The sequence below is a fragment of the Streptomyces sp. NPDC048442 genome, from assembly GCF_040651475.1.
Taxonomy (GTDB): domain Bacteria; phylum Actinomycetota; class Actinomycetes; order Streptomycetales; family Streptomycetaceae; genus Streptomyces.
Window position 1 is genome coordinate 1 of record NZ_JBEZKB010000039.1, and the last position, 56,354, is coordinate 56,354.

Annotated in this window: 51 protein-coding genes and 4 pseudogenes (1 of these 55 running past the window's edge); 22 read left to right on the forward strand and 33 right to left on the reverse strand. The window is 69.7% G+C overall.

The features are described 5' to 3' along the window. Window positions 1-188: 188 nt before the first annotated feature. Window positions 189-1,123 (reverse strand): annotated as a pseudogene (locus tag AB0D18_RS37100) (NAD(P)-binding domain-containing protein). 49 nt (window positions 1,124-1,172) lie between these two features. On the opposite strand from AB0D18_RS37100, the gene AB0D18_RS37105 reads away from it, so the two are divergent. Next, window positions 1,173-1,559, forward strand: a complete 387-nt coding sequence (locus AB0D18_RS37105) for a helix-turn-helix domain-containing protein (RefSeq protein ID WP_362429243.1) — start codon at window positions 1,173-1,175, stop codon at window positions 1,557-1,559. 83 nt (window positions 1,560-1,642) lie between these two features. Here the strand turns inward: AB0D18_RS37105 and AB0D18_RS37110 are convergent, their stop codons facing one another. Continuing rightward, window positions 1,643-2,557, reverse strand: coding sequence for a hypothetical protein (locus tag AB0D18_RS37110; RefSeq protein ID WP_362429246.1), 915 nt, complete (start codon window positions 2,555-2,557; stop codon window positions 1,643-1,645). 16 nt (window positions 2,558-2,573) lie between these two features. Further along, on the reverse strand, window positions 2,574-4,103 hold the full coding sequence (locus AB0D18_RS37115) for a ricin-type beta-trefoil lectin domain protein (RefSeq protein WP_362429248.1): 1,530 nt from the start codon (window positions 4,101-4,103) through the stop codon (window positions 2,574-2,576). A 107-nt stretch (window positions 4,104-4,210) separates the two neighbouring features. Between AB0D18_RS37115 and AB0D18_RS37120 the strand changes: the two genes are divergently transcribed. Then, a complete protein-coding gene (locus AB0D18_RS37120) occupies window positions 4,211-5,656 on the forward strand; it encodes a class II fumarate hydratase (protein ID WP_362429251.1) in 1,446 nt (481 codons plus the stop codon). Window positions 5,657-5,694: 38 nt separating this feature from the next. On the opposite strand, the gene AB0D18_RS37125 is transcribed toward AB0D18_RS37120, so the two are convergent. Further along, window positions 5,695-6,153: a hypothetical protein gene (locus AB0D18_RS37125; RefSeq protein WP_362429255.1), complete on the reverse strand. Its 459-nt coding sequence runs from the start codon at window positions 6,151-6,153 to the stop codon at window positions 5,695-5,697. 84 nt (window positions 6,154-6,237) lie between these two features. On the opposite strand from AB0D18_RS37125, the gene AB0D18_RS37130 reads away from it, so the two are divergent. From AB0D18_RS37130 to AB0D18_RS37145, 4 genes are all read left to right on the forward strand, one after another. Beyond that, window positions 6,238-7,119 carry a glycosyltransferase family 2 protein gene (locus AB0D18_RS37130; protein ID WP_362429258.1) on the forward strand — a complete coding sequence of 294 codons (882 nt, stop codon included), beginning with the start codon at window positions 6,238-6,240 and terminating at the stop codon, window positions 7,117-7,119. Between the two features lie 65 nt (window positions 7,120-7,184). Beyond that, a complete protein-coding gene (locus tag AB0D18_RS37135; protein WP_362429260.1) occupies window positions 7,185-7,868 on the forward strand; it encodes a DUF402 domain-containing protein in 684 nt (227 codons plus the stop codon). A gap of 265 nt (window positions 7,869-8,133) precedes the next feature. Beyond that, complete coding sequence (locus AB0D18_RS37140) at window positions 8,134-10,080, forward strand: SpoIIE family protein phosphatase (protein WP_362429263.1); 1,947 nt, start codon at window positions 8,134-8,136, stop codon at window positions 10,078-10,080. Between the two features lie 187 nt (window positions 10,081-10,267). Continuing rightward, complete coding sequence (locus AB0D18_RS37145; RefSeq protein WP_362429265.1) at window positions 10,268-11,749, forward strand: catalase; 1,482 nt, start codon at window positions 10,268-10,270, stop codon at window positions 11,747-11,749. 122 nt (window positions 11,750-11,871) lie between these two features. On the opposite strand, the gene AB0D18_RS37150 is transcribed toward AB0D18_RS37145, so the two are convergent. After that, window positions 11,872-14,232: a transglycosylase domain-containing protein gene (locus tag AB0D18_RS37150; RefSeq protein ID WP_362429268.1), complete on the reverse strand. Its 2,361-nt coding sequence runs from the start codon at window positions 14,230-14,232 to the stop codon at window positions 11,872-11,874. Between the two features lie 336 nt (window positions 14,233-14,568). Between AB0D18_RS37150 and AB0D18_RS37155 the strand changes: the two genes are divergently transcribed. Together AB0D18_RS37155 and AB0D18_RS37160 are read left to right on the forward strand one after the other, a co-directional pair. Next, the gene (locus tag AB0D18_RS37155) at window positions 14,569-15,516 is read left to right on the forward strand and encodes an SPFH domain-containing protein (protein ID WP_362429271.1); all 948 of its coding nucleotides are present in this window, start codon (window positions 14,569-14,571) and stop codon (window positions 15,514-15,516) included. Continuing rightward, the gene (locus AB0D18_RS37160) at window positions 15,513-15,776 is read left to right on the forward strand and encodes a hypothetical protein (protein ID WP_362429274.1); all 264 of its coding nucleotides are present in this window, start codon (window positions 15,513-15,515) and stop codon (window positions 15,774-15,776) included. Before AB0D18_RS37155 ends, AB0D18_RS37160 begins: the two co-directional genes overlap by 4 nt. 63 nt (window positions 15,777-15,839) lie before the next feature. Here AB0D18_RS37160 and AB0D18_RS37165 read toward each other — a convergent pair whose 3' ends face one another. From AB0D18_RS37165 to AB0D18_RS37180, 4 genes are all read right to left on the reverse strand, one after another. Next, entirely contained in the window at window positions 15,840-18,197 is a 2,358-nt protein-coding gene (locus AB0D18_RS37165) for an FtsX-like permease family protein (RefSeq protein ID WP_362429277.1), read from the reverse strand. Next, window positions 18,194-18,895, reverse strand: coding sequence for an ABC transporter ATP-binding protein (locus tag AB0D18_RS37170; protein WP_362429280.1), 702 nt, complete (start codon window positions 18,893-18,895; stop codon window positions 18,194-18,196). Before AB0D18_RS37170 ends, AB0D18_RS37165 begins: the two co-directional genes overlap by 4 nt. After that, a complete protein-coding gene (locus AB0D18_RS37175; protein WP_362429283.1) occupies window positions 18,895-19,419 on the reverse strand; it encodes a PadR family transcriptional regulator in 525 nt (174 codons plus the stop codon). Before AB0D18_RS37175 ends, AB0D18_RS37170 begins: the two co-directional genes overlap by 1 nt. A gap of 175 nt (window positions 19,420-19,594) precedes the next feature. After that, on the reverse strand, window positions 19,595-20,536 hold the full coding sequence (locus AB0D18_RS37180) for a LysR substrate-binding domain-containing protein (protein ID WP_362429286.1): 942 nt from the start codon (window positions 20,534-20,536) through the stop codon (window positions 19,595-19,597). Between the two features lie 133 nt (window positions 20,537-20,669). Here AB0D18_RS37180 and AB0D18_RS37185 point away from each other — a divergent pair, with 133 nt between their 5' ends. Together AB0D18_RS37185 and AB0D18_RS37190 are read left to right on the forward strand one after the other, a co-directional pair. After that, complete coding sequence (locus tag AB0D18_RS37185) at window positions 20,670-21,224, forward strand: peroxiredoxin (protein ID WP_362429289.1); 555 nt, start codon at window positions 20,670-20,672, stop codon at window positions 21,222-21,224. 53 nt (window positions 21,225-21,277) lie between these two features. Next, window positions 21,278-21,811, forward strand: coding sequence for an alkyl hydroperoxide reductase (locus tag AB0D18_RS37190; protein WP_362429292.1), 534 nt, complete (start codon window positions 21,278-21,280; stop codon window positions 21,809-21,811). 107 nt (window positions 21,812-21,918) lie between these two features. Here the strand turns inward: AB0D18_RS37190 and AB0D18_RS37195 are convergent, their stop codons facing one another. The 5 genes from AB0D18_RS37195 to AB0D18_RS37215 all read right to left on the reverse strand — a co-directional run bounded on the left by AB0D18_RS37195 (window position 21,919) and on the right by AB0D18_RS37215 (window position 27,748). After that, complete coding sequence (locus AB0D18_RS37195; protein WP_362429295.1) at window positions 21,919-22,665, reverse strand: hypothetical protein; 747 nt, start codon at window positions 22,663-22,665, stop codon at window positions 21,919-21,921. Then, window positions 22,662-24,080, reverse strand: coding sequence for an AI-2E family transporter (locus AB0D18_RS37200; RefSeq protein ID WP_362429298.1), 1,419 nt, complete (start codon window positions 24,078-24,080; stop codon window positions 22,662-22,664). Before AB0D18_RS37200 ends, AB0D18_RS37195 begins: the two co-directional genes overlap by 4 nt. A gap of 137 nt (window positions 24,081-24,217) precedes the next feature. Beyond that, window positions 24,218-24,961 carry a transglycosylase SLT domain-containing protein gene (locus AB0D18_RS37205; RefSeq protein ID WP_362429406.1) on the reverse strand — a complete coding sequence of 248 codons (744 nt, stop codon included), beginning with the start codon at window positions 24,959-24,961 and terminating at the stop codon, window positions 24,218-24,220. 389 nt (window positions 24,962-25,350) lie between these two features. Then, window positions 25,351-26,673 (reverse strand): PhoH family protein, encoded by a 1,323-nt coding sequence (locus AB0D18_RS37210; protein ID WP_362429301.1) that lies wholly within the window; start codon window positions 26,671-26,673, stop codon window positions 25,351-25,353. Window positions 26,674-26,986: 313 nt separating this feature from the next. Then, a complete protein-coding gene (locus tag AB0D18_RS37215; RefSeq protein ID WP_362429304.1) occupies window positions 26,987-27,748 on the reverse strand; it encodes an isoprenyl transferase in 762 nt (253 codons plus the stop codon). A gap of 150 nt (window positions 27,749-27,898) precedes the next feature. On the opposite strand from AB0D18_RS37215, the gene mgrA reads away from it, so the two are divergent. After that, window positions 27,899-28,939 carry an L-glyceraldehyde 3-phosphate reductase gene (gene mgrA / locus AB0D18_RS37220; RefSeq protein WP_362429307.1) on the forward strand — a complete coding sequence of 347 codons (1,041 nt, stop codon included), beginning with the start codon at window positions 27,899-27,901 and terminating at the stop codon, window positions 28,937-28,939. A gap of 252 nt (window positions 28,940-29,191) precedes the next feature. Here the strand turns inward: mgrA and AB0D18_RS37225 are convergent, their stop codons facing one another. From AB0D18_RS37225 to AB0D18_RS37235, 3 genes are all read right to left on the reverse strand, one after another. Next, on the reverse strand, window positions 29,192-30,850 hold the full coding sequence (locus tag AB0D18_RS37225; protein WP_362429310.1) for a DUF2079 domain-containing protein: 1,659 nt from the start codon (window positions 30,848-30,850) through the stop codon (window positions 29,192-29,194). Between the two features lie 236 nt (window positions 30,851-31,086). Further along, a complete protein-coding gene (locus AB0D18_RS37230) occupies window positions 31,087-32,229 on the reverse strand; it encodes a chemotaxis protein (RefSeq protein WP_362429313.1) in 1,143 nt (380 codons plus the stop codon). Window positions 32,230-32,346: 117 nt separating this feature from the next. After that, window positions 32,347-33,192: an A24 family peptidase gene (locus AB0D18_RS37235; RefSeq protein ID WP_362429316.1), complete on the reverse strand. Its 846-nt coding sequence runs from the start codon at window positions 33,190-33,192 to the stop codon at window positions 32,347-32,349. Window positions 33,193-33,338: 146 nt separating this feature from the next. On the opposite strand from AB0D18_RS37235, the gene AB0D18_RS37240 reads away from it, so the two are divergent. The 3 genes from AB0D18_RS37240 (at window position 33,339) to AB0D18_RS37250 (ending at window position 35,272) form a co-directional block, all read left to right on the forward strand. After that, window positions 33,339-33,563, forward strand: coding sequence for a DUF4287 domain-containing protein (locus AB0D18_RS37240; RefSeq protein ID WP_362429319.1), 225 nt, complete (start codon window positions 33,339-33,341; stop codon window positions 33,561-33,563). A 133-nt stretch (window positions 33,564-33,696) separates the two neighbouring features. After that, window positions 33,697-34,347 (forward strand): hypothetical protein, encoded by a 651-nt coding sequence (locus AB0D18_RS37245; RefSeq protein WP_362429321.1) that lies wholly within the window; start codon window positions 33,697-33,699, stop codon window positions 34,345-34,347. A gap of 472 nt (window positions 34,348-34,819) precedes the next feature. After that, window positions 34,820-35,272, forward strand: a complete 453-nt coding sequence (locus AB0D18_RS37250) for a hypothetical protein (protein ID WP_362429324.1) — start codon at window positions 34,820-34,822, stop codon at window positions 35,270-35,272. A 67-nt stretch (window positions 35,273-35,339) separates the two neighbouring features. Here AB0D18_RS37250 and AB0D18_RS37255 read toward each other — a convergent pair whose 3' ends face one another. Then, a complete protein-coding gene (locus AB0D18_RS37255) occupies window positions 35,340-35,894 on the reverse strand; it encodes a hypothetical protein (RefSeq protein WP_362429327.1) in 555 nt (184 codons plus the stop codon). Between the two features lie 177 nt (window positions 35,895-36,071). Here AB0D18_RS37255 and AB0D18_RS37260 point away from each other — a divergent pair, with 177 nt between their 5' ends. The 3 genes and pseudogenes from AB0D18_RS37260 to AB0D18_RS37270 all read left to right on the forward strand — a co-directional run. Beyond that, window positions 36,072-36,641 carry a DinB family protein gene (locus AB0D18_RS37260; protein WP_362429330.1) on the forward strand — a complete coding sequence of 190 codons (570 nt, stop codon included), beginning with the start codon at window positions 36,072-36,074 and terminating at the stop codon, window positions 36,639-36,641. Between the two features lie 103 nt (window positions 36,642-36,744). Beyond that, window positions 36,745-38,340, forward strand: coding sequence for a S1 RNA-binding domain-containing protein (locus AB0D18_RS37265; RefSeq protein WP_362429333.1), 1,596 nt, complete (start codon window positions 36,745-36,747; stop codon window positions 38,338-38,340). A 121-nt stretch (window positions 38,341-38,461) separates the two neighbouring features. Then, a pseudogene (locus tag AB0D18_RS37270) lies at window positions 38,462-38,872 on the forward strand (hypothetical protein); the annotation flags it as partial. Here AB0D18_RS37270 and AB0D18_RS37275 read toward each other — a convergent pair. From AB0D18_RS37275 to AB0D18_RS37285, 3 genes are all read right to left on the reverse strand, one after another. Continuing rightward, on the reverse strand, window positions 38,836-39,618 hold the full coding sequence (locus AB0D18_RS37275) for an oxidoreductase (RefSeq protein WP_362429336.1): 783 nt from the start codon (window positions 39,616-39,618) through the stop codon (window positions 38,836-38,838). The pseudogene AB0D18_RS37270 and the gene AB0D18_RS37275 sit on opposite strands and share 37 nt — an antisense overlap. A gap of 128 nt (window positions 39,619-39,746) precedes the next feature. Then, a complete protein-coding gene (locus AB0D18_RS37280; protein ID WP_362429339.1) occupies window positions 39,747-40,325 on the reverse strand; it encodes a TetR/AcrR family transcriptional regulator in 579 nt (192 codons plus the stop codon). A gap of 93 nt (window positions 40,326-40,418) precedes the next feature. Beyond that, window positions 40,419-41,315: a helix-turn-helix transcriptional regulator gene (locus AB0D18_RS37285; RefSeq protein WP_362429342.1), complete on the reverse strand. Its 897-nt coding sequence runs from the start codon at window positions 41,313-41,315 to the stop codon at window positions 40,419-40,421. 137 nt (window positions 41,316-41,452) lie between these two features. On the opposite strand from AB0D18_RS37285, the gene AB0D18_RS37290 reads away from it, so the two are divergent. Beyond that, window positions 41,453-42,487 carry an MBL fold metallo-hydrolase gene (locus AB0D18_RS37290; protein WP_362429345.1) on the forward strand — a complete coding sequence of 345 codons (1,035 nt, stop codon included), beginning with the start codon at window positions 41,453-41,455 and terminating at the stop codon, window positions 42,485-42,487. Between the two features lie 78 nt (window positions 42,488-42,565). Next, a complete protein-coding gene (locus AB0D18_RS37295; protein WP_362429348.1) occupies window positions 42,566-43,933 on the forward strand; it encodes a carboxylesterase family protein in 1,368 nt (455 codons plus the stop codon). Window positions 43,934-43,993: 60 nt separating this feature from the next. On the opposite strand, the gene AB0D18_RS37300 is transcribed toward AB0D18_RS37295, so the two are convergent. From AB0D18_RS37300 to AB0D18_RS37310, 3 genes are all read right to left on the reverse strand, one after another. Further along, complete coding sequence (locus tag AB0D18_RS37300) at window positions 43,994-44,185, reverse strand: hypothetical protein (protein WP_362429351.1); 192 nt, start codon at window positions 44,183-44,185, stop codon at window positions 43,994-43,996. Window positions 44,186-44,331: 146 nt separating this feature from the next. Next, window positions 44,332-44,523, reverse strand: a complete 192-nt coding sequence (locus AB0D18_RS37305) for a hypothetical protein (protein ID WP_362429354.1) — start codon at window positions 44,521-44,523, stop codon at window positions 44,332-44,334. A gap of 11 nt (window positions 44,524-44,534) precedes the next feature. After that, window positions 44,535-45,386 (reverse strand): helix-turn-helix transcriptional regulator, encoded by an 852-nt coding sequence (locus tag AB0D18_RS37310; protein ID WP_362429357.1) that lies wholly within the window; start codon window positions 45,384-45,386, stop codon window positions 44,535-44,537. A gap of 278 nt (window positions 45,387-45,664) precedes the next feature. Here AB0D18_RS37310 and AB0D18_RS37315 point away from each other — a divergent pair, with 278 nt between their 5' ends. Both AB0D18_RS37315 and AB0D18_RS37320 read left to right on the forward strand, forming a co-directional pair. Then, window positions 45,665-46,138, forward strand: a complete 474-nt coding sequence (locus tag AB0D18_RS37315) for an ATP-binding protein (RefSeq protein ID WP_362429359.1) — start codon at window positions 45,665-45,667, stop codon at window positions 46,136-46,138. A gap of 384 nt (window positions 46,139-46,522) precedes the next feature. Beyond that, window positions 46,523-47,068, forward strand: coding sequence for a hypothetical protein (locus AB0D18_RS37320; RefSeq protein WP_362429362.1), 546 nt, complete (start codon window positions 46,523-46,525; stop codon window positions 47,066-47,068). A gap of 1,665 nt (window positions 47,069-48,733) precedes the next feature. Here AB0D18_RS37320 and AB0D18_RS37325 read toward each other — a convergent pair. Then, window positions 48,734-49,039, reverse strand: a pseudogene (locus AB0D18_RS37325) (nuclear transport factor 2 family protein); the annotation flags it as partial. Between the two features lie 228 nt (window positions 49,040-49,267). Between AB0D18_RS37325 and AB0D18_RS37330 the strand changes: the two are divergent. Then, the gene (locus AB0D18_RS37330) at window positions 49,268-50,542 is read left to right on the forward strand and encodes a transposase (protein WP_362429365.1); all 1,275 of its coding nucleotides are present in this window, start codon (window positions 49,268-49,270) and stop codon (window positions 50,540-50,542) included. Window positions 50,543-50,571: 29 nt separating this feature from the next. On the opposite strand, the pseudogene AB0D18_RS37335 reads toward AB0D18_RS37330, so the two are convergent. From AB0D18_RS37335 to AB0D18_RS37370, 8 genes and pseudogenes are all read right to left on the reverse strand, one after another. Beyond that, a pseudogene (locus AB0D18_RS37335) lies at window positions 50,572-50,652 on the reverse strand (nuclear transport factor 2 family protein); the annotation flags it as partial. A gap of 189 nt (window positions 50,653-50,841) precedes the next feature. After that, window positions 50,842-51,510 (reverse strand): OmpA family protein, encoded by a 669-nt coding sequence (locus AB0D18_RS37340; protein WP_362429368.1) that lies wholly within the window; start codon window positions 51,508-51,510, stop codon window positions 50,842-50,844. A 2-nt stretch (window positions 51,511-51,512) separates the two neighbouring features. Continuing rightward, window positions 51,513-52,100: a hypothetical protein gene (locus AB0D18_RS37345; protein ID WP_362429371.1), complete on the reverse strand. Its 588-nt coding sequence runs from the start codon at window positions 52,098-52,100 to the stop codon at window positions 51,513-51,515. Between the two features lie 33 nt (window positions 52,101-52,133). Then, window positions 52,134-52,745 (reverse strand): pilus assembly protein TadG-related protein, encoded by a 612-nt coding sequence (locus tag AB0D18_RS37350; RefSeq protein ID WP_362429409.1) that lies wholly within the window; start codon window positions 52,743-52,745, stop codon window positions 52,134-52,136. After that, window positions 52,745-52,996, reverse strand: coding sequence for a hypothetical protein (locus AB0D18_RS37355; RefSeq protein WP_362429374.1), 252 nt, complete (start codon window positions 52,994-52,996; stop codon window positions 52,745-52,747). Before AB0D18_RS37355 ends, AB0D18_RS37350 begins: the two co-directional genes overlap by 1 nt. A 128-nt stretch (window positions 52,997-53,124) precedes the next feature. After that, window positions 53,125-54,057 (reverse strand): response regulator transcription factor, encoded by a 933-nt coding sequence (locus tag AB0D18_RS37360; RefSeq protein ID WP_362429377.1) that lies wholly within the window; start codon window positions 54,055-54,057, stop codon window positions 53,125-53,127. Between the two features lie 48 nt (window positions 54,058-54,105). Further along, a complete protein-coding gene (locus tag AB0D18_RS37365) occupies window positions 54,106-55,512 on the reverse strand; it encodes a histidine kinase (protein ID WP_362429379.1) in 1,407 nt (468 codons plus the stop codon). Beyond that, window positions 55,509-56,354, reverse strand: the 3' portion of a protein-coding gene (locus AB0D18_RS37370; protein WP_362429382.1) for a DUF5936 domain-containing protein. The gene runs 45 nt beyond the window's last position; only the last 846 of its 891 coding nucleotides appear in the window; its start codon lies off the right edge, out of view; its stop codon occupies window positions 55,509-55,511. The genes AB0D18_RS37365 and AB0D18_RS37370 overlap by 4 nt, the downstream gene beginning before the upstream one ends.

A 56,354-nucleotide genomic window follows, 5' to 3' on the forward strand; every position in this document is an offset into this window, starting at 1 on the left:
CCCAGCCTCCTTGGGGGGCGGCGGGGCCGGTGGTCGTCGTGCGGGTGCGTCGTGGCTGATCGCGCAGTTCCCCGCGCCCCCAAAAGCCTGCCCCTCCCGGCCGCACGCCCTCGCCCCCGTCCCCCGGCTCTACCCGCACCCGTGCGGGCCGGTGGGCCGCTTCGCGGAGTTCGCGAGAGAGTGCCTGCTCAGCGCCGCGCGATGGTGTCGAGCATGCCGAGGGTGCTCTCCTGTCCGTGGCCTTCGGCGACCGCGCGGTCCGCGACGGCCTGGGCGGCGCGGAGCACGGAGGAGTCCAGACCGGCTTCCTCCGAGGCGTGGGCGATGTGGGCCATGGCGGTCGCGGCGGAAACGAGGTCGCTGACCGTGCCGGGGTACTCGCCCGCGTCGGCCTCCTGGCCATCTCGTCGATGAACGACGTGAGCAGATTGCCGATGTTCTTGGCGAAGGGGGCCAGGTCGGTGGCGGCGACGCCCTGCGAGCGGGCCAGCGCGAAGCTGTGCACGAGGCCGCTGACCGAGGTCCACCACAGGTCGAGGAGCGCGACGTCGTGGGAGGCGGCGCGGGACGGGTCCTCGCCGAGGTAGGAGGCGGTGCCCCCGAGGGAGTCGAGGGTGTCGCGGTGCGCCTCGTAGGCGTCCGTGGGGCCGCTGTGGAGGAAGACGGCGTGCGGGGTGCCGACGGTGGGGGCGGGGGTCATGATGGCGCCGTCGAGGTACGTGACGCCCTGCGTGTCCGCCCAGGCGGCGGCCTCGCGGGCGCGGGCCGGGGTGTCGGCGGTGAGATTGACGACCGTACGGCCCTTCAGGGCGTCGCCGGCCTTCCCGAGGATGCCGAGGGCGGCTTCGTAGTTGAGTACGCAGACGACGACCAGGTCGGAGGCGTGTGCGGCCGCTGCGGGGGTGGCGGCGAGCACCGCTCCGTTCGCGACGAGGGAATCAGCACGGGATGCCGTGCGGTTCCACACGGTGGTGGGGTGTCCCGCCGCGAGGAACGCCCCGGCGAGGGCCTGGCCCATCGGGCCGAGACCGAGGACGGTGACGGGCCGCTTGGCCGGGACGGTCGCGCTGCCGGTCGCGCTGTCGGTCGCGTTGTCAGTGGGGGCACTCATGATGGACTCCATGCATGGGGTTGTGTGAGGGCATGCGGAAACGAGGGGCGGGTGTGCGGAGTTGAAGAATCAGCCGTATCAATGCGGTCTTGACGCGGCGATAGACGTCGTCGACGGCAAGTGGAAGGTGCTCATCCTGTGGGCGCTGCACGAGCGGCCGCGCCGTTTCGGCGCGACCCGGCGGGAGCTGCCCGGGATCAGCGAGAAGGTCCTCACCCAGCAACTGCGCGAGCTGGAAGCCGACTTGGTGGTGCACCGCGAGGTGTTCGAGGACACGGCGATACCGCACGTCGAGTACTCACTGACGGAGCTCGGCCAGGAGCTCAACACGGCGCTGGCGCCGCTCGGAGCATGGGGCAGACGGCGGTTGCAGATACTGACGGAACTGGACGGATCGCCCTCCTCTCGCGCGCCCTCCTCTCTCGCACCCTCCTCGCTCGCCGGGTAGGGGCTCCGGGCGGGTTCCTGGGGCAGGGCTTCAGCTTCTCCCCGGCGATGAGGGTGATCAAGTACCTACTAATTTGTGGGTGATTACCGCGAGGTAAGTGCCTCCTGGGCCTTGAACAGGGCCTCGGCGGCCTTGTTGAACATCGCACCCCACGCCGCGTCCTTGAAGTCCGCCGACTTCGGGCGGGCACTGGTGACGGCGACCTGGACGATCCCGCCGCGGGCCGTCCGCGCGTACCAGGGCCCGCCGCTCGCCCCGTTCGTCATGCGGCACGGCCTGAGCTCGGAGCCGCCCGCGAGGCGGTCGTCCTTCACCGGGGTGGCGTTGCCCTCGCAGTACTGCAGCGCCTTTCCGTCGTACGGGGGAAGGAACGGGTAGCCGAGCGCGGCGCGCGCACCGCCCGGTCGCGCGTCGAAGGCTGCGCGGACGGAGCCGGCCACGTCCTGGACGTGCCGCCCCCGGTCGTCCGTACCGAGGGTGACGAAGGCGAAGTCGGCGGCGTGGTCCTCGCGTGCGGTCCACGCGGGCGAGACGCCCACGGAGCGGGACGGGTAGCTGCCGTGGGGGGCCTTGCCGTCGTCGTAGCCGGGCACGAAGAGGAGGGACTTCATCGCCCCGCCCACCGCCTTCAGGTGGACGCAGTGGCCTGCGGTGGAGATGACGTCCCGGTTGGCGGCGGTGACGACGGCCGCCGTGCAGGTGGCCTTCTGGCCGCCGGGCAGCACCATGAAGAGGCGCCCGATGTGCGCGACGTCGCGGGGGTCGCCCTTCCAGGGGACGCCACCGGGGGGTTCGTCGCCCCGGGCCTCCCCGGCCGCCCGGTCCCGTGTCCCGGTGGCGGCGACCGCCTCCCGCATCCGGTCGGCGGTCCAGTACGCACGTACCGACTCGGCGTCCTCCCCGATGGGGGCCGGGGAGGACACCGAAGCCGGAGTCTGCGCCGTCGGAGCGAGTGTCGCGACCAGCGCCGCGACGGTTACGGAGAGTGCTGTGATCATGCTCCGAACGTAAGGGTCACGCGAACTGCTGGCTCGCCGAGCCGTCGCACGCCCGCAGCTTCAGCGGGTCCTTGGCCGCCGACAGGGTGACGCACAGCCCGGTGGAGGCGGCCGGGCGCAGGGTGGATCCCTGCCGCAGGAACTGCTGGTTGGCGGCGCCCGAGCAGTTCCACAGCACCAGGGCGGTACCCGGCTCGTACTTGGCGCCCGGTACGTCCAGGCACCGGTCGTGGCTCAGTTCCGTACGCAGCGACTTGGTCGCGCCGTCGTACCACCAGCCCTGGTTGCGGCCGCCGTGGCAGTCCCAGCCGCCGACGGCGGTCCCGTTGCGGGTGACGGAGCCCGGTGCGTCCACGCACGTACCGGTGGAGGCGTTCTTGAGCGGCTTGTACGCGTCGTCCCAGGCGCCCGGGGTCAGCACCGGCTTGCCTGTGGACGCCGGGTCGGCACAACCGGCTTCACGGAGGCCGGAGTTGTAGATCTGCGACAGGCAGGAGGCGAAGGCGGCGTGGCCACTGATGTTGGGGTGGAAGGACTGCCGGACCGAGTTCTCGTCCGGGGTGCCCGGCTTGGAGAGGTCGATGTAGAGCCCGCGCGCCCAGGTGTTCTCCGAGCAGACCTCGTGCCCGTGGAAGAGGCGGGAGTTGTCGAGGTAGGTGGCGCCGGTGGAGGCGGCCGCCTTGCGCATGCCGCGTTCGAAGGCGGGGACGGCGACGTTGCGGCCCCAGGCAGTGTCGGAGTCGTAGCCGAGGCCGCCGCAGGCGAGCTTGCCGGGGAAGTTGGGGTTGTCCTTGAAGTCGGGCCCGATCGGGCTCGGGTAGCCCATGACGACGAGCTTGTAGTCGGAGTCGGCGTACCCGGCCCCGGTCATGGTCGTCCGCAGATCCTTGATGGTCTGCTCGACCTTCGGCACGAGACCGTCCACCCGGGCCTGCCAGCCGCCCGCATACTTGGACTCGCACGGGCCCTGCAGCGTCAGGTACCGGGTCACGCAGTCCGTCATGACCGGCCCGAACTGCAGGTCGTCATTGGCCCCGGCGACCAGCACCACCATCTTGATCTTCGTGTTGCGCGCCTTGATGGCGAGGCTGTCGCTCTGCACGAGCTCGTCGGCGTACTGCTTGCTACCGCCGATCTTGATGTTTCCGGTGTAGCCGCCCGAGCAGGAGACGTTGTACGTCACGTCGGCGGCGACGGAGGTCTTGTGGATCGCGGCGTCGGGCGAACGGTGGCACCAGTTGGTCGGCCCGTTCGTGGGCGCCTCGTACGTCCCCGTGCCCTCGCCCGAGATCTCGCTGTCGCCGAGCGAAATGAGTCCGGTCTTGCGCTCCCCCATCGGCCGCTCGGCCGGCGAACCGTACAGCTTGGTGGCCTCGGCCGCCCGAATCGCTTCCAGCTCGGCCGGGAGGGGGGTGGATCCGGCGGCGGCCCGCGCGTCGTTCGGAGCCGCTGTGGCGGTGGTCGTGGCCGCCATGCCGCCGACGGCTGCCGCGAGTGCGGCGGTCACGGCGAGGGTGCTGCGGAATCTGTGCCTGGTGCGCGCCATTGCGCCTCCCCGGTTGGTTGTTACCCGAGGTATTTACTGGCCGGTAGCCGAGTTGGGAATACCCAGAACAAGACAACCGCTCAACTTTCACAGGAGGTGTTGTCGCGATGACGACTGACGAATACCGGATCGAGCACGACTCCATGGGTGAGGTACGGGTTCCCGCGCACGCCAAGTGGCGTGCGCAGACCCAGCGGGCCGTGGAGAATTTCCCGATCTCCGGCCAGCGGCTGGAACGGGCCCACATCGAGGCCCTGGCCCGTATCAAGGCGGCAGCGGCGAAGGTCAACGCGGAGCTGGGCGTCCTGGACAAGGACGTGGCGGGCGCGATCGCGGACGCGGCGGACGAGGTCGCCCGCGGCGACTGGGACGAGCACTTCCCGGTGGACGTCTTCCAGACCGGCTCGGGCACGTCCTCCAACATGAACATGAACGAGGTCGTCGCGACGCTGGCCACGGAGCGGCTCGCGTCCCCGGGGGGCACCGGCGGCTCGGGGAAGTCGGGCGGCTCGGGAAAGTCGGGCGGCTCGGTCCACCCGAACGACCACGTCAACGCCTCCCAGTCCTCCAACGACGTGTTCCCGTCCTCGATCCACATCGCGGCGACGGCGGCGGTGACGGGCGACCTGATCCCGTCCCTGGAACACCTGGCGACATCCCTGGAACGCAAATCGGCCGAATTCTCCGACGTCGTGAAGTCCGGCCGCACCCACCTCATGGACGCGACCCCGGTCACCCTCGGCCAGGAGTTCGGCGGCTACGCGGCGCAGGTCAGGTACGGGGTGGAACGCCTCCGCGCCTCCCTCCCCCGCCTCGCCGAACTCCCGCTCGGCGGCACGGCGGTAGGCACCGGAATCAACACCCCTCCCGGCTTCTCGGCCGCCGTGATCGCCGAAGTCGCCCGCGCCACGGGTCTCCCGCTCACCGAGGCCCGGGACCACTTCGAGGCCCAGGGTGCCCGCGACGGCCTGGTCGAGACCTCCGGCCAGCTCCGTACGATCGCCGTCTCGCTCACCAAGATCGCCAACGATCTGCGCTGGATGGCCAGCGGCCCGCGCACCGGTCTGGCCGAAATCAACCTCCCCGACCTCCAGCCGGGCTCGTCGATCATGCCGGGCAAGGTCAACCCGGTGATCCCGGAGGCGGTGTTGATGGTCGCCGCTCAGGTGACGGGCAATGACGCGACGGTCGCCGTCGCGGGCGCGGCGGGCAACTTCGAGCTGAACGTGATGCTCCCCGTCATCGCCAAGAACGTGCTGGAGTCGATCCGCCTCCTCGCCAACTCCACCCGCCTGCTGGCCGACCGGACCATCGACGGCATCACGGCCAACCGCGAGCGGGCCCTCGAATACGCGGAATCGTCCCCGTCCGTCGTCACTCCGCTCAACAAGTACATCGGCTACGAAGAGGCGGCGAAGGTCGCCAAGAAGTCGGTGGCCGAGCGCAAGACGATCCGCGAGGTCGTGATCGAGGGCGGCTACGTCGAACGCGGCGACCTCACGGAGGCCCAACTGGACGCGGCGCTGGACGTGTTGAGCATGACCCGGCCGTAGCACGCCTGGCCGGGGTGGACACCTCGACGCCGGCCGGATCAGTCCCACGCGTTGAAGAGCACGCCACCCAGGGTGCCGGTCCCGTGGTACCGAATCCGGCTCCGCTCGAACTCCGTGAGCCCCGAGGTGTCCACCTCCGCGAGCGGCACGACGAGCTGCTCCCGGCCCAGCACTTCGAAGCCCGCACCGACGAAGGCCCCGGCCCATTCCGGCGGCGCGAGGAACTCGTCCTCGTACCCCCACAGCCGCTCGCGCACGAAGGCGATCCAGGGGAGGTGGGCGTGGCACAGGAGGATGCTTTCCCCGGCGCGGGTGGTGACCGCTGCGGTGTGGAAGGCCAGGGGATACGCAGGTGACTCAGGGCCGACCACCGAGCCCCCGGCGGCCCGCGCGGCAGCGTGCAGGGCGGCGCGGAAGGCGCGCAGGCCGGTGACCGGGAGGGGCTCGTCGTGCGGCGCGGTGAACCCGGTCGCGCCCGGCGGCACGGTGAACAACACGGGTCCTCCCCCCTTGGCGTTCGACGGCAGGCGAGGCCGTCGCCGCACTAGGGTAGGGCGCCCCGATCCGAGGACGGACCCTCCGTGAGCCCTGGTACCGCAGCCCGTACGTCCATTGGCGCCGTCGTCCTGACCATGAACGACCGCCCGCGGGAGTTCGGTCTGGCGCTGGAGTCCCTCTTCGCGCAGGAGGGGGTGGACCTGGATGTCGTGGTCGTCGGCAACGGGTGCGTTCCGGAGCAGGTGCCCGAGGGGGTGCGGACGGTCTCGCTGCCGGAGAACCTGGGGATTCCCGAAGGGCGCAACGTCGGGGCGCGGAACGTCGAAGGTGACTTCCTGATCTTCTTCGACAACGACGCCGTCCTCCCGGACCGCGATGCCCTGGCGCGGCTCGCCGCACACCTCCACCGCGACCCCCGGCTCGCCTACGTACAGCCCCGCATCGCCGACCCCGACACCCACGTCACACTGCGCCGCTGGGTGCCGCGGCTTCGGGCGTCGGACCCCGCGCGGCCCGGTGTCGTGACCGTGATGGCCGAGGGCGTCGTGCTCGTACGGAGGAGTGCCTTCGAGCAGGTCGGGGGCTGGCCGGGCCACTTCTTCCTCTTCCACGAGGGGATCGACCTGGCCTGGCGGCTGTGGGACCGCGGGTACACCGGCCTGTACACGCCGGACATCATCGTCCACCACCCTGCGACCGACCCCGCCCGGCACGACCGCTTCTACGAGCTGAGCGCCCGCAACAGGGTCTGGCTGGCCCGGCGCAACCTCCCCCGTCTCCTGATCCCCGCCAATCTCGCCGCCTGGGTGCTGCTCACCCTCTGGCGCGTACGCGACGGGCACGCGCGGCGGGTCGCTTTCGCGGGGTTCGCCCAGGGGTTTCGCGGCGAACCGGGCGTACGGGCGCCGATGAGCTGGCGGACCGTGCTGCGGCTGACCCGCGCAGGACGGCCGCCGGTCGTCTGAGCCCCGGGGCGTGCCTCGTGATCCAAATCGCTGCGGCTGCACCCCCGTACTCCTAAAATCTCTCCATGACAGAGCACATGGGCGCAGCCGGCGGGGCGGGCGGGGGCAGATGGGTGCCGGGGGATCGGATTCTCTGGCGGTACCGGGACAATGCTTCTCCGCGCATTCACATCTGCCGGCCCGTGACCGTCGTGCAGGACACCGACGAGTTGCTCGCGGTCTGGATGGCGCCGGGGACGGAGTGCGTGAAGCCCGTTCTCGTGGACGGGACTTCGGTGCATGAGGAGCCGTTGGAGACCCGGTACACGAAGGCGCGGCGGACGACGACCTCGCGGTGGTTCGGGACCGGGGTGCTGAAGTTGGCGCGGCCCGGGGAGCCTTGGTCGGTGTGGCTGTTCTGGGAGCCTGGATGGCGGTTCAAGAACTGGTACATCAACCTGGAGGAGCCGCGGGCCCGATGGGTCGGCGGGGTCGATTCGCAGGATCACTTTCTGGACATCGCGGTGGCGCCCGACCGGCGGTGGATGTGGCTGGACGAGGACGAGTTCGCGCAGGCCCGGCGGGTGGGGCTGGTGGGAGAGCGGCAGGCCGAGGGCGTACGGGAGGCGGGTCTTGCCGCCGTGCGGACCGTGGAGGCCTGGGGGGCGCCGTTCGCCGACGGGTGGGAGGACTGGCGGCCCGATCCGCACTGGGGAGTGCCGGATCTTCCGGATGACTGGGACCGCACCCCGGCGCACATGACGACGTGAGACTCTTGATGCGCCCCCAGGGTCCAAACGTAGGATCGTCCTCCGGAAGACTGCACACCCAGTAGAAATATGCAGTAACTACCGGGCGTAGAGCAGGACCTGACCGTATGTCACCAAAAGGGGGTGGTTCTGTGAAGCTGCACGAGAAAGCGTGCGGTTCTGTAACGTTCACAGGCCACCTTTCTGTCGACGCCGCCCGCAGAGCGGGTATATCGCTCATAGCGATTGCAGCGCACAAGCTCCCCGGACGGACGGAATCCCACGCGTGACGGAGCAGCAGTCCACCTCGCACGAAGGCCGGCAGCCCCTGGTTGCCAGGCCGCACGAGCGCGCCCGGCCGAGGCAGGAGCCGGAGGAAGAGTCCGCCATGGCCGCGACGGCTGCCGGAGGGCCGCCGGGGCCCGGAGGGCCAGGTTCTGGAGTATCGGGACCCGGAGTGCCGGGACCCGGAGTACCTGGACCCGGAGTGCCGGGCTCCGGGGGCACTCCGCCCCCGGCCAGGTCCGAGGGCGACCGGCTGCGGTTCGTCGGGGCCGCGACCCGGCGGATCGCCCGCGGCATCGATCTCGACGAGATCGTGCTGGGGCTGTGCCGGGCCACCGTTCCCACCTTCTCGGACGCGATCCTGGTGTATCTGAGGGATCCGCTGCCGGTGGGGGACGAGCGGCCCGCCGTGCCGTTCATGCTGCGGCTGCGGCGTACCGACCGGCTGCGTTTAAGCAGTGAGGGCCCGGCGGGCGAGGAACTGGACGCCGTGATGAGCGACGGTTCGCCCGCCCAGCAGCTGTGCGAGGTGCTCAGCGGCGGTGCGCTGGCCGAGGTGCTGCGCGGGGTGCGGCCGGTGTTCGGCGACGCGGCGTCCGCGCGCGTCGCGCTGCCCGAACTGCTGGGCGGCGACTGCGGCCTGCCCGACGGGCGGCGCGCGATACTCGCCCCGCTCCGGGGCCGCCGCCGGGTGATCGGCGCGGCCGTCTTCCTGCGCAGGCCGGAACGGGCGGCGTTCGAGGCCAACGACCTGTTGGTGGCAGCCCAGTTGGCCACCCACACCGCGCTCGGCATCGACAAGGCCGTGCTGTACGGGCGCGAGGCGTACATCGCCGACGAGCTGCAGCGGACGATGCTGCCGGACTCGCTGCCGCGGCCGACCGGCGTGAAGCTCGCGTCCCGGTACCTTCCCGCCGCCGAGACCGCGCGGGTCGGCGGGGACTGGTACGACGCGATTCCGCTGCCGGGCAGCCGGGTGGCGCTGGTCGTGGGCGATGTGATGGGGCACTCCATGACATCGGCGGCGATCATGGGGCAGTTCCGGACCACGGCCCAGACCCTCGCCGGGCTGGACCTGCCGCCGCAGGAGGTGCTGCACCACCTCGACGAGCAGGCGCAGCGGCTCGGCACCGACCGCATGGCCACCTGCATGTACGCCGTGTACGACCCGGTCGCGCACCGCATCACCATCGCCAACGCCGGGCATCCGCCGCCCATCCTGCTGCACCTGGGGGGCCGCGCCGAGGTGCTGCGGGTACCGCCAGGGGCGCCCATCGGGGTCGGCGGCGTCGACTTCGAGGCCGTGGAGCTGGATGCTCCGGCGGGAGCGACGCTGCTCCTCTACACGGACGGCCTCGTCGAGTCCCGGCTGCGGGACGTGTGGACCGGCATCGAGCAGTTGCGGGAGCGGCTCGCCGCGACCGCCCAGCTGACCGGACCCGACCATCCGCCGCCCCTCGAAGCGCTCTGCGACGACGTCCTGGACATGCTCGGACCCGGTGACCGGGACGACGACATCGCGCTGCTCGCGGCCCGTTTCGACGGGATTGCGCCGAGCGACGTCGCGTACTGGTTCCTGGAACCGGAGGAGCAGGCTCCGGGTCGGGCCAGGCGGCTCGCCCGGCGGGCCCTGGAGCGCTGGGGGCTCGAAGAGCTGTCGGACTCGGTGGAGCTGCTGGTCAGCGAGGTCGTCACCAATGCCGTGCGGTACGCGGAGCGGCCGGTGACGCTGCGGCTGCTGCGTACGGACGTACTGCGGTGCGAGGTCGGCGACGATTCGCCGCAGCTGCCCCGGCAGCGGCGGGCCCGGGACACGGATGAGGGCGGGCGTGGGCTCTTCCTGGTGAACCGGCTGGCGCGGAAGTGGGGTGCGACCCGGCTGAGCAGCGGCAAGGTCGTCTGGTTCGAGCTGGGCCTGCCCGGCTCCGTACCGGAGGAGAAGGGGTAGCGCGGACCGGAGGAGAAGGGGCGGTGCGGATGCCTTCCGGGGCTGGATTCGGACGCCCTCCGGGGCTGGATTCGGATGCCTTCCGGGGTTGGATTCGGTCCAAGTGTTGCCGACGTAGTGTCGGCGGGGTTGACTGGGGCAGTCGGACGTAGCGACCCAATTCCCACCAATCTCCGGGAGGACGCTCGTGACCGAGGAGACTCGCGAAGCGCCGCAGAGCACGCCGCAGACCGCCCCGTACACCACCAACAACGCCGGGATCCCGGTGGAGAGCGACGAGCATTCGCTCACCGTCGGGCCCGACGGGCCGATCCTGCTCCAGGACCATTACCTCATCGAGAAGATGGCCCAGTTCAACCGGGAGCGGGTGCCCGAGCGGGTGGTGCACGCGAAGGGTTCGGGTGCGTACGGCTTCTTCGAAGTGACCAATGACGTCAGCCAGTTCACGAAGGCCGATCTTTTCCAGCCGGGGAAGCGGACCGACATGCTGGCCCGTTTCTCGACGGTCGCCGGTGAGCAGGGCTCGCCGGACAGCTGGCGGGACCCGCGCGGTTTCGCGCTCAAGTTCTATACGGAGCACGGCAATTACGACATGGTCGGCAACAACACGCCGGTCTTCTTCGTCCGTGACCCGATGAAGTTCCAGGACTTCATCCGCTCGCAGAAGCGCCGCCCCGACAGCGGTGTGCGCGACCATGACATGCAGTGGGACTTCTGGACGCTGTCGCCGGAGTCCGCCCACCAGGTCACCATCCTGATGAGCGACCGGGGCATCCCGAAGACGTACCGGCACATGGACGGCTTCAGCTCGCACACCTATCTGTGGGTGAACGCGGGCAGCGAGCGGTTCTGGGTGAAGTACCGCTTCAAGACCGAGCAGGGCATCGACTTCTTCACCCAGGAGGACGCCGACGCGATGGCGGGTACCGACGGTGACGTGCACCGGCGGGACCTGTTCGACTCGATCAAGCGCGGGGACCATCCCACCTGGAAGCTGTACGTCCAGGTGATGCCGTTCGACGACGCGCCGGACTACCGCTTCAATCCGTTCGACCTGACGAAGGTGTGGCCGCACGCGGACTACCCCGAGATCGAGGTCGGCCGGATGACCCTGAACGAGAATCCGGAGGACTTCTTCGTCCACATCGAGCAGGCGTCCTTCGAGCCGTCGAACCTGGTGCCGGGCATCGGCCCGTCCCCGGACAAGATGCTGCTCGGACGGCTCTTCTCGTACCCGGACACCCATCGGTACCGGATCGGGCCCAACTACGCGCAACTGCCGCCGAACCGGCCCCGGTTCGCCGTCAACTCGTACGCGAAGGACGGGCCGATGCGGTACGAGCCGTCACGGACGGGTGCGGTGTACGCGCCGAACTCGTACGGCGGCCCGGCGGCCGACACCGCCCGCTTCGGCGAGCCCGCGGGGTGGCAGACGGCCGGCGAGATGGTGCACCACGCGTACACGCTGCGCCGGGACGACGACGACTGGGGCCAGCCGGGCACGCTGGTGCGCGACGTCCTGGACGACGCGGCCAGGGACCGGCTGGTGGGCAACATCGTCGGGCACCTGTCGGACGGCGTGAGCAAGCCGGTCCTCGACCGGGCGTTCACGTACTGGCGGAACGTGGACAAGGATCTGGGCGAGCGGATCTCGGCGCGGTTCCACTAGGCGTGGGGCCGGAACGGGAAAACGGCGGCCCCCACCCTTGTGAGGGTGGGGGCCGCCGTTTCTCACATCCGTACCTGTGGGGCTGCTAGGGCTGCGGCTGCGGCTGCGCTACGGCTGCGGCTCTATGGCCACTGGGTTCCGTTGGCGTTGCCGCCGTTCTGGCTGCCGCCCGGTTTGCCGCCGTCCTGGCCCGTGTTGGCGTTGCCGTCGATGGTGCCGCCGTCACCGCCCGGGTCGGTGCCCGGGTCCGGGTCGGGGCCGGGGGTGCCGCCGTTCTGGCCCTCGTTCTGACCGCCGTCCTGACCCGCGTTCTGACCGCCGTCCTGGCCCGCGTTCTGGCCCCCGCCGTCGGCCGGGGGGTGGGTCGGCGGAGGGGTGTGCGGCGGGGCCGTGTCCTTCGGCGGCTGGGTGTGGTCCGGCTCCTCGGGGTCCTTGGTCTTGGTGGGCGGAGGAGTGGTCTCCGGGGGCGGGGGCGGCGTCCGGTACTCGGCGCCTTCCTTGACCTCCAGGTCGAACTCGGTGTCCTTGCCGTCGAGGGCACCGGTCATGTAGTCCTCCCAGATCTTCGCCGGGAAGCCCGATCCGTTCACCCGCCCCTTGCCCATCGTGCCGGTGAGGGTGGTCTGGCCGGGCCCGTCGGCCTTCTCGCCGAACAGGCCGACCACAGTGGCCAGATCGGGGGTGTAGCCCGCGAACCAGGCCGAGTGGTTGTTCTCCGAGGTGCCGGTCTTGCCCGCCGCGTGGTACTTGCCGTTGTTGACGGCGCTGCCGGTGCCCTCCTCCACGACGTGTTCGAGGACGGAGGTCAAGGTGTCGGCCGACTGACGGCTGATGCCCTCGCCGTCGGCGAACCCCTTGGGCTTGATGGTCTCGCGGTCCTTGTGCTCGGCCTTCTGGACCACCGACGCGGTGATCTTCTTGCCGTGCGCGGCGAGCGTGCCGTACACGGCCGCCATGTCCATGGTGTTGGCCTGCATGGAGCCCAGCGCCATGGACGGGGTGGGACCGAAGGCGCCTCGGTCCTTCATGCCCATCTGGATCGCGGTCTGCTTCACGAGCTTCTCGCCGACGTCCACGATCATCTGCGCGAAGACGGAGTTGACGGATTTGTCCGTGGCCTCCTGGACGCTGATGTCACCGTAGTCCCTGTCGTCCTCGTTCTGCGGGGCATAGCCGGAGGGGCCGCTGACCTTCCGCTTGCTGGTGCCGTCGTAGATCGTGTTCGCGGTGATCGGCTCGCCGTCCGCCGTCTCCGAATTGTTCTCCAGCGCGGCGGCGAAGACGATCGGCTTGAACGTCGACGCGGGCTGGTAGTCGGTGCGGGTGGCGTTGCTGATCTGGTGCGAGAGGTAGTCGGCTCCGCCGTACAGGGCGACGACCGCGCCGGTCTTGGGGTCGATGGACGTCGCGCCCGCCTGGACGTTGCGGTCGACCATCTTCTTGTTCTTGCGGTCCAGCTTGGACTCCAGCTGGCGGTCGACCGCCTTCTCCAGGTCCTTCTGCCGCTTCGGGTCGATGTTGAGGGTGATCGTCCAGCCGCCGGCGGCGAGTTCCTTCTCGTCGATGTTCTCGCGGGCCATCAGCTGCTGGTTGGCCGCCTCGACGAGGTAACCGGTCTGGCCTTTCATGCCGGGGTCGGGCCGCCGCTTGATCACGTGGGGGAACTTCATGCCGGCCCGGTCCGCCTGCTTGAGCTGGCCCATCTTGACCATGTTGTCGAGGACGTAGTTCCAGCGCTCGATGACGAGCGCCTTGCTCTTCGGGGTCGCCGTGAGGACGTCGTAGCTGCTGGGCGCCTGGAGCAGGGCCGCCAGGTAGGCGCCCTCCTCGACCGTGAGCTTCCCGACGTCCTTGCCGTAGTACGCCTGGGCGGCGGCCTGGATTCCGGCGGCACCACGCCCGTAGTAACTGGTGTTGATGTAGCCGAGCAGGATCTCGTCCTTGGAGTACTTGTCGTCGACCTTGAGCGAGATCACCAGTTCCTTCAGCTTGCGGCTGATCGTCTGGTCGGGCGTGAGGTAGTAGTTCTTCACGTACTGCTGGGTGATCGTCGAGCCACCCTGCTTGCCCTTGCCGGTGATCGTGTTGAGCAGACCGCGGGCGGTGCCCTTGAAGTCGATGCCCTCGTCCTCGTAGAACGACATGTTCTCGGCTGCGACGAACGTCCACCGGACGTCCTCGGGGATACTTGCGAGGGCGACGTTCTCCCGGTTGTACCCGTCACCCTTGCCGGTACGGGCGAGGATCGCGCCGTTGCTGTACTTGTAGACGTTGCTCTGATGGGTCGCCGACGCATTGCCCGCGGCCGGGACCTCGATCGACATGTAGAGCGCCAGGAAGGCGCCCATCCCGAGCAGACAGATCCCGAAGAACGTGCCCAGCATCTTCTTCCAGGTGAAGAAGCGGCGTATTCCGCTCCTCCCGGCAGTCCCGCCCCGGCGCGACCCGCGCTGCCGGGCCCTGCGCGCATCCGCTCGGCCCATTGGTCAGTTGCTCCGCTTCTCAGTCGTCACTCGCCATACTCACCGAACACTCGCCGGATCAGCTCAGAAAGCTAACACCGCCGGAAAGGACAAATAGGTGCCAATCACCACTTTTATGGACGTGACAATCAGCACCCCCCTCAGGGGAACCTGACGAACAAGAGTGCCCAAAGGTTGCCAGGAGTGAGCGAAGTTGAGGAAACGAGTCCGAATTACGGGCCTATGCGGTCATGGCTACGGGCCTATGCGGTCGCCAGGATTCGCTGTAAAGTGATATCACTTTGCTAGATGCACCGGCCCTCACCGGCGCAGAGACGCACAGAAACGGGGACCACCATGCCGACCACCGACCACAGCCCCACCGGGAATCCCTCCGGCGACCTGCCGGAGATGCCCGCACCCCGTGTCACCGAGTTCGCCGCGCACAGCATCGCGGGCGGCCTCGCGCTCCTGCTCGGCCTGTTCGGCATCGTTGCCTCCGCCGGGCTGATCACGGTCGGCGCGTCCGCCGTCGCCATGGGTCTGAAGATCGCCCTGATCGTGCTGGGCATCGTCCTCTTCTTCGCCTCCGTCCTCGCGATGAGCGGGCTGAACATGGTCGCCCCCGGCGAGGCCCGCGTCGTCCAGCTCTTCGGCCGCTACCGGGGCACGATCCGCACCGACGGCCTGCGCTGGGTCAACCCGCTGACCTCCCGCAACAAGATCTCCACCCGGGTCCGCAACCACGAGACCGCGGTCCTGAAGGTCAACGACGCGTACGGCAACCCGATCGAGCTGGCGGCGGTCGTCGTGTGGCGCGTCGAGGACACCGCCCAGGCCTGCTTCGAGGTGGACAACTTCCTGGAGTTCGTCTCCACCCAGACCGAGGCCGCCGTACGGCACATCGCCATCGAGTACCCGTACGACTCCCACGACGAGGAGGGCCTCTCGCTGCGCGGCAACGCCGACGAGATCACCGAGAAGCTGGCGATCGAGCTGCACGCCCGCGTCGAGGCGGCCGGCGTCCACATCATCGAGTCCCGCTTCACCCACCTCGCGTACGCCCCGGAGATCGCATCCGCGATGCTCCAGCGGCAGCAGGCCGGTGCGGTCGTGGCCGCCCGGAAGCTGATCGTGGACGGCGCGGTCGGCATGGTCGAGCAGGCGCTGGTCCGTATCACCGAGCAGGACATCGTCACGCTGGACGAGGAGCGCAAGGCGGCCATGGTGAGCAATCTGCTCGTCGTGCTGTGCGGCGACCGGGCGACCCAGCCGGTCATCAACACGGGCTCGCTCTACCAGTGAGCGAGGACGCCACCGGCGAGGCGGCCGACGAGGAGCCCGCACCCCCGCCCCGGCGCGAGGCCCGCAAGCAGGTGCTGCTGCGGCTCGATCCCAGGGTGTACGACGCCCTGGCGCGGTGGGCCTCCGACGAGCTCCGCAGCGCGAACGCGCAGATCGAGTTCCTGCTCCGCAAGTCGCTCACGGACGCGGGCCGGCTCCCCAAGCACACGGGACCGCTCCCGCGCAGGGGGAGACCGCCCAAGGACGCGCCACCCGAGTGAGCGTCCCGGCGGGCCGCCGTACCGAGGTACGGCGGCCCGCCGGGACGACGTGTCTACTCCGTTCTACTCCGTACGCAGCCCCTCCGGCCGCATCAGCCGCCAGAGCGGGGGCAGGCTGAGCAGCCCGACCAGGAGGACCACTCCTCCTCCGACGCCCGCCATCACGGCGACGCCCACCCAGTCGACGGCGGCCGGGACGGAGCTCATCCTGAGCAGGATCAGGCCCAGCCCGACCCCCACCGCCACCGCGAGCACCAGCCCGAGGGCCATGGGGACGGCGGTCTGCCACAGCACGGACCGGCCGAGGGTGGACCTCCGGGTGCCGAAAGCGACGAGCACGGAGAGCAGTTTCCGCCGCTCGCGCAGCTGCTCCAGCTGGGATACCAGCAGGCTGACCCCGATCAGCAGCAGCACACAGGCGGCACCCGCGTACAGCGCCTTCTGGACGGCGGCGAAGCGCCCGTTGGTGACGCTCGCCCTCGCGCTGTACAGGGCGGCGTTCGGGTCGGCGGCGGCGAAGATGTTGCGTACCCGCTCGGCGACGTCCGGGGAGCTCTCGTCGATCTTCACGTATGCCGTGAGCGCCAGGCTGCCGGGGGCCAGGGCCGGCAGCGCGCCGGGAGTGGCGAGCAGCCCCCCGCGGTTATACCCGTCGGGGCCGGGGACGGCTTGGGCGGTACGGGTGTTCGCGGGCAGGGTCCACCGGACCGGCGGAGGGGTGTCGGCCTTCTTGGGCCCTGGCATCGAGGCGAAGTGATCGGGCCGCAGGACGACCGTGCGGCCGGCTCCGAAGAGGGGCGAAGGATCGGGCCGGTCACCGCCCCGGAGAATGAAGGTGTCTCCGTCCTTGCAGGTGGGGAGCTTCGCCACCTCAAGCAGGGTGGCGCAGTCGGCGACGGTGACCTCTTCGAGCGCCTTCGGTGACTTGGCCCGGTCTCCCACGCTGACCGAGCCGAGCCCGATGTACTTCTGCACTCCCTCGGTGCGGGTGACCTCGGCCTTCAGCCGGTCGGCCTTCCGGGCGGCCGGGCTGCTGTCCGAGACCGTGGTCAACAGCTGTGCGCGGCTCGGGTCGGCGCCGGTGTCGGTGATGTACCGGTTGTCGATGCCGGTCAGCAGCATGTGCAGCGCGATGGCTCCGGCCACCGCGACGGCGATGCCGTTGACCGTACGGGCGGCCAGACCGCTGTTCAACTGGAGCCTGCGGACGGCGAGTTGCCAGGAGAGGCTGCCGCCGTCGAGGCGTGCGACGAAGGCTTCCACCAGCCAGGGCAGCAGCGCGGTGATACCGAGCAGGAGCAGGACGGTGCCGCCGATCAGTTTGTTCTGGTCGACCTCACCTCCGCTTTCCCTCTTGATCACGTAGAACAGCAGGGCGAGCCCCGCGGCGGGCATCAGCAGCCGCCACCACAGCCTGCGGCGCACCGGCCTGGCCGTGCGGACCACTCCCAGGGGTTCGATGACGACGCCGCGCAGCGCCAGCAGCGACACCCCCACGGCAGCCACCGGCACGGCCAGGAGCACCAGGAACACCAGCGCGAGCGGCGGAGTCAGGTCCGAGGGGAAGAGCCCGGCCCCCGAAATACCGAAGGTGATCTGGCCGGCCAGCGAGCGTGCGACGAGGAAGAGCGCGGCGCCGACCGCGAGACCGAGCAGTGCGCCCGCGAGCGCCTCCCCCGCCGCGATGAGGCGCACCGTACGGCTGTCGGCGCCCACCAGGCGCATCGCGGCCAGCCTGCGGTCGCGGCGTTCGCCGCCGAAGCGGACGGCAGCCGCGATGAACACCCCGATGGGCACGAGCAGGACGATGAAGGCGACGACGATGAGAAGGAGCAGGGTGGGGTCGAACGTCATCCGGCTGCTCACGGAGAAGACCGCGCCGGAGACTCCGGGGGTGCCCGCCTTCAGCGTGGAGTCGACCCGGTAGTAGGCCAGTTCGGCGGGGCCGAGCACTCCTTCGTCGCCGATGACGGCGGCGACCTTCCCCTTCAGCCGCTCGCGCAGCAGTCTGCCCTCGTCGGACTTGAGCAGGGCGTCGAGCGCGGGCGACACGGCGAGTTCGCCGTCCTTGGGGTACGCGGCGAGGCCGGGCGGCAGCGGGGCCTCGGGCCCACCGGGCTTGATCAGCCGCCCTCGTACGCTGTTGTCCCGGTACTGGGTTTCCGCGTTGGCGATGAGCACCGAGCGCGGACCGCTCTCGCCGGCATCCCCCGCGGGCATCGTCGACCGGGCCATGTCCCGGTCGTTGCGTGCCGACATCGCGTGCGGCACGGCCACCGAGACCAGCAGCAGCGTCACCCCGAGCCCGACGCCGAGCGCGGTCATCGCGGTCCGTACCCACCCCTCGCGTCCGCCGCCCAGGGCGAAGCGGATGCCGAGCGCCAACGCCCTGAGCACATCGATCGGTTGAGCCTTGCTCATATCGCGTACTCCGTACTGCGCGACTTGCCGTCCCGTACGACGACCTCGCGGTCGGAGTAGGCGGCGACCCGCGCCTCGTGCGTGACCAGTACGACGGCGGCGTTGGTGGACCGGGCGGCCTCGGTGAAGAGCTCCATGACGCGCTCGCCGTTGAGCGAGTCCAGTGCACCGGTCGGTTCGTCGGCGAAGAGCACGCGCGGCCCGGTGACCAGGGCGCGGGCCACGGCGACCCGCTGCCCCTGACCGCCGGACACTTCACCGGGCCGCTTGCCCGCGAGGTCGTCCACCTCCAGCTTCCGCATCCATTCCAGGGCCTGTTCCTCGGCCGGGCGCCGCTTGGCACCGTTCAGCCTGAGCGGCAGCGCGACGTTCTCGACGCAGGTCAGCTCCGGCACCAGCTGCCCGAACTGGAAGACGAACCCGAACTCGCTGCGGCGCAGGGCGCTGCGTTCGCGGTCGGGCAGCGAGGAGAGTTCGCGTCCCTTGTACGTGATGGAACCCGAGTCCGGGGCGACGATCCCGGCGAGGCAGTGCAGCAGCGTCGACTTGCCGGACCCGGAGGGGCCCATGACGGCGACGATCTCACCGGGATGGATGGAGAAGTGGGCGCCGTCGAGCGCGGGGGTGGCGCCGTACGCCTTGCGCAGGTCGACGGCGGCGAGGAGGGACCCGGCGGGGGCGGGGGAACTGTCGGTCATCACTTGCGTACCTCCGCAGCGAGCTTGTCGAGCCGTGCGGCGGCGAGTTCCAGCCAGCGCAGGTCCGCTTCGAGGTGGAACAGGGCGTGGTCGCAGACGAGTTGGTCGGCCAGGTCGCCGCCGCGCTTGCGCTCGGTGAGGGCGCGCATCAGCCGCAGGTGCTCACCCCGCTGGACATCGAGGAGGTCGGCGGCGCCGCGGCCGGTGAGGAGGGCGAGGACGACCTTGGTGTACAGGGTCGACTGGAGGTACGGCTCGGGCTTCTCCGGCGTCGCGAGCCACTGGTCGACGTCGGTGATACCGGCGTCGGTGATGGCGTACCGCTTGCGCTCCGGGCCGCTGCCCGCCTCGGTGCCGTCGACTTCGACGAGGCCGTTCTTGAGGAGGCGCGACATCGTCGAATAGACCTGGCCGTAGTGCAGGGGCCGGTCGTGACCGAACTTTTCGTCGAAGGTCCGCTTGAGGTCGTAACCGTGACTGGGACCGGCCTCCAGGAGACCGAGCAGGGTGTGTCCGATGGTCATGCGCGTCACTGTACACGGTGTGTATACCTGGGGTGTATAGCTAGGTGGTGCCGTGGCTGGCCGCGCAGTTCCCCGCGCCCCTTGCGGGGCACGCCTTAGGGGCGCGGGGAACTGCGCGAGCAACCACGACGCACCCGCAGGCAAAAGCCCGCCACAGGCGCAGCCGCCCCGCACCTCACCCCACCCGCACCGGCAGCCCCCTCACCGCCCCCCGCAGCGCCTCCGCGAATTCCTCGAACTCCTCACCCCTGGCCGCGCCCACCCGCATCGCCAGCGCGATCCGCCGCGACGGCGCCGGGGCCGCGAAGTCCCCCGTCACCAGCGCCGCGTTGCGCGAGGTCTCGACCTCGACCGCCGTCCGCGGCAGCAGCGTCACCCCCAGCTCGCCCGCCACCAGCTGCACCAGCGTCGACAGGCCCGCCGCGGTCGTCGTGACCAGTGCGCCGTCCTCCCGGCCCGCCTCCCGGCACACGTCCAGCGCCTGGTCGCGCAGGCAGTGCCCCTCGTCGAGGAGCAGCAGGTCCAGCTCGCGCAGCGACTCGCGCGGGATGTCGGCCCGGCCGCCCAGCCAGTGCTCCGCCGGTGCGACGAGCACGAAGTCCTCCTCGTACAACGGGAGTTCAAGAACCCCCGGCACCCCCAGCGGCACCGCGAGGAGCAGCAGGTCGAGCCGGCCCGCCGACAGCCCCTCCAGCAGCGACGAGGTCTGCTCCTCGTGCACCTGGAGATCCAGCTCCGGATACCGCTCGTGCACCAGCCGCAGCACCGTCGGCAGCAGGTACGGCGCCACCGTGGGAATCACCCCCAGCCGCAGCACCCCGGTGAAGGGCGCCCGTACCGCCTCCGCCTCGTCCAGCAGTGCGGCGACCGCGTCCAGCACCACACCCGCCCGCGCCGCCAGCCGCTCCCCCGCCGCCGAGAGCAGCACCTTGCGCGTCGTACGCTCGACGAGCTGGACGCCGAGCGTCTCCTCCAGCGCGGACACCGCCCCGGACAGCGCGGGCTGACTCATCCCGAGCGCACCCGCGGCGTCGCGGAAGTGCAGATGTTCGGCCACGGCGGCGAAAGCGCGCAGCTGGGCCAGGGTGGGCTGTTTGCCCCTATTCAGTACGGCCACTGATAACCACCTCCGATCGCTACAACCTAGTCTAGCTATTTCCGTTATCAATGCCCCTTGTGTCACTCTGGGGATCCGTCCACCCCCACAGGAAAAGCCCCAAAAGGGATTTCCTATGTCGCAAGGAGAGCGCGTGCTCACTGTTGGTGACCAGTTCCCCACGTACGACCTCACCGCCTGTGTCTCCCTGGAGGCCGGCAACGAGTTCGAGCAGATCAACCACAAGTCCTACGAGGGCAAGTGGCGCGTCGTCTTCGCGTGGCCCAAGGACTTCACCTTCGTCTGCCCGACCGAGATCGCCGCGTTTGGCAAGCTGAACGAGGAGTTCACGGACCGCGACGCGCAGGTCCTGGGCTTCTCCGGTGACTCCGAGTTCGTGCACCACGCCTGGCGCAAGGACCACCCGGACCTGACCGACCTGCCCTTCCCGATGCTGGCCGACTCGAAGCACGAGCTCATGCGTGACCTCGGCATCGAGGGCGAGGACGGCTTCGCGCAGCGCGCCGTCTTCATCGTCGACCCGAACAACGAGATCCAGTTCACGATGGTGACCGCCGGTTCCGTCGGCCGTAACCCGAAGGAGGTCCTCCGGGTCCTCGACGCGCTGCAGACGGACGAGCTGTGCCCGTGCAACTGGACCAAGGGCGAGAACACCCTGGACCCGGTCGCGCTCCTCTCGGGCGAGTAAGACCGACGCCAGCGAAGCCGCCCGTACGGACCACAGAACGGACTTGATCTGACATGGCACTCGACGAACTGAAGTCCGCCATCCCGGACTACGCCAAGGACCTGCGCCTCAACCTGGGCTCGGTCATCGGCAACAGCGACCTCCCGCAGCAGCAGCTGTGGGGCACCGTACTGGCCTGCGCGATCGCCTCGCGCTCGCCGAAGGTGCTGCGCGAGCTGGAGCCCGAGGCGAAGGCGAACCTCTCCGCCGAGGCGTACACGGCGGCCAAGTCCGCCGCCGCGATCATGGCGATGAACAACGTCTTCTACCGCACCCGCCACCTGCTCTCCGACCCGGAGTACGGGAACCTGCGCGCCGGCCTGCGGATGAACGTCATCGGCAACCCGGGTGTCGAGAAGATCGACTTCGAGCTGTGGTCCCTCGCGGTCTCCGCGATCAACGGCTGCGGCCAGTGCCTGGACTCGCACGAGCAGGTCCTGCGCAAGGCGGACGTCTCCCGCGAGACGATCCAGGAGGCCGTCAAGATCGCCTCGGTGATCCAGGCGGTCGGCGTCACCCTCGACTCCGAGGCCGTACTGGCCGAGTAGTTCGAGTACGTACGTGGAGGGGCCCCGCCGGCAGCACGCCGGTGGGGCCCTTCCGTACGTCCGGGTATCCCGCGGCCTACTTCGTGAGCGTCCGGGTGCCCCGTGGCCTACTTCGTGAGCGCCGCCATCGCCGCCCGCATGTCCGCCTCCATCAGCGGCTTCAGCAGTGCCGTGTCCACCTCGCGCGCCCCGCCGTCCGACCGGTTGACCGTCGCCTCCAGCTGCAGCACGACGCCGCCGTGCTGCACCGCGAGTGTCAGCGTTTCGGCGCCGTAGGAGATCGTGAAGAAGTACGCCTTCTCGCCCAGGCCCGGCACCCGGTTCAGCTTCTCCGCGAAGTCGGCGCCGCTGTTGCCTTCGAGGCCGCCGTGGTCGAGCTTGAGCGTGGCTTCGAACTCCGGACTCGGGTCGGCCTTCCGGTGCTGCTCGACGGAGAACCGCACCATGTAGCCCTGCCCCGGCAGCGACTCGCTCTTGGCCCCCGATGCGATCTGGAAGCCGCAGTCGGCCCGGCTCAGAACCGGGTCCTCGATCAGGTTCGACCAGCCCGTGCCGGCTTCCATACGCCCCAGCCTGGCTGCCATCGCCCGGGGCTGGACCTTCTTGCAGGTGCTGCGGGTGAGTTCGTAGCCGTGCTGTTCGGGCGCCGCGTCGCCCCATGCGTACAGTCCGCCCGCCCAGAGCGCGGAGGCGACGAGCGCCCCGCCGAGCGCCCACAGCAACGGCAGCCGGCGCCACCCCTCCAGTCGCTCCCGCAGCAGCTCCCGGCGCGACGAGGGGCCGCCGCCCGAGACCAGTGTCTCGGGCGGCGGCCCCTCGTGCGGTTCCCCGACCAGCTCCGGCCCGGATATCACTCCCGGCCTGCTTCCCCGTGCGGAGGCTGGGCCGGGGGCGGGGCGGCGGCCGGGGCGGCGGACGGGGCCGGGGGCTGGCTCGACGCCTTCGCCGGGGGCTGGCTCGACGCCTTCGCCGGGGGCGGGGTGGGTGCCACGTCCACCGCCGTCGCCCCGTGCGGTTTCGGCGTGGCCTTCAGCGCGTTCTCCTTGGCGTACGCGCGGAGGTAGCCGATCGCCGTGTTGAGGACCGCGACTATCGGGACCGCGACGACCGCACCGCCGATGCCGGCGACGAGGCCGCCTGCCGCGACCGACAGGACGACGGCGAGCGGGTGCACCCGTACCGCACGGCCCAGGATGAACGGCTGCAGGATATGGCCCTCGATCTGCTGCACGGCGAGGACGACGATCAGCACCATGAGGGCGATGAAGGGGCCCTTGACGACGATCGCGACGACGACGGCGAGGGCTCCGGAGATCACCGCACCGACCAGCGGGATGAACGCGAACAGGAAGATCAGGACGGCCAGCGGCACCGCCATCGGCACGTTCAGGAAGTACAGGCCGAGCCCGATGAAGACGGCGTCGATCATGGCCACTATCACGGTGCCCCGCACATAGGCGGTGAGCGTGCGCCAGGCGCGCGGCCCCGCGCCCGCCATGCCGGGGCGGGCCTGCGACGGCACCAGCTTGAGCGTCCACTCCCAGACCTTCTTGCCGTCGTACAGCAGGAAGAGGGTGGAGAACATCGCGAGGAGCATCCCGGTCATCATCTCGACGATGACGGTGACGCCCTGGAGTCCGGCGGAGGTGATCTCCTGGACGTTGGTGCCGATCGCGTCGCTGAGGTTCTTCGAGATGTCGTTGATCTGCTGCTCGGTGACATGGAACGGGCTGTTCAGCAGCCAGTGCCGCAGGTCCTGGATACCCTGCTGGACCTGCTTGGAGAGGTCCTCCGCGTTGTCCATGATCTGCCAGACCACGAACCAGCCGACCAGCCCCATGATCACGAAGCCGAGCACGGCGGTGAGCGCGGTGGCCAGCCCGCGCGGCAGGCCCCTCTTCCTCAGCCACGCCACGGTGGGCTGGAGCAGCGCGGTGACGAGCAGCGCGCCCATGAAGGCGAACGCGACCAGCTGCACCTGGCTGATGATCTGGCCGAGCACCCAGACGGTGCCCGCCAGTACGAGCAGCCGCCAGCCCGCCTCGGCGGCGACCCGCATTCCCCAGGGCAGGGCGGCGACGGGGTCGGGCCTGGCGGCGACGGCGGGCGCGTAGTCCGGGGGCGGGGGGATGTGTTCGGGCACGTCGTGCCCCGGGACCGCTGTGGCGTCGGGGTCGGCCGCGGCTTCCGCGCGGCGCTCTTCCAGGCGCTCTCCCACGTGGGTCAGCCGGGCCCCGAGCCCGCCGAGCCACCCTGGCGTCTTCGACATGATGCTTCCTCTTCCCCCCACGGCGCCCCCCGGCGATTTCAACGACCTGACCGTACACGTGCGGAGCCCCCCACCGTAGGACGGTGGGGGGCTCCGAAACGTTGAGCCGAGGCAGCGGACACCTCGGTTCGGCTCTCCTAGTAGTAGTTGTGCGACTGCCAGAAGGTCCACGCCTCGCAGGGGCTGCCGTAGCGCTCGTTCATGTAGTTCAGGCCCCACTGGATCTGGGTGGCCGGGTTGGAGCGCCAGTCGGCGCCGACCGTGGCCATCTTGCTGCCCGGGTTCGACTGGACCAGGCCGTAGGCGTCCGAGGTCGGGTTCTGTGCCTGGTAGTTCCACGTCGACTCGTGGTTGACGATCGTGGAGAAGCACTGGAACTGGCCGGCCGGGACGATCTGGCGGGCGATCGCCTTGACCTCTTCGACCGTGTAGGAGGTCTTCTGCGCGAAGGACGAGGAGTCGCGGGTGGCCGACCGGCTCGCGGTCTCTTCCTTCTCCTCGCGCTCCTTGGCCTCCTTCGCCGCCTTCTCCTCGGCGGCCTTCTTCTCGTCGGCCGCCTTCTTCTTGGACTTGGCGTCGGTGGCGGCCTGCAGACGTGCCGATTCCTCGGCGGTCTTCTTGGCTGCCTCGTCGACTGCGGCGGCCTGGACGTCGGCCTGCTGCGCGAGAGAAGCGGTCGCCACCTTGGCCTGCTGGCCGGTGGGGATGTCCGCGAGGAGAGTCGTCGTGTCGGCGGCGGCTGCCTCGAAGTTGTTGTCGCCCGACGACTGAGGGTCGCCCGATGCGACGCCCACGACGGCGCCGACAGTGGTGACCGCGGTGGCGGAGGCCACTGCGAATCCCCGAACCGAAATCCGGCTCACACGGTTTCCTTCCAGCAGCGTCCGCACCGGTGACCCTGGCGGACGCAATCGCACCCCTGGCGCTGGCCTCCCTGCGTGCTGTGTCACGGGAGGCGCGGACCCGGTGGGCAACTCCCGCGGGAGTGCTCCGTGTTACTCGGGCGGCATACGGCGAAGTCTGTTGATTTGTCTGGTGTTGCACCTCTGGAGGTGCGGGTGTGCCGTATGCGGGGCCTGACGGAAGCAAGACTCTGCCGGATGGCCGGGCCGGTAATCAATTCTTCCTTACGTGTGAAACGTCACATCGGTTTCGGAGCCGCTGATTTGTGGAACTACGCGCGCAACGAGACGCCGCCCGGCTAGGATCACCCGCTTCTCGCGAGTGCGGCCGGGCGGCGCCAACTTCCTTCTGACTCACTCCACTTGGGTCAGATCTGCCCGTCCTCCAGCATTTCGGTCACCAGTGCCGCGATCTGCGAACGCTCGGAGCGGGTGAGCGTGACGTGCGCGAACAGCGGATGCCCCTTCAGCTTCTCGACGACCGCGACCACTCCGTCGTACCGCCCGACCCTGAGGTTGTCGCGCTGCGCGACGTCATGGGTGAGCACCACCCGCGAATTCGCCCCGATCCTGGACAGAACCGTCAAAAGGACGTTCCGTTCCAGGGATTGGGCCTCGTCGACGATGACGAACGCGTCGTGCAGCGAGCGCCCCCGGATGTGGGTGAGCGGAAGCACTTCGAGCATCCCGCGCCCGAGCACCTCCTCGATGACCTCCTTGCCCGCGACCGCCGAGAGGGTGTCGAAGACGGCCTGCGCCCACGGCGACATCTTCTCGGACTCGGATCCCGGCAGATAGCCGAGCTCCTGCCCGCCGACCGCGTACAGCGGCCGGAAGACCATCACCTTCTTGTGCTCCTGCCGCTCCAGTACGGCCTCCAGGCCCGCGCACAGCGCGAGCGCGGACTTGCCGGTGCCCGCCCGGCCGCCCAGCGAGACGATGCCGACCTCGGGGTCCTGGAGCAGTTCCAGGGCGATCCGCTGCTCCGCGCTGCGGCCGTGGATGCCGAACGCCCCCCGGTCGCCCCGGACGAGACGGACGTTTCCGTCGGCGGTGACCCGGCCCAGCGCCTTGCCGCGCTCCGACTGGAGCACGAGCCCGGTGTGCACGGGAAGGTCGGCGGCCTCGGGTACGTACACCCGCTCCTCGGTGAAGAGGAGGTCCACCTGGTCGGCCTCCAGCGTCAGTTCGGCCATGCCGGTCCAGCCGGAGTCGGTGATGGCCAGTTCGGCGCGGTACTCCTCGGCGAGCAGGCCCACCGAGGATGCCTTGATGCGCAGCGGCAGGTCCTTGGAGACGACGGTGACGTCGTACCCCTCGGCCTGGAGGTTGCGTGCGACTGCCAGGATCCGTGAGTCGTTGTCCCCCAACCGGTAGCCGGCGGGAAGGACGCCGGGATCGGAGTGGTTGAGTTCGACACGCAGTGACCCGCCGAGGTCCCCGATCGGGATCGGGGCGTCGAGACGGCCGTGCCGGATGCGGTAGTCGTCCAGCATGCGCAGGGCCTGCCGGGCGAAGTATCCGAGTTCCGGATGGTGCCGCTTGGCCTCCAGTTCGGTGATGACCACGATCGGCAGCACGACTTCGTGCTCCTCGAAGCGGGTCATGGAGCCGGGGTCGGCCAGCAGGACGCTGGTGTCGAGAACGTAGGTGCGCCTGTCGGGAAGTCGGCGCTTAGAGCTGTTCACCACGGAAGGACGTACCCCCTCGTACTGAGGTTGGGGTGCGACGGCGTCGCGGGCGGAGGGACCGGACTCGGCCACGGTGCGCGGGCCGAACTCCGGCCCTCCACGTCGTCCACGCCGAGAACGGCGGAAACGTCCTGGTGCAAAGGGCCTCCCGGGCGAGCGACATCCAGCCGCTCACTGAGATTCAGCGTCCGTGGTCCGGACGCCGACCTGGAAGGGGTATTCCCTCGAACACGCGCCTCCATACCTGGTCATGGCCACGGCACATGACGCCGGTTCACGCGTATGCGGTACGAAGAGGGGGTACGGGCTGCGGTCAGGATCCGTAACGCCGGTGCCTGGCCGCGTAGTCGCGCAGGGCGCGCAGGAAGTCGACCTTGCGGAAGGCCGGCCAGAACACCTCGCAGAAGTAGTACTCCGAGTGGGCGCTCTGCCACAGCATGAACCCGGACAACCGCTGCTCACCACTGGTGCGGATGACGAGATCCGGGTCGGGCTGGCCGCGCGTGTAGAGGTGCTCCGAGATGTGCTCGACGTCGACGATCTCCGCGAGCTCCTCGAAAGAGGTGCCCTTGTCGGCGTGTTCGAGGAGCAGGGAGCGGACCGCGTCGGCGATCTCCTGCCGCCCGCCGTAGCCGACGGCGACGTTGACCAGTATTCCCTTGTTGCCCGCCGTTGCCTGCTCGGCCTCCTTCAGTACACCCTGCGTACGGGCGGGAAGGATGTCCATGGTCCCCACGTGGTGGACGCGCCAGCGGCCGTCGGCGGCCAGCGCCCGGACGGCGCCTTCGATGATTCCGAGCAGCGGGGTGAGTTCGGACTCCGGCCGGTCCAGGTTCTCCGTGGAGAGCATCCACAGCGTGACGACCTCGACGTCCGTCTCCGCGCACCAGCCGAGCAGCTCCTGGATCTTGCTGGCACCGGCCTTGTGTCCCTGCTCGGTGGTGCCGCCGGAGGCCTTCGCCCAGCGTCTGTTGCCGTCGAGGATGACTCCGATGTGCTTGGGCACCTGAGCGTGGTCGAGGCGGCCCTCCACGCGCCGTGCGTAGAGCCGATACACCAGGTCGCGCAGGTTCACAGCGTTCCACCCTCTCGTGTTCCCGGGAGCCCGGACGTCTGCAGTATTCCCAAGGGGGTTCCGGGGGCCCGAGCGCGTCACATTACTGCGCACGGGGGCCCGCGGCCCAACCCGGTCTGTCAAAAGTACGTACGTGATAGAGAGGTGAACGTGACTGACGAACCCCTTCACCACCGCGCGTCCGACAACCGCTACGACACGATGGAGTACCGGCGCTCCGGCCGCAGCGGCCTCAAGCTCCCGGCCCTCTCGCTCGGCCTCTGGCACAACTTCGGCGACGACCGCGCCCTCGACTCGCAGCGCGCGATCCTGCGCCGCGCCTTCGACCTCGGCGTCACCCACTTCGACCTCGCCAACAACTACGGCCCGCCGCCCGGCTCCGCCGAGTCCAACTTCGGCAAGCTCTTCGCGCAGGACTTCGCCCCGTACCGCGACGAGCTGCTCGTCTCCACGAAGGCGGGTTACGGGATGCACCCCGGCCCGTACGGCGAGTGGGGCTCGCGCAAGTACCTGATGTCGTCCCTGGACGCCTCGCTGAAGCGGATGGGTCTCGACTACGTCGACATCTTCTACTCGCACCGCTTCGACCCGGACACGCCTCTTGAGGAGACGATGGGCGCGCTCGCGTCCGCCGTCCAGCAGGGCAAGGCGCTGTACGTCGGCGTCTCCTCGTACAACAGCGAGCAGACCGCCGAGGCGGCCCGCCTGCTGCGCGAGATGGGCGTACGGCCGCTCATCCACCAGCCCTCGTACTCGATGATCAACCGCTGGACGGAGGACGACGGCCTGCTCGACACCCTGGAGGAGGCGGGCATGGGCTGCATCTCGTTCGTGCCGCTCGCGCAGGGCCTGCTGACGAACAAGTACCTGAAGGGCATCCCGGAGGGCTCCCGCGCCACCCAGGGCAAGTCCCTCGACCCGGAGCTGCTGAGCGAGGAGGTCGTACGGCGCCTCAACGGCCTCGACGACATCGCCGCCGCGCGCGGCCAGTCGCTCGCGCAGCTCGCGATCTCGTGGGTGCTGCGGGACGAGCGGATGACGTCGGCGCTCATCGGGGCGTCCAGCGTGAAGCAGCTGGAGGAGAACGTGGCGGCACTGGGGACTCCCGCGCTGACCGCCGGGGAACTGAAGGAGATCGACTCCTTCGCGGTGTCCACCCCCGGCACGAACATCTGGGCCGGACGGGGCTGACGCGCCTCACGGGGCGGGAGGAGACAAAAAACGGGCCGGTCCGTGGGGGGGATACGGACCGGCCCGAGGGGGGGTTTCCACCATAACCCTTCGTAAGTGATGCTGTGCACCAGGACGCGAATCAATTACTCTCCGGAGTCGCCACTGTGCACGGTGCAAGGTGCCCGATCCCTTGCGCCCCTTGGGATCCGGGCCTTTTTCCGGTCTCCGTGGAGGTCTTGCGACTTCCCCCGGTCGGGGGTGTCGCCGACATCACCGGATTGACGTTTCTGCACCGCCCGCACCGCCTGCCCCACTGCCCGTCTCCTTGCGCAGCAGGGTGATGCCGTCCTCGCGCGCGACGACCCGGTAGCCGTAACTCTGCTGCGCACGGGCCAGCTCGTCCTGCTGGCGGTCCAGGGGGTACGGCCAGTGCCCGTCCGGCAGCGGCCAGGCCTCGTGCGGCCGGCTGTCGTGGATGATCCACTCGCTGGTGGGCGGCGGGGGCGTGCCGTCGGTGTCGTAGAGCTTCCCGGGGATCGGATAGCCGGGGAAGAGGACGGCGGTGCAGCGCGCGGCGAGCTGCGGGACGAGACGGTTGGAGGCGGCGACGGTCGCGCCGTCGGGGATCCGGTCGAGGAGTGCGCGGGCGGCGCGGACGTGGTCGGTGGTGCGCCAGGTGTCCTTGCGCAGGACGAGCCCGAAAGGAAAGGACGGGAGCAGGACGAGGGTGACGGCGACGACGGTGGCGAGGGAGGCGCGGAGGTGGCGGGCGGCGCGCTCGTCGTCTTTGGTGCTGATGCTGGGGCTGGGGCTGGTGCTGGGGCTTGCACCGGTGCTGGTGCTGGGGCTTGCACCGGTGCTGGTGCTGGCGTTGGTACGTGCGTACGGGGTGAGGGCGTCGATCAGTGCCGCGAAGACGATCGGCATCAGGACGGCGCTGTAGTGGAACGCCGTGTCCCAGTGGTAGCTGTGCCGCGACAGCAGCCGCCAGCCGAGGGTGGGGGCGGCGAGCAGCACGAGCGGTGAGCGGAGTGCGAGCAGCGCGGTGGGGGCGAGGACGAGGACGAGGGTGACGGCCTTCACCTCGGGGCGCAGGGCGTCCAGCGGGGCGGCGACGAGGGTCGCGAGGAGCGAACCCCGGCCGCCTTCCGCGACGTACTCGCCGTAGGCGTACGTCCCCGAGGAGTTGAGGGCGGGGAGGAGCACCCGGGTGATGAGGAGCGTGCCGAGGGCGCCGGCGGCGACGGTGGCGAGGCCGAGGGCCCACTCCGCCTTCCGCCGCCCCTGCCGGCCTTTCCAGGCGACGTACGCGCCGAGGGCGGCCAGGGTCAGCCCGAGGTCCTCCTTGACGAGGAGGAGGGGGGCGGCGAGGGCGACGGCCCGACCGTAGCGCTCACGCCCGAGCGCTTCGAGCGAGAACGCCAACAGCGGTACGGCGAAGGCGACTTCGTGGAAGTCGAAGGTGACGGCGGAGGCGATGCCCCAGCTCAGTCCGTACCCGAGGGCGACGACATGCGCCGCCGCCCGCCCGAGCACGCGCTGCGCCCAACGGGCGAGGGGCACGACGGCGAGAGCGAGGAGGGCGGCCTGGGCGAGGAGGAGGGTCTCGGCGGCGGGGGCGAGGCGGTAGAGGGGCCCGAGGACGGCGAGGACGGGATGGAAGTGGTCCCCGAGGAGATTGACCGCACCTCCATCTCCCTTCAACGGGACGTACGGAGCCTGGAGTTGGGAGTACGCCTTGACGGCCTGCTCGAAGATGCCGAGGTCGTAGCCGGTGGTACGGAGGAGGCGGTGGCGCTGGACGGAGAGGGTTCCGTAGAGGACGAAGAGGGCGACACACCAGGCCCAGGGGGCGAGCTTTGCCCCTCGGGGCCTTTTGACGGCGACCGGCACCACTCGCACTGACGCTTCGTCAGTAATTGTCCGCATAGCGGCACATTACAACTGGCCGTCGTGCTGGGGGGGCTGGTGCGTTGCGCTTCGTGCGGGCGCGTCGTGGCTGATCGCGCAGTTCCCCGCGCCCCTAAAAGACTGCCCCTCAGCTCCCTAGCCTCCTTGGGCAGCGGGGCCGCCCCCCCGGGGGCGGGACGGGTGGGCAAGGGGGCGGCCCCTACTGCGGCACGCCCCCTCGCGACCGCACGCGCTCGCGACCGCCCCCGCCGCCCTCAGTACCGAAGCGCTGCCGCCATCCCGCCCGTCTCCCCCAACGCCCCGTCCGGCACGAACGTCACGTCCCCGTCCGCATCCAGCACCATCTCCACGAGCGAGTCGACGATGTCGTCCTCCACACCGTCCGCCGCTGCGGAACCAGCGCCGGAACCCGCATCGGAACCCGCATCGACCAGCACCAGCGACGCCCGCTCCGCCCCCTCCACCGCCTCCGGCCGCGCCGAGACCCGTACCGACTCCTCCACCACCAGATGTCCCACCCGTCCCTCCCGTGCCGACTGCCAGCAGTCCTGGATCCCGGCCGCGTACCGCCGCCCGCTCCGCGCCGCGTCCAGGGCCTTCATCGCCTCTTCGGCGTCGATCGCGGCGAGCGAGGCCCGCGCGGGGGCGAGCTGCTCGACCAGTTCGGGCGCGGTCGTGTGGAGCAGACCGCCCACCTCCAGGTCCACCGCCAGCACCGCCCCGTGCCGCGAGATCTCGCGGAAGGTCGCGATGTGCTGCCGCAGCCCGACCACGACCACCGGAAGCACGGCCTCCTGCAGCAGCGGGGTCAGCTTCCGGTCCGCCTCGGTGAGCATGTTCCGGAAGTCCTGGGTGGCGCCGTGGTCGCCGTCCCGGTTGGGGGCGCCGTCGCGGTCCGCGCCCGAGGAGACGACCGGGAAGCCGGCCTCCTCGTGGTCGAGCTCGTGCAGCTCGTACCCGACGCCGTGCCACAGCCGCACCTCACCGGTGCTGAGGATCAGCGCGAGGTAGGGGATCTGCCGGGCGGAGGCGGCCACCAGGTTCCGGGTCAGGTAGGACTCACCGACCACGATCCGCTCGGGAACCTCGGCGCTCACCAGGTACGTACGGGCCTCGTCGGCGGCCGCGTACAGCACGAGCCCTTCCAGGAAGTGCTCCGGGTCGAGCTCCTCGACCGCCTCGCTCAGCTGCCGTACGACGGTGGCGGCCTGGTCCCGGCTCAGCTTCGGGTCGTCGGACAGCCGCTTCTCGGTCTCGGCGAGGAGGTTGCGCAGCCGGATGTGGTCCTGCTGGTTCTCCGGCCGGTGGCGGTGGGTGGGGAGGGTGATGGAGACCGCCGGGTAGGGGCGGGGCCGGCGCAGTTCTGCAAGCAGGTCCGACTCGTCCTCGTCACTCATGGGCACTCCGCTCGGGTCTCGGGGGCGTCACATGCACTTATGGCAATTTCTCACGATTGCCCCCATCCCGCCCCTGCGGGGAACCAACTCTCCGTACCGGCCGGCTCCCGGTCCCGGTCAGGCCGCTCCCGCCCCGCCCAGCACCAGCCCCACCCACGCCCCAGCGATCATGAAGGGCCCGAACGGGATGGCCGTCTTGCGCCCGCCGCGCCGGGTCACCATGAGCCCCACCCCGTACAGCGCCCCCAGGACGAATCCGGCCGTCGCGCCGGCGAACAGGACCGGCCACCCGTACCAGCCGAGCACCACGCCGAGCGCGAGCGCGAGCTTCACGTCGCCGAAGCCCATGCCGTTGGGGTTGATGAGGAAGAGCAGGAAGTACGCGCCGCCGAGCCCGGCCCCGCCGAGCAGCGCCCCGAGCCAGGAACCGGCGCTGCCTGGCAGCAGGGCCGCCCCGCCGAGCAGGACGACGGCCGCACCGGCCAGCGGAAGCGTCAGTACGTCCGGCAGCCGCTGCACCCGCCGGTCGACGACCGCGAGGAGCAGTGCGAAGGGGGCGAGCAGCAGCCAGACCGCGAGCTCGGGGCGGGGCCCGGTGGCACCGGCGAGGACGGCGCAGACGAGAGCGCAGAGAACGACGTGCCGGAGGGTCCTGGCGTACGCGGCGGGGTGTTTCTTGTCGTACGGGGCGGGGTGGTCCTTGTCGTACGAGGCGGAAGGCGCGCTCTCGTCCCCGCTCCCGGCGCCCCCGTGGGCCGCCCCCGCCGTCACTCCCGCCGCACAGTGCGCGCAGCGCCCCGTACCGACCCAGCCGCGCGCGACCCCGGTGAAGGGGTGTCCGGCGGGGCAGGCATCGCGCCAGGGCTCCTCCGGCTCGACGGAGAGCCGGTGGGCGGCACGGGGGACGAGCAGTCCGGCGGCGGCACCCCAGAGGGCGGCGGCCACGATCAGAAGGGCGGGCACGCGCCCACCCTAGGCGGGCCGGGGGGACGGGTCATGGGCCCGTGGACCCATGACCCGGGCGTGCGGCGAGGGTGGCGGGGCGGCGAGGGTGGCGGGGCGCTGGTACGTGCCCGGCCATTGTCAGTGGTGACTGCCACACTGCTCGCATGACTGAGAAGACCGACGCAGCCGTCAAAGGTCCCGCCAGCTACTTCCCTTCCATCGAGCAGAAGTACGGCCGCTCCATAGCGGAGTGGAAGGAGCTGGTCCGCTCCTCGCCGCTGGCCAAGCACATGGAACTGGTCGGCTGGCTCAAGTCCGAGCACGGCATGGGCCACGGCCACGCCAACGCGCTCGTCGCACACACCCTCGCCGAGGACAAGGCGAAGTAGCCTCCCCGCCCGCCTCCGCTGCCCCCGGGGACTCAACTCGATACGAACTACTGTCCCCGGCCACCTTCCCCGCGCCCACCTGTGTAAGTTGCCCGATGGATTTACTTGGTGAAGAGATGAAGAGGTACGTGTGATGGGCTCCCGGAGAAACGGCGTGGGGGTGGGGGCGGTCTCGATCGCTCTACTGCTGGCGGTGTCGGCGTGCAGCGGCGGCAGCGACTCCGGCGACGGTACGGACGGGGGCAAGAACGGGTCCGGGCAGTCGTCAGCGTCCGGACAGTCCCAACTCTCCGATCCCGACGGCCCGTTCAAGGACGCCAAGCCGCTCGACGGGGCCCTGCTCCGCGCCAAGGACCTGCCGTCCGGCTGGGCGGAGGACGCCCAGGGCGACAACGGCGGCATCAAGGCCCAGCGCGCCTCCTGCGACGGCCCGTGCGACGGGCTGACCTACGAGGGCGTCGGCAACTACACGGACAGCTCCGGCGCCCTGGTCGGCACGAGCATCAAGGCGTACGGCAGCAGGGCGGCGGCCGAAGCGGGCTTCACGGAGGAGAGCAAGCTCGCCTCGGACGCGACCAAGGAGGACGGGGCCCCGGTCGGCAACACGTCCACGCACGTGAAGTCGGGCGAGAGCGACGACAGCGCGCTGCGCGTGGTGCACTTCCGGGTGGGCACGGTGGTGGTCGCGGTCTCGCAGGAGTACCGCAGCAAGGACACAAAGGGCCTGGAGAAGTTCGCGGGCGACCAGGCGAAGCGGTTGGAGCAGGCACTGATGGCCAAGTAGGCGGCGGTTACGCCCACTTGGCCCGGGTGCGGCGGCGCAACCCGGCGCGCGGGGGCCTGCGCCGTGCGGGGGCCAGCGCCGTACTGAGGCCTGCGCCGTACTGAGGCCAGCGCCGCGCTGAGGTCTGCGCCGCGCTGAGGCCTCCGCCGAGCCGGGGCCCGGCGCCACCCGGAGGTCTCCGCCGCGCCGGGGCCCGCAGCCGCACTGGGGGCCGCCGCGCCAGGGTCCACCGCCGCGCTGAGGCCTACGCCACGCTGGGGCCTGCGCCGCGCTGAGGCCGCCCCCGCGCCGGGGGTCTCCGCCGAGCCGGGGTCCAGCGCCTTCCGGGGTCCGGCGCCCGCCAGGGCCCGCCGCCGTACCGGGGCCCGCCGCCGCACCGGGGGCCGCCACCGCACCGGGGGCCGCCGTGCCGGGGCCGGCGCCCCGTTCCGTGCCGTCGACGTGCCCCACCCCGGCGAGTACCGTCATCGGCATGGCCGGCCGGCTGCGGCGTGTGTTCAGTCCCGCGCTGGTCGGCGCCCTGGTGGCGTTCCTGGTGGTGGTTGGCTGTCTGTCGGCGGCGGTCGGGGAATGGGGCGACGGGGAGCTCATCGACGCGGCGCCGGTCCGGGTGACGGGGCGGATCGTCTCGGCGATCCCCCACGAGAAGAGCACGGACTTCACCGTCAACTACCGCGTGCGCGACCGCACTTACCGTACGGACACCAGAACCCTGAGCCTTGCCCACCTCACCGCTTCCCCGTCGGTCGGCGCCCCCGTACCCCTGGAGGTGGCGTCCGGCGATCCGTCCGTGGCGCGGGTCCAGGGCGCGGACTCGCCGAACGAGAACCTGCCGCCCCTGTTCCTGCTGGCGGCGGCAGGCGGAGTGGTGGGGCTGGTGGCGGCGTTGCGGGCGCTGGTACGGAATGCGCGCAAGCGCACCTGACACTCCCGCTCGACCCCGGGCCGCCGTTCCGCAGCCCTTTGCCACTTCCTCCTACTCGGGCGGACGGTCAGCGGTAGTCGTCCGGGTGGCCCTGCATCCAGGTGTTGATCCTGTCGCGGGTGCCGAGCAGCAGTTTCTGGTTCTTCTTGAGGTTCTCGAAGCTCCGGTCGCCGCCGAGCTTCGCGTCGAGTTCCTTGATCCGGGCGATCGGTTCGGGGAAGTGGCCGGGGCCCTTCGGGTCGGCCTTCATGGCCTCGTCCAGGCGGTGGAGTTCGTCGTAGACCCGCCCGAGAAAGTACGCGCAGTTGCCCGGGGTGCCGCACGATTCGCCGAGGGTCGCCTGGAGTCCGGCGAAGGCGTCGCGGACGAGTTCGGGGCCGGGCGTGGGTGCCCCGGCGGACGCCCCGGAGGGTTCGGATGCGCCGGAGGGCTTGTCCGTCTCGGCGGTGTCGATCGGGGCGGGGCCGTCCCCCGCCGGCACGCTGGGCTCGTTCGCGGCAGCGGCAGCGGCCGCCTCCGGCTTGCCGGGCTTGGACGGCTCCGGAGCCGTGCCGCAGGAAACGGTGAGCGCGGCCAGCGCCACCACGGCAACAGCTGCACGGCGCAGCGAGGACTTGACCATGAATTCCCCCTGGAATCATCGAGCGCCAACCATCTTATGGAACCTCCCAGTTGGACACAGGAGATCCCTTCTCCATTGAGGACATGTACTGGCCTACATGCTCTCTAGGGTGTTCCTTGTTGTCCGAGGGAACAGGGACAGCAAGAAGAGCAAGAGAACCAACAGGAAGCAGGGACCATGACTGTCAACGAGCCGGCCATCGACGACGCGAACACCACCCCCGCCCCCGCCCCCGCCCTCAGCCGCGAGCGCACCGACCTGCTGGAGATGCTCGCCAAGCACCGGCACTTCCTGCGTTTCACCACCCGTGACCTCACCGACGAGCAGGCCCGGCTGCAGCCCACCGCCAGTGAGCTGTGTCTGGGCGGTCTCATCAAGCACGTCACCGGGGTCGAGCGGGGCTGGGCGGACTTCATCCTGGAGGGCCCTTCGGCGCTGGGCGACTTCACCGCCATGACCGAGGCCGACTGGGCCGAGCGAAACGACGGGTTCCGGTTGCTGCCCGGCGAGACGCTGGAAGGCGTACTGGCCGACTACGCCGAGGCGGCCCGCCGGATCGACGAACTCGTCGTCACCCTCCCCGACCTGGACGCGGACCACCCGCTGCCGCCCGCCCCGTGGAACGAGCCCGGCAAGCGCTGGTCGGCCCGCCAGGTGCTGATGCACGTCATGACGGAGACCGCCCAGCACGCCGGCCACGCGGACATCATCCGGGAGACCCTGGACGGCGCGAAGAGCATGGGCTGACCGGCGGCACGACAGCAGAGCTTGGGCTGACCGGCGGCACGACAGCAGAGCTTGGGCTGACCGGCGGGGCGGCGGGAAGCGGCCGATCGCGGAAGATGGGGGCGTGCTTCCCTACGTCTACCGCGTCACCAAGTACTCCCCCACCGACCGCAACGAACACGGCCACTATGTCGGCTCCGAGGACACAGCCAGCGATCGCGGGCCGGTCGAGGCGGCGTACCTCCTGGCGGTCGAGGCCTTCGCGGTGGGCACCGGCGTTGACCGCCTGGCCGTTCGCGAGCCGCAGCTCCCGTCCCTCGTGCACTTCGGCGCCGAGCCGCCGCTGGACGGCTTCGGGCTGGACGGGCTCTTCGCCGCCGACCCCACCGACCCCGCCCATCCCACCGACCCCGCCAATCCCACAGGCCTGCCAGGCCCGCCCGGTTTCCACGACGGAGCAACGGTGCCGCTCGACACCGCGCTCGAACTGGTGCGGGTCATGCTGCGCGACGGCGGCGCCTGGTGCCGGCTGGAGGCGGAGGGCTCCTTCGCCGTGCACGTGGGATGGGACCAGTACCTCTATGTCGGCAGCAGTCTGCCCTGCGAGGAGGCCCTGGCCCGGACTCGTACGCTCGGGCTGTTCCCGGAACGTATCGACGCATCTCCCTACGACATGGAGACCGACGGCGAGGGCATCCAGCGGCCCGGCGACGACGAGTTCTGGCTCAGTGTGCGAAGGGCCGTCGCCTCGCACCGCGCCGGACTCCTGGAGGAGGCGTACGTCGAGGGTCCTGCCCGGTGGCACCGCCTCACCCCCGGCACCATCGCCACGGTGCGCGCGCTGCTCGTTCCCCGGGCCCGGCTCGCCGTCTGGCCGGGCCTGTCCTCCGACATCGACGCGGTCCTCGCGGCTCTCCCCGCCGAGGGCCTGGTCGAATGCGTCTGGCAGGACGCGGACGGGCAGCTCAGGAGCGCCATGGTCGACGAGGACGAGTTTCCGGAGCTGACCGCCCGGATTTCCGGTGCGCGCGCGGCGGCGCTGATACCCGTGTACGCCGATGAGTGCGTGCCTCTGTTCACCGCCGTCGTGCCCGACGACGACGGAGTGGTACGGGCCCGCTGGCGGACGGAACCGACGCCGGGCGACCGGACATGGGCGTTCCTCCAGTCCCTTCGCCCAGGTCAGGTCGTCACCGGCACGGTGACGTGCATCGCCGAATTCTGGGTCACGTTCGTGGACATCGGCGGCTTCGAGGCCATGATCAATATCCCCGAGCTGTCATGGCGCCCCGTCAGCCACCCGTCCGACGTCGTCCGCGTCGGTCAGGAGATCAGCGCCGAGGTTCTCGACATCGACCTGGACCGCGAGCGAGTCACGCTGTCCCGGAAGGCCCTGCTCGAAGACCCGATGCCGCTGCTGACCCGGCTGATCGGCACGACCGTCGTCGGTCGCGTCACCAAACTCGTCCCGTTCGGCACGTTCGTACGGATCGAGGACAGGGCGAACGGTTTCGAGGGCCTGGTGCACCACTCCGACGCAACCGACGGAGCCGACGCAGCCGATGGGCACTCGGACCACCACCGCCCTGCGCTCGCAGTCGAGGTCGGTGACCCGCTCCCGGTCAAGGTCCTGGCCGTGGACCCGACCCGGCGCCGGATCACCCTCTCGCACCGGCAGGCGGTCCCGGGTGAATCCTTTCCGGACCACCCCGCCTCCTAATGTGCGTACCGGCCGACCGCGCCGGCAGAACCGGGAGGAACACCCATGATGATCACCGGCCTCGTAGTGATCGGAGTCCTGCTCGTGGGCGCGTGCAGCTGGCACCTGACACACCGCAGCCGCGACGGCCGTCATGGGCCCGACCGTCAACTCGTACAAGCGCTACTGGCACGCCGGTCGGTTCGCGCCGACGCACGTCGACCGGGGCATGAACAACGAGACCTGCACGGTGCGCCTGCCGGCCAACGGGCGGCTGGAGTTCAAAATGCCCGGCGCCATGGTCAACCCCTATCTCTCCCGTGCCGTCCTCCTCGCCGCGATCGAGGACGGCCTCGACCACGGCATCGAACCCGGCCCGCCCCAGAGCGGATCCGGGGACCCGGCGAGGGACCCCCCGCCCGGGACGCTGCCGTCCACCCTGGGTGAGGCACTCGACCGGTTCGCCGCCGACCCGGTCGTCACGGGTGCCCTCGGACGCGGACCCGGGATCACCGATCAGAGGGTCTTGATCGTGCCGCCGTCGATGACGTAGTCGGCGCCGATGATGTTGCCGGCGACGTCCGAGAGGAGGAAGGCGATCAGTGAGGCGACCTCCTGCGGCTCCGTGATGCGACCGCTGGTGATCTGGAAGGCCGCCGGTATCTGCTGGAGGAACGCCGCGTGCTCGGCCCCGGCGCGCGCCGCGACCTTGCCGCCGAAGCCCTCCGGGTCCTCCCAGATGGCGGTACGTACGACACCCGGGGAAACGGTGTTGACGCGTACGCCCTGCGGGCCGAACTCCTCGGCCAGCGACTTGCCCAGGGCGGTGAGAGCGGCCTTCGCGGCGCTGTAGGCGACCGGACCGGCCGCGGGCAGGCGGGAGTTGATGGAAGACACGTTGACGATCGCGCCGCGCCGCTCCACCAGGCTGGGCAGTGCGGCGCGGGTGGCCCGGACGGCGCTGAGCAGGTTGATGTCGAAGATCCCGGCCCACTGGGTGTCGTCGATGTCGAGGAAACCGACGGGCTCGACGTCGTCCCCGCCGCCGACGTTGTTCACGAGGAGGTCGATGCCGCCGAGCTCCGTGAGCGCGCTGTCGATGAGCGCGGTCACGCCTTCGGCGGTGCCCAGGTCGGCCGCGAAGGTCAGGGCGCCGGTCTCCTTCAGCTCCGGGGTGATGGTGCGGGCGGCTCCCATCACGCGGACGCCTTCGGCGACGAGAGTACGGACCGTGGCGAGCCCGATGCCGCGGCTGGCACCCGTGACGACGGCGGTCTTGGAGGTGAGGTTGAGGTCCATGATGCTCCGATTCCTAATTCTTGAACTTGAGGTACAGAACATGGGCAAAAAAGCAGGCGGGGACAGCCCCGCAGGTGAACGCATGACAAGGAAACGAATGACAAGGAAACGAATTACAGGGAGTCGAATTACAGGGAGTCGATCGTCGCGTCGATGACCCGGGCGAGCCTCTCCGGCCCCTCGGCGACACGGGCCAGCACCCGGGAGCCCACCAGGATGCCGAGCAGCATGCTCCCCAGCGCGGCCGCATCGCGGCCGGGGTCGATCTCCCCGGAGCGCTGCCCCTCCTCGATCACCGCTTGAAAGGCACTCTCCGTACGGTCGAACATGCGGCGGACCAGTTCGGTCGCCAGCTGGTCGGCCCCGGCGAGTTCCGTGGCGGCGTTGACGGCCATGCAGCCACGGCGGTCCGGGTCGTCGAGGTCCATCTCGGCAAGCAGTTTCAACGCACCGCGCAGCCGCGGTTTGACGGGGCCGCTCCCGTCGAGCAGCTCCACCAGGGCGAGGGACTGACCGTCGCGGTACCGGCGGAGCGCCAGCACGAACAGGGCGTGCTTGCTGCCGAAGGCGTTGTAGAGACTGCCCTTGCCGATACCGAGGGCATCCACGAGGTCCTGCGGAGTAGTGGCGGCGTACCCCTTCTTCCAGAACACCTCCATGGCTTGCGATACGGCTGCTTCGGGATCGAACTGCTTGGGCCTTGCCATGACCGGAACACTAGATGGTTCTGGACCTCGGGGTCAAGAACCTTGCTCCGCCGTCCTCTGCCCCTCCCGGTACGCCGGTGCGCCTCGCGCTTTTCACGTACGTACGACGGGGCGATCGCCCGCTCTGTCGCGTACGACGGTGCCCTCACCGCGGCGCAGGAGTGCGAGGGCCTCTTCGGAGGGCGAGCCGGCGGGGGTGGTGCACACGATGAGCGCCTGGTCCGGTGAGCGGGCGACCGACAGCGTCTGCTGGGTCACCGTCACCGTGCCGACGACGGGATGGTGCAGCTCGTAGGACGCGGCGTCGCACGGTTCCACGCGGTGGTCCCCCCACAGGGCGACGAACTCCGGGCTCTTCATCGTCAGTTCGCCGATCAGCTCCGCGAGCAGCGGGTCGTCCGGGTGCCTGCCGACGGCGATGCGCAGATTGCCGACCACCGCGCGTGCCTTGCGCCTCCAGTCCGCGTACAGCTCCCGGCAGTGCGGGTCCAGGAACAGCATCCGGCTCATGTTCGGGCGCCGGGCCGGGTCGTCGGGGCCGTGGACGTCCAGGTGACCGGCCAGCAGGGAGTGGCCGAGGGCGTTCCAGGCCAGTACGTCCGTACGGCGGCCGAGCACCAGCGCGGGGACGCCTTCGACGGCGCGCAGGAGGTCGCGTGTCTCGTCGGCGAGCTTCTCGGGCCTCGGGCGGCGCACCCGGGGCGTACGGCGGGCCGCGTCGGCGAGCCGGTCGAGGTGGGCGCGCTCGTGGGCGTCGAGGAGAAGGGCGCGGGCGATCGCGTCGAGCACCTCGGACGAGGCACCGCGGGACAGGCCCTGTTCCAGCCGTGTGTAGTACGAGACGCTGACGCCCGCCAGCTGGGCCAGTTCCTCGCGCCGGAGCCCGGCCACCCGTCTGCGGTTCCCGAAGTCGCGCAGTCCCACGTCCTCGGGGCGCAGCCGCGCCCGCCGGGCCTGGAGGAAGGTGCCGAGCGGGCCTGGTGCGTTCATGGCCCCAGTATTCGGCGCGCGGCCCGGCCCCAGCCACACCCTGCGAGGGGTAGGACAGGGCGGGAGTGGCCGGCGCCCGCCGGGGTGTCCAGCATCGGTCTCGTACGGCAACGCACCAGGACCCGAGGACGGACCACATGAATCAGCACCCTGAACGGAATCCCGGACGGAGCCCGGAACGGAGCCCGGAACAGAGCCTGGAACCGACCGGCGATCGGACCCGGGAACGGACCCGGGGACGGGCTCCGGAACGGGCTCCGGAACAGATCACCCTCGGGGACGTCACCGTCACCCGCATCGAAGAGTTCTACGGCTCGGCCGGGATGTCACCCGCCGAGTTCTTCCCCGGCAGCCCCGACGGCTCGTGGGACGAGCACCGCGACTGGCTGGCGCCCGACTTCTGGAACCCCGCGACGGACGAGTGCCGTACGGCGATCCAGACCTGGCTGCTGCGCAGCGAGGGGCGCACGATCCTCGTGGACACCGGCGTGGGCAACCACAAGGACCGCCCGTACGCACCGGAGTGGAGCCGCCTGGAGACGCACTACCTCGACCGCCTCGCCGCCGCCGGGGTGCGGCCCAAGGACGTCGACCTCGTGATCAACACCCACCTGCACATCGACCACGTCGGCTGGAACACCCGCCTCGAAGGCCGGACCTGGGTGCCGACCTTCCCGAACGCCACGTATCTGATGACCCGGCGGGACTTCGAGTTCTGGGACCCGGCCAACGAGCACAAGAGCGTGCTGGGGCGCGGAAACCAGAACGTCTTCGAGGACAGCGTCACGCCCGTCCACCGGGCGGGGCTGACCCACCTCTGGGAGGGGACCCACCGGATCGACAAGAACCTCCGCCTCGATCTCGCTCCCGGGCACACCCCCGGCTCGTCCGTGCTCACCCTGGAATCGGGCGGGGACCGGGCCTTGTTCGCCGGGGACCTGGTGCACACCGCGCTGCAGATCGCGGAGCCGGAGACCAACTCCTGCTTCTGCGAGGACCCGGCGGAGTCCCGCGCCACCCGGCACAGGCTGCTCGGCCGGGCCGCCGAGGACAACACGCTGGTCTTCCCCGCGCACTTCGGCGGCCGGGGTGCGGTGGAGGTCGGGCGCAGGGGTTCGAAGTTCACGATCAAGGGGTGGGCGGGATTCTCCCGCAGCGCGCGCGTCTCCTGATGTCCCTCTGCGGATCTCCTGATGTCCCTCTGCGGACTCCCTGCGTCCCCTTCCCGCTCCAGAGAGGAAGCACCTCCCGTGCACAGTCAGCAGGCAGAACGGGGCCATCGGGTCCACCGGGTCCATCCGGTGGTGGAAACCCCGGCGGGGGCCGTACGCGGCGTCCGGGACGGATCAGGCGAGCGCTACCGTGCCCTCCCCTACGCGGCTGCCCCGACCGGCGCGGGCCGTTTCGCCCCGCCCGCACCGCACCCGGGCTGGTCCGGTGTCCGCGACGGCACACGGCCCTCGCCGACCGCTCCCCAGCCGGCCCGCGACTTCGGACGGCTCGACATGACCCCGTACTTCGGGCCCGGCTGGGTGCCCGGCGAGGAGTACCTCACCGTCGACGTCCACACACCGGCCGCCGACGGCGGCAGGCGTCCTGTGATGGTCTTCGTGCACGGCGGCGGGTTCGTCACCGGCGCGAACCGTGCCGCGCTGTACGACGGCAGCGCGTTCGCCCGCGACGGAGTCGTCCTGGCGACGGTGAACTACCGCCTGGGCATCCCCGGGTTCCTCGATCTGGCGGGCGCTCCGGCCAACCGGGGGCTGCTCGACGTGCTCGCCGCTCTCGGCTGGGTACGGGACACGATCGCGGTGTTCGGCGGGGACCCCGGCAACGTCACGGTCTTCGGCCAGTCCGCGGGTGCCACGCTCGTCGGTGCGCTTCTCGCTTCGCCGCAGGCGGCCGGCCTGTTCCGGCGGGCGATCGTCCAGAGTGGCAACGGCACCGGCGCGTTCACCCCGGAGCAGGCCGGGCGGGTCACGGCCGCGGCGGCCGCCGCACTGGGCGTCGCGCCGACGGCCGAGGCGTTCGCCCCGATCCCTGACGAACGCTTCCTGGCGATCCTGCCCGCACTCGCCGGCCTCGACCTGCGCACCAGCACGGCTACGGACCCGCTGGCAGGCCTCAGCCCGTTCAGCCTGGTCCTCCCGGTCCAGCCCGCCGACTCACTCGCCGACGGCCCGGCACACGAGGTCGACCTGCTCATCGGCACCAACTCCGAGGAGGGACGCCTCTACGTCGTACCGCAGGGCGGCCCGGAAACCCCCGGGCGGGCCGCCGTACTCGGCCACATCCTGTTCGAGACCGGTACGACGCGCCTGGCGCAGGCGCACGCCCGTGTCTCGGGCGGTCGCACGCACCGCTACTCGTTCGGGTACCGCTCGACGGCCCTGGGTAGTCGGCTCGGCGCCGCCCACACCGTAGAGCTGCCCTTCGTGTTCGACATCGCCGACGCACCCTGGCTGCACGCGGACACCGGCCTGCTCGGCCCCGACCCCGCTCCTGCGGGACTCGCGGCCCGAGTACACGGCGCCTGGGTCGCGTTCGCCACCACGGGGAACCCGGGCTGGGCCGCCTACGACTCGCAGCACCCGGTGGCGGAGGTCATCGGCGGGTGAGCCTCCGACGGCGCACTCCGCAACCGGCCCCTCGTCCGGGACCCGGTACCGGGCTCGGCCTCAGAGGAGGTGGTCGGCCTTTCCCGCCTTGATGTCACGAATGAGGTTGCGGAGGGCGTCGCGGGTGTCGGCAAGAGGGGTGTCCTCCTGGCCGAGGAGGGCGATGTAGGCGTTGCCCTCGGCGTCGATTCCTATCCGGAAGCAGCTCGCTCCCTCTCCGCAGTACGGCTCTTCCCAGTTGATCTGCGGCATCTCGGGCTCCTCAGAGTTCGCAGGCGATGGTGTGGATGAGGTCGCGCGACCGCTTGGAGTCAAGCGTGTGTACGTCCATCCAGTCCAGGTGCGCACCGTAGAACCTCGCTGCCCAAGCCCGGTGCACCGGTTCACGTCTCCCGACCTCAGAGGAGATGGTCGGCCTTGCCGGCCTTGATGTCACGAATGAGGTTGCGGAGGGCGTCGCGGGTGTCGGTGAGGGGGGTGTCCTCCTGGCCGAGGAGGGCGATGTAGGCGTTGTCCTCGGCGTCGGTTCCTATGCGGAAGCAGGAGTTGCCCTCGCCGCAGAACGGCTCTTCCCAGTTGACCTCTTGCATGGACTGCCCCCTCAGAGTTGTTGCGCGATGCCGCGGATGAAGTCCCGTGATTCCGTGGGCGACAGCGCGATGTGCTCCATCTGATCCAGGTGGGCCCGGTACTTCTCCAACTGGTCCTCGGCGTACAGGAAATCGGGCCCGTGCGAGTTGTCGATCTGTACGGTGTCGAGCTCCCGCACCGGACCGTCCACGTGCAGCACCGTCTGTCCGGCACCAGGAAAGGCCCCGGATTCGAACGGGAGTGCCACCAGGGTTACATTCTCCCGCTCCGACTGAGCAAGCAAGTGGTCGAGCTGCGCTCTGGCCACTTTGCGCCCGCCGAACTGCATGCGCAGCGCGGCCTCATGCACGATGCCGACGTACGGAGTCGGAGTCGCGCCGCCCAACACTTCTTGCCGTTCCACCCGATGCGCCAGCCGCAGAGCGATCTCCCGCTCGGGCAACTGCGGGATCACGCTGCGGAAGACGGACAGCGCATGGTCCGAGGTCTGGAGGAGTCCGGGGACATGCACGGAGTACGCGGCACGCATCCGTAGGGCGTGTGCTTCCAACTCGGCGATGTCCAGCAGCCCCTGGGGAACGGAACCCCGATACCGCTCCCACCAACCTCGGGTGCGGGGCTGCGCCATCTCCGCCAAGGCCTCAACGTACTTCTCGTCCAGGCAGGCACAGGCCTTCGCCAGCATCCGGACGCGCTCCGGGCTGATGGCCCGTACCCCGGACTCGATGTTGGAGATCTTGCCTCGGTCAACTCCGAGAAGCCGGGCGGCGGACTCCGCCGATACGTCTGCCGACGTGCGCATCTTCCGCAGCTCGACCCCAAGTCGCTTCTGACGTTCAGTCGGTGAGGTCCTCGCTGCCATGCCGTTCCTTTCCGCAACCGATGGTGAGCAGTCTGCCGTGTGTGCGTACGAGCGTTAGCCCAAAGGGTTTAGTTCGCACAACGCGAAGGGTTAATTTGGCCCGCATGGCCTACCTTAAGTGATGCACCGACTACGCAGCCGAGCTGGAAGTGCATCGCGTGAACCCGCCCGAAGCCTCCTCCCCTGGGAGGGGCGGGCTCGCGCCAGGGAGACAGGCCACTGCTCACCGGCGTACCGGGTGTAATCCCAACAGCCGTACTGAACAAGGGAGTTCAGCCATGTCGCACGCCGCCCTCTGCCCCGCCACTGCCCACCCGACAGCAACCCCAGCCAGAACCACGTACGACAAGGCGGACGACCTCGCCCTCAGCCTGACCGTACGGGGTGAGCCGCGCAGTGCCGGGATCGTACGGACCGCCATCGGCGCGGCCCTGCACGCCCACCACCTGGACCGGTACGGACCGGTGACCGCGCTCGCCGCCACCGAACTCATCGCCGTCGCAAGCCGTTTGACGTGCGACGCCGACCTCTACGTCTCCCTGCGCCACCGCGACGAAGCGCTACGACTGATCGTCTGGGACCAGCACCCGCCGCACACCGACCCGGACGCCGCCTCGCTCTGTTTCGTACGTCGACGGAGGGCGCTGTGGCTCCTCACGGAGGCGGTCGAGGACTGGGGCGGCGAATGGGGCGCGTGCGACGCACTGCCGCCGCATCGCGGGGTCAAGTCATGGGTGAAACTGCCCCGTTGAGGGGCTGCGGTGTCGGAGGGGTCCGCGAGTGCCGCCCCTCTTTTCATGGTCGCGCTTCCGGGGGGGGGGCCACGGAGGAGGCCGGGAAACGGCCGGTGGCGTGGGGAGTTGGCGTTCAGGCTGGTGGCTGGCGTGAGTGTCCTGTGCCAACGAACCCTAAGCGTGTGCCATCGAAGGTTGGCCGGTTGACACAGGGGTGGCCTCTTGACCCCCAACAGCCCCGGCTCGGCGCCCGTTTGACAGCCGGCTGATGTTCAGGGCGTCGCCCCGAAGGAGGAGGGCGGGCTCGTCCGCGCGGCTGAAGGCGAGGGGGCCATCGAGGGATGTGTGGCGTGGGTGCGAGGAGAAGCATGGAGGTAACCGCACGCCGCTCCGGAGGTTGTCATGAATGCCGCAAACACGCTACCCGCCACAGTCAAGGGCACAGTCACGGTCTTGGCCGTGCGGCGCTGGGTGAACCTGGCGGCGCATGCCGTGCCGCTGGCCGTCCTGCCCGCGGGGCTGTGGCGGATGGCGTTGGCCGTGGGCATCCCGGTGGGCTTCAGCGGCCAATTGGCCAAGGACTGGCAACCCGGGCTGGAGGCTTCCTCCTACATCACCCTGCTGACACTTGTGACCGAGGGGCTCGCGCTCATGACTCTCGGCCTGGTCAGACCCTGGGGCGAGAGAGTGCCGCACTGGATCCCGCTCCTGGGTGGCAGGCGCGTGAGGACCTGGGCGGCGGTTGTTCCAGCGCTGCTGGGGGCGTTCGCGGTCACCGCACTGACCACGCAAATGTTTTGGGGCGGCTGGCCAGCCGAAGCAGGCGGCTCCGAGGCCCCGCAGGGCCTGGCCGCGTTGATCATGAATGCGTGCTACGTGCCGATGCTGCTGTGGGGGCCGCTGGTCGCCGTCGTCGCGGTCTCCTACGCACTACGACGCCGGAAGTAGATGGCTCCTGAGGCCGCAGCGCCTGGAGAACCGAGTGGCAGAACGGCCTGTGGCTTGCGAGCAAGCATGCTGGCCGGGCTCGCAGGACGGACCCGTCAGACCCGGCTCCCAGGCCTGGAATCCGCCCCCAATGCGCCTCTGACCAGCGCGCTTAACCTTCGGTGGCACAGAACAGTGAGTGGGTGGTGGGGGAACAGGACCGCGTAGCCAAAGTTGCGATCATCGCTCATTTGTCTACCCAGTCCGCCCACGGCAGTAAGGGACGAGGCCGGTGGGTTCAGTGGGACGAAAGGAGCGGAGAGGGCCCCCTCACCTCCTCCGCCCGCCATGCGCGACACCCCCCGTGCCGCACTCTCCCGCACCCCCGGCACCCCCGGCACCCCAACGAGCCCCGCACGACCCCACCCCCTCCGCCCACCAAGCCACCGCCCCACGCCAGCCACCAGCCTGAGCCCCAGCCCCCACCCGCGTTCAGCCGCCGGGCCCACGCCCGCAGCCCCATTGAGGTCGGCGCACCCCCACCCGCCGCAACAGGTCACCCAGCGGGCGCCCATCTCCGAAGCCCCCACCCACCAGCGGACGGAATCCGGTACTCGCCCGCAGGAATCCCCGGCGCCCCCGCCCACCGGCCCGCTGCCCGGCAGCGAAGCCCGAGCCACTCTCCGCACCTTCCCCGGGGACCGTTCTTTCGGGCCGCCCCCTTGGCTCCTCCCACCAGCGCTGGAGGGGGCCCTGTCAAGGGTGGAGCGAAGCGACATCGGCGCAGCCGACGCGACGTAGGAGCGCCCTTTACAGGGCACCCGGAAGCGCCACTATTCCGCCAAGGGGGCGGCCCGAAACCCCCACCTCCCGACCCCGCCCCATCCCGACAGAGCCCACCCCCGCCTACGTACCGCTCCAGCAGCGTGGTGTCCCGGTGGTGGAGTTCGTACCACCCTCTGCAGCCCGGACGGCAGGGCCGGCTCCCTCGGAAGGATCTTCGTCGGTGCCGCCGCACAGCATTCGGCCGGTGCGCGAAGTGCGCGTCAGGGGGAGGGAGTCGAGTCAAGCTGTTCCTCCCCCGGGAGCTCTGCTGGAGGAAGAACAACATGCAGCGCAGCTCCAAGGGCTCCACCGGCCGTGCGGCAACAGCCACAAGTGAGCAGCCAAGCGCCGCCCCGAGCGCGAGTACGACGTGGGGCCCCGCGCTGTCCCTCGGGCAGCCGGGACCTGAGCTGTACGAGTCTGCGTCGGTGAGACCCGCACCCTCTACACCACGTTCATCGGGAACGCCTCCAAGCCGCCCGCCCGACTGGTCTGGAACGGGGTGGATGCCCGAACCCTCAAAGAGTTCAGAAAGCTCGTCAGCCGGCAGTGGCGCACTCAGTGACCGACGACAGCCACGGACGATGTGGGTTCGGAGTTGGCGGCTGCGCGAGAACCAGCGGTTCTCGGCGGCGAGTTCGGCCTGGGGCCGGGCCCGGCGGAGCCAGTGCTCTGACCGGGATGGTTCACCGGGTTTCGGTTCACACTGTTGGATGGCGGGCCCGTTGGAGGTGAGCTGACAGGCCGTCCGACGGGTGGAGGCGCGTCCCCTCAACACCGCACCCTGACCAACCGCGAGCCGCTGCCCCGGAGCACCGACGGGGCCGGTTCAGGAGAAGGGCGGCGCAAGAGAAGGATGACTCAGGAGGCGGACGGGTCGATCTCGCCCGCGAAGACAATAACCTGGTCGATGAGGCTCCGCCGCAGATGGACGACGTCCGTTCCCGCCAGACGGGGGCCACCGTCCGGCGTGGTGAAGACCCACTGGTACCGGGCCCACTCGTCAGGCATGTCCACCGCCGAGCAGCGCACCATCGTGCCGGTCCCCGCCGGGTGACGCCGGATGTCCAGCACGAACCGCTCGACCGCCTCGATCCCTTCACTGCGGCCCAACGGCCCCCAGAAGACCACGTCCGAGGTCAGGGCCTGGGAGAGGAGCGCAGTCACCTCGTATCTGGCGAGGATGCTCCGACCTTCAGGTCGGGGAGGAATCGACTCCCGTACTGGTGGCGCGAAGCGGCACAGCATCTTGGGCGCGGAGCGCCTTGTGCTCGTACGTGACTCGCGCGTGAGGATCTGTGGGGAGGCGAACGTGGTTTCGGTGCGCGTCTTCGTTCGGGGGATGGTTGCCCGAACGTGGGGTGGGGCTGTTGGTGGATGGTTAGCGTCGCGGGCATGACGGCGACGAAGACGCGACCGCTGGAAGCGGTCCCCACGGGCGGGAAGCAGGAGGGCAAGCCAGGTTCGGCGCGCTTCTCCTACCGCCTGCGCGTCTCCACTACCGCCCGCCGGGCGCTGGTTGAGGAGTGGGGTCGTTGTCGCTGGGTGTGGAACGAGTGTGTAGCCAAGTCCAAGGCCGTCTACGCCCGTAACCGGGCCCTGCCCATGGAGGCGGCTGAGAAGAAGGAGACGTGCGGACCGGCTCAGCTGGATCGCATGCTCACGAGGGCGCGGGCCTGCACGCCTTGGCTGGCTGCGGGTTCCTCGGTGGTGCAGCAGCAGATCATCCGGGACTTCGGCACAGCCCGCACCAAGGCGCTCAAGGACATCACGGAACGTCTGCCGCAGGCGAAGCGGGCGGGGATGCCGGGCTTCAAGTCCCGGCGTGAGGACGCGCCGTCGTTGAACTACACCCGGCGCGGTTTCCGTCTCAAGGGCGACGGACGCCTGCACCTGGCGGGCGGGATCGTCCTTGGCGTGGCCTGGTCGCGCCCCCTGCCCGCCGAACCCACCTCCGTGCGTATCCACCAGGACTCTCTTGGTCATTGGTATGCGTCCTTCGTCGTCCCCACCCAGGTCCAGGAGCTGCCCGAGACCGGCCGTAACCTCGGCGTCGACTGGGGCGTGAAGGACCTCGCGACCACCACCTCCGACGAACACGACCTGCCCCACCCTGAGTTCGGCAAGGCTGCCAGCGCGAAGATCTCCCGCTACGACCGGATGATGGCCCGCCGTAAACCCAAGAAGGGCAAACCCGGCTCCCGCGGCTACAAGGCGGCCAAGCACCTGCGGGCGAAGGCCTACAAGAAGGCCGCCCGCCAACGTGAGGACCACGGGCGGAAATGGGCTAAACGCGTCGTTCGGGATCATGACCAGCTGGCCGTGGAGGACTTCAAACCGAAGTTCCTTGCCAAGTCGACCATGGCCAAGAAGGCCGCGGACGCCGCCGTCGGCGCCACCAAACAAGCCCTGGTGCATATGGCCCGTAAGCACGGGCGGATCATCCACCTGATTCATCCCGCGTACACCACGATGGACTGCGGACAGTGCCATGCGAGAGCCAAGCACGCACTGCCGTTGGGGATGCGCACCTACACCTGCACCGCGTGCGGACACGTCTCGCCCAGAGACAAGAACTCCGCACAGGTCATGCTGAACAGGGCAGGTCTGACCCCTGTTGATGCTGATGGCAGAAGACCTCCGGGAACGCAGTTCCCGAAGGCAGCCTGAGTCAAGAATCCCCTCCCTTCAGGGAGGGGAGCATTCAAATAGCTGTCGTCCGAGGCGTTGAACGCGGAGAGGAACGTGTCGATCGCGGACCGCGCGGTTTCTTCCTGCATGCACCAGTAATACCAGCCGTCTCGCGGAACGCGCTCGTCCCGTAGGCCGTCTTCCGGTCACGGTGAACCGGCCCGGTGAGGCGTTTCAGGAATGGGATACCGTCATCGCTCACCACGGTTCCGTGACCAACTTCGGTCCCACCACCGACCCCTGATGAAAGCCCGTGGCAGGACCATTGCCGCTGTGGCTCAAGCTCCCGGTTTCGTACCGGCGTTGGGCGCGTCACCGCGCGGGAACGTGACCTCGACACGGCGGTTCTTCTTGCGGCCCTCTTCGGTGGCGTTGTCGGCGATGGGGTAGTCCTCGCTGTAGCCGCGCACCTCGAAGGTGACGTTGGAGCCGAGGGTCTTCGTCAGCTCCAACTGGACCATGTCGGCACGCTTCTTGGAGAGCTTCTGGCCGTGCTCGTACGAACCGAGGTTGTCGGTGAAGCCGAAGACACGGATCTTGGTGCTCTTGTTGGCCACGGCTTCCTGCCCGATGGCCTTGATACGGGACGCTGCGGCGGCGTTGAGCTTGTCGCTGTCCTTGGGGAAGAGGACTTCGGCCTGGAGGGCGAACTTGACGTCGGAGGGTGTCTCCGAGCGGCTTTCTTCACCGCCCGTGTCTTCGACGACCGATTTGATGTCGATCACTCGGGCGGGGGCTAGGGTGCCGCCGTCGGTGAGCTTGAGGCCGGGAGAGTTGGCGTCGACCTTGGGGGCTTCAGGCGCAGTGACACTGCCTGGGGGGACACTGGGAGTTGGGTTGGGCTCTGCGGCTGCACTGGTGGCCCCCAGCCCCACGAACAAGGATGCCGCCGCGCAGGCAGCGGTAATGAACGGTGCTGGTCGACTTCGGAAGTGCGTAGATGACATGGTCACTCACCATCCGAGATCTCGATACTGGCGGGCGGCATGTCGCCAATCTGGAAATCAACCTTCGTCGCACTCGCAGGCGGAGCAGGGAACTGGGCAAACCAAGTACTCTCCTTGTTTGCCGCGACACCGAGGGTGAATTTCGTGCACAAGCAACGTCCATCAGTGTCGCGCAGAATGAGGTACTTCTTCTTTCCCTGCTTATCAATCAATGATGCTCCAGCCATGGACGTCTGATTCTTGGAGAGTTCCTGCTCGCCTCCCTGCCAGCCAGGTGCCAGCCAGACTCCACTGCCACCATTCTTGATCTTCCCATTCAGAGTGACAAATCCGCCTTGGTCACGGACGGCCGAGTTAATGATGAGGGTGATGTTTCCGCTCTTGACCTCTGCCAAGACGGTGTCCGCAGTCGGCGTCTCAGGGGTCGACGTTGCACTGGCACCCGCCGCATTCTTGGCAGGGGATGAAGCCGAAGCAGGAGGGGGCCCCTTCTCTTCTCCGCCACAGCCAGCCACCGTGAGGGCCAAGCCAGCGGTGATCGCTACAGCGGTCAGTGCCCTTCGGGCCTTCATGGTGCGCCGCATGGTCATCAGGGATTCTTCCTTCTTCTCGACATTCGCAGGTCACTCGGCAAGATGGACGGAGAACAAATCGTTGGCCTTGGGGAGCACATCGGGATCCAATTCGGTGATCTTCGTGGGGTCTATCTCCCAGATCCCACTGCCCTTGCAGTCGATCACGACGAGCTTCGCGAGGTCCGCATCAGGAGCAATCACACACAAGGGCTCAATTACCGCTGTGGCATTTGCTTTTGCGTGGATGCCTTCCGTGATCGGTAGGATTGATTTCCCGACTGTGTACCGAGTCTGAATGCTCGCCGTAAAGGCCGGATCTCCCTGCCGCCAAGCGAACCCGACTCCCCCGACCAGGTCGGACCTGTTCGATGCAGCCAACTGAGCTGCCGCACCGTCTCCGTTGCCCTTGGCCCCCTGCGCGTCGAGCCACTTCACCAAGGCGACAGGGTTGGCAATGTCGTCGAAGAAGCCCTGGGTCAACTCGTCGCGCACGTCCTGGGCCGCCGCCAGCGCCGCCGCGTCGGCTGCGGACTGCCCCCCATTACGGGCAACGGCAGCCTGGGCGAAGGCGAAGTAGGCGAACGCAAGAAAGAGCAGACCCCCCACCACCACCACGTACATGGGAAGGGTCTGCCCTCGGTCATTCCGCAGGCGGCCGATTACGCCGCCCCGCCGCCAGTGATCGTTGTCACTGCGGTCGTGAGAGCAGCAGCGATCAACGTACCCAGGTTCGTCGCCTTCACCGCCACCACAATCAACGCAATGATCACCACCAGCCCCGCGTACTCCACGATGCTCGCGCCCTTGTCCCGGTCCGCCTTCTTGTGCATCCGCTTGACCACCGTGTCGCGCCACTGTCCGACCGCGATCGTCGCCTTCGCTGCTGCTTTGAGCGAGATGTCCTGCGCCATGGTGAAGTCCTCCGGGTCCGGCGTACGTTCCTTGGTCAGTGCGGTCGCTCGATCTTCCGGAAAGATACGCCGGAATCACCTGCCGCACAGAGGGCCCGTGGGCCCAACCACGGGCCCAATGCTGGGACTTAGCCACGGCCCATCACCCCTCCCCCGAAGCCCCGCCGGCCGCCACTCCTCGCCGTGCCCACCCACCGCGCTATCGCTTCGCTCCGCGTCGTGCTGTGCAGTTTCGCGAAGATGCGATTGATGTGGTTCTTGACCGTCTTCTCACTGATGAAGCAGGTGGCGGCGATTTGCTGGTTGCTCATGCCTGCGGCGATGAGATCCATGACCTCCACCTCCCTCGCACTCAGCCCGTACGCCTGCCGCTCGCGCTCCAACGGGTACTGTGGCACGTTCGGTTGCAGGTGCGAAGGACTTGCACTCAGATGTGAGGAACTTGAGACATCTGGCATCGACTTGGGGTACTCCGGTGTATGTGCAGTCGCACGATGACCCGCGTAAGGGACGCCCGTCGCGTATGCCGAGCCCAGCCCCTCCGGCAGCTCCGCCGCCCCGGTGTCCGCCCGCATATGGGCCAGCAGGGCGTTCTGCGCCGAGGCCGTGAAGTGGGCCCGCCCCTCCTTGATGTCCCGTACGGCACACACCAGTTGGTCGGACGTGAACTCGCCGTGCACCACGTATCCACCCGCGCCCAGCCTCAGCGCCTCCTGCACGATCTCGCTCTCGCGGCTGTACGTCAGCATCATCACCGGCGCCACCTTCACCAGGTGCGGCAGCGCGGACAGGCCGTCCACGCCCGGCATGCGTACGTCCAGCAGGACCACGTCCGGCCGGAAGTGCTCGGCCACGGCGAGTGCCTGGCGGCCGTCGTTGGCCTCGGCGACCACGTCGATGTCGGCGCGCGAGCCCAGGAGTGCGGTCAGTCCGGCCCGTACGACCGGATTGTCGTCGACGATCACCACCCTGAGCACGGGGGGCGGGAAGGACATCGGGAACGCCGCCTCCGACGGAAGGGGCGGGACGGCAGTCCCTTTTTCGTAGCGTGCTTCCGGCATGGTGCGGCCTCCTCTCAGGGGTAGGGGGACGGGCGGGGAGCGAGCGGTTCAGTCCGGGGCCGGGCATACGGGTGGTGTTGCGGCGGGTGGTGCCGCGGCGGGCAGTGCTGCCACAGGTACGGTGAGCGCCGCCACCGGCAGTTCCAGGCGTACTTCCGTGCCGCCCTCGCTGCGGCCCCTGCCGATGCGGATGCGGGCGCCGATGCCGGCGGCCCGTTCCACCATGCCGACCAGGCCGAAGTGGCCCGCCCTGCGCAGGTCGTCCAGGCGGAGGCCGGGCGGCAGGCCTCTGCCGTCGTCGAGGACGCTGACCCGGAGCATCCCGTCGAGCGTGCCGAGTTCGACGGTGACGTGCTGGGCGTGGGCGTGCCGGTGGCTGTTCTCCATGGCCTCGGTGGCAACGGTGACGAGCTGGCGGGCCACGGCATGCGGTACGGAAGGGACAGGGGCCGGACCCAGGGGGACGAGGTGCGCGGCGACGCCGGTCCGGTTGGTGAAGTCCTGCACTCGTGCGGTCAGTTCCTGCGCGACATCCACTCCCCCGTCCGCGTAGTCCGCCTGGCGGCGCAGGTCGGAGAGGATCTCGCGGGACTCCGCTGCCGCCCGGCGGGCCGACCTGGCGACCACGCCCGCCTGGTGCTTCACCGCGAGGCGGTCCATCTGGTCGGCGGACACGGCAAGGGCATCCGCCGCCATCGCCACGCCGTGCAGGGTCTTGGCGACGGAGTCGTGCATCTCGCGGGCGAGACGGGCCCGTTCTTCGCCCACCGCGTCCGTGACGGCGAGCCGGGCCTTGGCCTCCGAGAGGGCCTGGGTGGCTTCGCCGAAGCGGAACATCAGGTTGCGCAGCGTCACCCCGACGACTCCGGCCGCCACGCAGAAGGCGCTTATCAGCACAGTGCTGGCCGGGCCTGACATCCTGGTCGCCCAGGCCACGTACGCCGCCCACAGCAGCAGTATCTGGAGGCCGGCGAAGATGCCCGCTCCCCGCCATCCGTACAGCAGGCCCGCGAGCAGCGGCGTGCAGACCGTCGCGTACCCGAGTGCCGAGTCGGGCGAGGCCGTCAGCAGGAGTACGGAGCCGAAGGCGAGGTCGACGGCCATCAGCGAGCGGTACTTGATGAGGAGCGGGGCGAAGGTCTCCCAGTCCCGCAGCATGGCGTACGAGCCGACGCAGCCGGCCACCACCGCCGCACCGACCAGGCCCACGCCGAAGTTCCCGTCGGCCCGCTCCAGTGCGAAGGGCGCGCCCAGCGCGATCATCGTGAGCCGGAAGCCGAAGACCTGGCGGCAGAGGGCCTGGAGCGCGTTGGTCTGGATGCGGATGCTGGGGGCGGGAGCGTCTTCGGCCAGGGCCGATGCGGGGGCGGGTCCCTGGGCGGGGGCGCCACCCAGGAACACTCCTGCTCTGCCGCGGAGGCCGCTTCGAAGGCTCGGTAGGAGCATCGTCGTCATCCGCTGAAGAGGGAACCGAAGTCGGCGTCGGACCCGAGGAACATGTTCGCGACGATGAGGATCAGGGTCGCCGGGATCATGAAAGTGAGGGTGACGACCGTCGTCTTGGGGATGGCTTTGGCCGCTCGTCGCCGGGAGTTCTGGGCGTCGGTGCGGCGCATGTCGTTGGCGATCTGGATGAGGGTCTCGGCGATGGGCGAGCCCAGCTCCTCGCCCTGCTGGAGAGCGGTGACGAACTGGGAGACCTGCTCGGAGTCGTTGCGCCGGCGCAGTTCATCGAAGGCCTGGCGGCGGCTGACGCCCATGTCCATCTGGCGCAGGGTGATGCGGAGTTCGTCCGCCCAGGGTCCCTCGTACTTCTCGGCGACCCGGTCGAGGGCCTGGCGGAAGCCGAGGCCCGCGCTGACGACGACCGCGAGGACGTCGAGGAAGTCGGGGATGGTGCGTTCGATGACGTCCTTGCGGGCGCGGACCGCCTGCCAGATCAGGGCGTCGGCGGCGAACCACCCGTAGGCCAGGGCGAAGACGGCGAAGAGCGTCATGCCGTTGATGAGCAGGAGGAATCCGGAGACGGCACCGAAGATGCCGTACGAGGCCCGGCGGGCCGCATAACGGTCGATGGTGAGGCCGCCGGGGTTGCCGGCCGTGTCGATCCTGCGGCGCTTCTTGTCGACCATGGCGGGGCCCATCGCCCTGAGCACCGCCGGAGCGAACCGGATGCCGAAGCGGTCGATCACGGAGTCCTTGCCGGAGACGCGGGTCGCGCCGACTTCGAGCGCGACGGCGAGGTCGCCCGGCACCTTCGCCTCCGCCCGGTACATCTTGATCCCGTAGATGATGCC

Coding starts and splice junctions, on each gene's coding strand:
- AB0D18_RS37260 (WP_362429330.1), top strand. CDS start 36,072: ATGACTGTCAACGAGCCGGCCATCGACGACGCGAACACCACCCCCGCC.
- AB0D18_RS37155 (WP_362429271.1), top strand. CDS start 14,569: ATGCCGACCACCGACCACAGCCCCACCGGGAATCCCTCCGGCGACCTG.
- AB0D18_RS37245 (WP_362429321.1), top strand. CDS start 33,697: ATGGGCTCCCGGAGAAACGGCGTGGGGGTGGGGGCGGTCTCGATCGCT.
- AB0D18_RS37120 (WP_362429251.1), top strand. CDS start 4,211: ATGACGACTGACGAATACCGGATCGAGCACGACTCCATGGGTGAGGTA.
- AB0D18_RS37240 (WP_362429319.1), top strand. CDS start 33,339: ATGACTGAGAAGACCGACGCAGCCGTCAAAGGTCCCGCCAGCTACTTC.
- AB0D18_RS37340 (WP_362429368.1), bottom strand. CDS start 51,510: ATGTCATCTACGCACTTCCGAAGTCGACCAGCACCGTTCATTACCGCT.
- AB0D18_RS37150 (WP_362429268.1), bottom strand. CDS start 14,232: ATGGGCCGAGCGGATGCGCGCAGGGCCCGGCAGCGCGGGTCGCGCCGG.
- AB0D18_RS37225 (WP_362429310.1), bottom strand. CDS start 30,850: ATGCGGACAATTACTGACGAAGCGTCAGTGCGAGTGGTGCCGGTCGCC.
- AB0D18_RS37355 (WP_362429374.1), bottom strand. CDS start 52,996: ATGGCGCAGGACATCTCGCTCAAAGCAGCAGCGAAGGCGACGATCGCG.
- AB0D18_RS37250 (WP_362429324.1), top strand. CDS start 34,820: ATGGCCGGCCGGCTGCGGCGTGTGTTCAGTCCCGCGCTGGTCGGCGCC.
- AB0D18_RS37170 (WP_362429280.1), bottom strand. CDS start 18,895: ATGACCGACAGTTCCCCCGCCCCCGCCGGGTCCCTCCTCGCCGCCGTC.
- AB0D18_RS37200 (WP_362429298.1), bottom strand. CDS start 24,080: ATGTCGAAGACGCCAGGGTGGCTCGGCGGGCTCGGGGCCCGGCTGACC.
- AB0D18_RS37280 (WP_362429339.1), bottom strand. CDS start 40,325: ATGGCAAGGCCCAAGCAGTTCGATCCCGAAGCAGCCGTATCGCAAGCC.
- AB0D18_RS37360 (WP_362429377.1), bottom strand. CDS start 54,057: ATGCCGGAAGCACGCTACGAAAAAGGGACTGCCGTCCCGCCCCTTCCG.
- AB0D18_RS37305 (WP_362429354.1), bottom strand. CDS start 44,523: ATGCAAGAGGTCAACTGGGAAGAGCCGTTCTGCGGCGAGGGCAACTCC.
- AB0D18_RS37315 (WP_362429359.1), top strand. CDS start 45,665: ATGTCGCACGCCGCCCTCTGCCCCGCCACTGCCCACCCGACAGCAACC.
- AB0D18_RS37285 (WP_362429342.1), bottom strand. CDS start 41,315: ATGAACGCACCAGGCCCGCTCGGCACCTTCCTCCAGGCCCGGCGGGCG.
- AB0D18_RS37165 (WP_362429277.1), bottom strand. CDS start 18,197: ATGAGCAAGGCTCAACCGATCGATGTGCTCAGGGCGTTGGCGCTCGGC.
- AB0D18_RS37345 (WP_362429371.1), bottom strand. CDS start 52,100: ATGACCATGCGGCGCACCATGAAGGCCCGAAGGGCACTGACCGCTGTA.
- AB0D18_RS37330 (WP_362429365.1), top strand. CDS start 49,268: ATGACGGCGACGAAGACGCGACCGCTGGAAGCGGTCCCCACGGGCGGG.
- AB0D18_RS37115 (WP_362429248.1), bottom strand. CDS start 4,103: ATGGCGCGCACCAGGCACAGATTCCGCAGCACCCTCGCCGTGACCGCC.
- AB0D18_RS37310 (WP_362429357.1), bottom strand. CDS start 45,386: ATGGCAGCGAGGACCTCACCGACTGAACGTCAGAAGCGACTTGGGGTC.
- AB0D18_RS37230 (WP_362429313.1), bottom strand. CDS start 32,229: ATGAGTGACGAGGACGAGTCGGACCTGCTTGCAGAACTGCGCCGGCCC.
- AB0D18_RS37190 (WP_362429292.1), top strand. CDS start 21,278: ATGGCACTCGACGAACTGAAGTCCGCCATCCCGGACTACGCCAAGGAC.
- AB0D18_RS37275 (WP_362429336.1), bottom strand. CDS start 39,618: ATGGACCTCAACCTCACCTCCAAGACCGCCGTCGTCACGGGTGCCAGC.
- AB0D18_RS37290 (WP_362429345.1), top strand. CDS start 41,453: ATGAATCAGCACCCTGAACGGAATCCCGGACGGAGCCCGGAACGGAGC.
- AB0D18_RS37135 (WP_362429260.1), top strand. CDS start 7,185: ATGACAGAGCACATGGGCGCAGCCGGCGGGGCGGGCGGGGGCAGATGG.
- AB0D18_RS37110 (WP_362429246.1), bottom strand. CDS start 2,557: ATGATCACAGCACTCTCCGTAACCGTCGCGGCGCTGGTCGCGACACTC.
- AB0D18_RS37365 (WP_362429379.1), bottom strand. CDS start 55,512: ATGACGACGATGCTCCTACCGAGCCTTCGAAGCGGCCTCCGCGGCAGA.
- AB0D18_RS37255 (WP_362429327.1), bottom strand. CDS start 35,894: ATGGTCAAGTCCTCGCTGCGCCGTGCAGCTGTTGCCGTGGTGGCGCTG.
- AB0D18_RS37320 (WP_362429362.1), top strand. CDS start 46,523: ATGAATGCCGCAAACACGCTACCCGCCACAGTCAAGGGCACAGTCACG.
- AB0D18_RS37175 (WP_362429283.1), bottom strand. CDS start 19,419: ATGACCATCGGACACACCCTGCTCGGTCTCCTGGAGGCCGGTCCCAGT.
- AB0D18_RS37300 (WP_362429351.1), bottom strand. CDS start 44,185: ATGCCGCAGATCAACTGGGAAGAGCCGTACTGCGGAGAGGGAGCGAGC.